This window comes from Streptomyces sp. SID5469 (genome assembly GCF_009862865.1).
In the GTDB taxonomy this organism is placed as follows: domain Bacteria; phylum Actinomycetota; class Actinomycetes; order Streptomycetales; family Streptomycetaceae; genus Streptomyces; species Streptomyces avermitilis.
In genome coordinates, this window is sequence record NZ_WWIN01000001.1 from 8,569,597 (window position 1) to 8,627,267 (window position 57,671).

General features: G+C 71.1%; 43 protein-coding genes, 1 tRNA gene, 3 pseudogenes and 2 riboswitches (1 of these 49 running past the window's edge). Of the genes and pseudogenes, 29 read left to right on the forward strand and 18 right to left on the reverse strand.

Going from position 1 to position 57,671, the window contains the following annotated elements:
• The first annotated feature begins 155 nt into the window (after positions 1–155).
• From GTY58_RS37330 to GTY58_RS37345, 4 genes are read left to right on the forward strand one after another with little or no spacing between them, the layout of a single operon-like run.
• A complete protein-coding gene (locus GTY58_RS37330; protein WP_010988589.1) occupies positions 156–821 on the forward strand; it encodes a HemK2/MTQ2 family protein methyltransferase in 666 nt (221 codons plus the stop codon).
• Positions 805–1,014: a CDGSH iron-sulfur domain-containing protein gene (locus tag GTY58_RS37335; RefSeq protein ID WP_010988590.1), complete on the forward strand. Its 210-nt coding sequence runs from the start codon at positions 805–807 to the stop codon at positions 1,012–1,014. Before GTY58_RS37330 ends, GTY58_RS37335 begins: the two co-directional genes overlap by 17 nt.
• Before the next feature lie 32 nt (positions 1,015–1,046).
• Complete coding sequence (locus GTY58_RS37340) at positions 1,047–2,033, forward strand: iron-containing redox enzyme family protein (RefSeq protein WP_237528943.1); 987 nt, start codon at positions 1,047–1,049, stop codon at positions 2,031–2,033.
• Positions 2,026–2,898, forward strand: coding sequence for an SDR family oxidoreductase (locus tag GTY58_RS37345; RefSeq protein WP_037647064.1), 873 nt, complete (start codon positions 2,026–2,028; stop codon positions 2,896–2,898). The genes GTY58_RS37340 and GTY58_RS37345 overlap by 8 nt, the downstream gene beginning before the upstream one ends.
• Before the next feature lie 42 nt (positions 2,899–2,940).
• On the opposite strand, the gene GTY58_RS37350 is transcribed toward GTY58_RS37345, so the two are convergent.
• Complete coding sequence (locus tag GTY58_RS37350; RefSeq protein ID WP_037647066.1) at positions 2,941–3,771, reverse strand: alpha/beta fold hydrolase; 831 nt, start codon at positions 3,769–3,771, stop codon at positions 2,941–2,943.
• 129 nt (positions 3,772–3,900) lie between these two features.
• On the opposite strand from GTY58_RS37350, the gene GTY58_RS37355 reads away from it, so the two are divergent.
• The 4 genes from GTY58_RS37355 to GTY58_RS37370 all read left to right on the forward strand — a co-directional run bounded on the left by GTY58_RS37355 (position 3,901) and on the right by GTY58_RS37370 (position 7,466).
• A complete protein-coding gene (locus tag GTY58_RS37355; protein WP_010988594.1) occupies positions 3,901–4,287 on the forward strand; it encodes a helix-turn-helix domain-containing protein in 387 nt (128 codons plus the stop codon).
• 432 nt (positions 4,288–4,719) lie between these two features.
• On the forward strand, positions 4,720–5,565 hold the full coding sequence (locus GTY58_RS37360) for an MIP/aquaporin family protein (protein WP_010988595.1): 846 nt from the start codon (positions 4,720–4,722) through the stop codon (positions 5,563–5,565).
• Positions 5,566–5,589: 24 nt separating this feature from the next.
• Complete coding sequence (glpK, locus tag GTY58_RS37365) at positions 5,590–7,107, forward strand: glycerol kinase GlpK (RefSeq protein WP_010988596.1); 1,518 nt, start codon at positions 5,590–5,592, stop codon at positions 7,105–7,107.
• A 285-nt stretch (positions 7,108–7,392) separates the two neighbouring features.
• Positions 7,393–7,466, forward strand: a tRNA-Pro gene (locus GTY58_RS37370).
• Between the two features lie 76 nt (positions 7,467–7,542).
• Here GTY58_RS37370 and GTY58_RS37375 read toward each other — a convergent pair.
• Complete coding sequence (locus GTY58_RS37375) at positions 7,543–8,079, reverse strand: NUDIX hydrolase family protein (protein WP_107083144.1); 537 nt, start codon at positions 8,077–8,079, stop codon at positions 7,543–7,545.
• Positions 8,080–8,501: 422 nt separating this feature from the next.
• On the opposite strand from GTY58_RS37375, the gene GTY58_RS37380 reads away from it, so the two are divergent.
• Positions 8,502–9,899, forward strand: coding sequence for an aminotransferase class V-fold PLP-dependent enzyme (locus tag GTY58_RS37380; RefSeq protein ID WP_169788641.1), 1,398 nt, complete (start codon positions 8,502–8,504; stop codon positions 9,897–9,899).
• Between the two features lie 118 nt (positions 9,900–10,017).
• Positions 10,018–11,505: an alginate lyase family protein gene (locus GTY58_RS37385; protein WP_107083143.1), complete on the forward strand. Its 1,488-nt coding sequence runs from the start codon at positions 10,018–10,020 to the stop codon at positions 11,503–11,505.
• Between the two features lie 119 nt (positions 11,506–11,624).
• Here GTY58_RS37385 and thiD read toward each other — a convergent pair whose 3' ends face one another.
• The 3 genes from thiD to GTY58_RS37400 form a co-directional block, all read right to left on the reverse strand.
• A complete protein-coding gene (thiD, locus tag GTY58_RS37390; protein WP_010988600.1) occupies positions 11,625–12,422 on the reverse strand; it encodes a bifunctional hydroxymethylpyrimidine kinase/phosphomethylpyrimidine kinase in 798 nt (265 codons plus the stop codon).
• Positions 12,419–13,834 carry a cytosine permease gene (locus GTY58_RS37395; RefSeq protein WP_010988601.1) on the reverse strand — a complete coding sequence of 472 codons (1,416 nt, stop codon included), beginning with the start codon at positions 13,832–13,834 and terminating at the stop codon, positions 12,419–12,421. The genes thiD and GTY58_RS37395 overlap by 4 nt, the downstream gene beginning before the upstream one ends.
• A riboswitch (TPP riboswitch) is annotated at positions 13,826–13,920 on the reverse strand. (Overlaps the previous gene by 9 nt.)
• Positions 13,921–14,013: 93 nt before the next feature.
• Positions 14,014–15,351, reverse strand: coding sequence for a jacalin-like lectin (locus GTY58_RS37400; protein WP_010988602.1), 1,338 nt, complete (start codon positions 15,349–15,351; stop codon positions 14,014–14,016).
• Between the two features lie 344 nt (positions 15,352–15,695).
• Positions 15,696–15,804: riboswitch (SAM riboswitch) on the forward strand.
• A gap of 331 nt (positions 15,805–16,135) precedes the next feature.
• Between GTY58_RS37400 and GTY58_RS37405 the strand changes: the two genes are divergently transcribed.
• From GTY58_RS37405 to GTY58_RS37435, 8 genes and pseudogenes are all read left to right on the forward strand, one after another.
• Entirely contained in the window at positions 16,136–17,116 is a 981-nt protein-coding gene (locus tag GTY58_RS37405) for an amino acid ABC transporter permease (protein WP_037647068.1), read from the forward strand.
• A complete protein-coding gene (locus GTY58_RS37410) occupies positions 17,113–17,898 on the forward strand; it encodes an amino acid ABC transporter ATP-binding protein (protein ID WP_010988604.1) in 786 nt (261 codons plus the stop codon). The genes GTY58_RS37405 and GTY58_RS37410 overlap by 4 nt, the downstream gene beginning before the upstream one ends.
• 72 nt (positions 17,899–17,970) lie before the next feature.
• On the forward strand, positions 17,971–18,996 hold the full coding sequence (locus GTY58_RS37415; protein WP_010988605.1) for an ABC transporter substrate-binding protein: 1,026 nt from the start codon (positions 17,971–17,973) through the stop codon (positions 18,994–18,996).
• A gap of 27 nt (positions 18,997–19,023) precedes the next feature.
• Positions 19,024–19,782: a GNAT family N-acetyltransferase gene (locus GTY58_RS37420; RefSeq protein WP_010988606.1), complete on the forward strand. Its 759-nt coding sequence runs from the start codon at positions 19,024–19,026 to the stop codon at positions 19,780–19,782.
• 25 nt (positions 19,783–19,807) lie between these two features.
• Positions 19,808–19,924, forward strand: coding sequence for a putative leader peptide (locus GTY58_RS41755; RefSeq protein ID WP_338059004.1), 117 nt, complete (start codon positions 19,808–19,810; stop codon positions 19,922–19,924).
• Between the two features lie 97 nt (positions 19,925–20,021).
• The gene (locus GTY58_RS37425; RefSeq protein WP_171033210.1) at positions 20,022–21,260 is read left to right on the forward strand and encodes an LLM class flavin-dependent oxidoreductase; all 1,239 of its coding nucleotides are present in this window, start codon (positions 20,022–20,024) and stop codon (positions 21,258–21,260) included.
• Positions 21,261–21,279: 19 nt separating this feature from the next.
• The gene (locus GTY58_RS37430; RefSeq protein WP_010988608.1) at positions 21,280–22,656 is read left to right on the forward strand and encodes an NtaA/DmoA family FMN-dependent monooxygenase; all 1,377 of its coding nucleotides are present in this window, start codon (positions 21,280–21,282) and stop codon (positions 22,654–22,656) included.
• Positions 22,653–22,793 (forward strand): annotated as a pseudogene (locus GTY58_RS37435) (LLM class flavin-dependent oxidoreductase); the annotation flags it as partial. The gene GTY58_RS37430 and the pseudogene GTY58_RS37435, both read left to right, overlap by 4 nt.
• A 99-nt stretch (positions 22,794–22,892) precedes the next feature.
• Here GTY58_RS37435 and GTY58_RS37440 read toward each other — a convergent pair.
• The 4 genes from GTY58_RS37440 to GTY58_RS37455 all read right to left on the reverse strand — a co-directional run bounded on the left by GTY58_RS37440 (position 22,893) and on the right by GTY58_RS37455 (position 29,021).
• A complete protein-coding gene (locus GTY58_RS37440) occupies positions 22,893–25,112 on the reverse strand; it encodes an NADP-dependent isocitrate dehydrogenase (protein WP_010988609.1) in 2,220 nt (739 codons plus the stop codon).
• Between the two features lie 581 nt (positions 25,113–25,693).
• Positions 25,694–26,803 (reverse strand): mechanosensitive ion channel family protein, encoded by a 1,110-nt coding sequence (locus GTY58_RS37445; protein ID WP_037647069.1) that lies wholly within the window; start codon positions 26,801–26,803, stop codon positions 25,694–25,696.
• A 391-nt stretch (positions 26,804–27,194) separates the two neighbouring features.
• Positions 27,195–27,962 (reverse strand): crotonase/enoyl-CoA hydratase family protein, encoded by a 768-nt coding sequence (locus tag GTY58_RS37450; protein ID WP_010988611.1) that lies wholly within the window; start codon positions 27,960–27,962, stop codon positions 27,195–27,197.
• Between the two features lie 96 nt (positions 27,963–28,058).
• Entirely contained in the window at positions 28,059–29,021 is a 963-nt protein-coding gene (locus tag GTY58_RS37455) for a lysylphosphatidylglycerol synthase transmembrane domain-containing protein (protein WP_037647070.1), read from the reverse strand.
• Positions 29,022–29,216: 195 nt separating this feature from the next.
• Between GTY58_RS37455 and GTY58_RS37460 the strand changes: the two genes are divergently transcribed.
• From GTY58_RS37460 to GTY58_RS37495, 8 genes are all read left to right on the forward strand, one after another.
• Positions 29,217–31,124, forward strand: a complete 1,908-nt coding sequence (locus GTY58_RS37460; protein WP_010988613.1) for an ABC transporter ATP-binding protein — start codon at positions 29,217–29,219, stop codon at positions 31,122–31,124.
• A 317-nt stretch (positions 31,125–31,441) separates the two neighbouring features.
• The gene (locus GTY58_RS37465; protein ID WP_010988614.1) at positions 31,442–33,667 is read left to right on the forward strand and encodes a transglycosylase domain-containing protein; all 2,226 of its coding nucleotides are present in this window, start codon (positions 31,442–31,444) and stop codon (positions 33,665–33,667) included.
• Between the two features lie 58 nt (positions 33,668–33,725).
• A complete protein-coding gene (locus GTY58_RS37470) occupies positions 33,726–35,042 on the forward strand; it encodes a lipoprotein (protein ID WP_037647071.1) in 1,317 nt (438 codons plus the stop codon).
• Between the two features lie 160 nt (positions 35,043–35,202).
• Positions 35,203–36,339: an amidase domain-containing protein gene (locus GTY58_RS37475; protein WP_242432225.1), complete on the forward strand. Its 1,137-nt coding sequence runs from the start codon at positions 35,203–35,205 to the stop codon at positions 36,337–36,339.
• 157 nt (positions 36,340–36,496) lie between these two features.
• The gene (locus GTY58_RS37480; protein WP_042494650.1) at positions 36,497–38,086 is read left to right on the forward strand and encodes a TIGR02677 family protein; all 1,590 of its coding nucleotides are present in this window, start codon (positions 36,497–36,499) and stop codon (positions 38,084–38,086) included.
• The gene (locus tag GTY58_RS37485; RefSeq protein ID WP_010988618.1) at positions 38,086–39,423 is read left to right on the forward strand and encodes a TIGR02678 family protein; all 1,338 of its coding nucleotides are present in this window, start codon (positions 38,086–38,088) and stop codon (positions 39,421–39,423) included. The genes GTY58_RS37480 and GTY58_RS37485 overlap by 1 nt, the downstream gene beginning before the upstream one ends.
• On the forward strand, positions 39,420–43,619 hold the full coding sequence (locus GTY58_RS37490; RefSeq protein ID WP_010988619.1) for a TIGR02680 family protein: 4,200 nt from the start codon (positions 39,420–39,422) through the stop codon (positions 43,617–43,619). Before GTY58_RS37485 ends, GTY58_RS37490 begins: the two co-directional genes overlap by 4 nt.
• On the forward strand, positions 43,616–44,953 hold the full coding sequence (locus GTY58_RS37495) for a TIGR02679 family protein (RefSeq protein ID WP_010988620.1): 1,338 nt from the start codon (positions 43,616–43,618) through the stop codon (positions 44,951–44,953). Before GTY58_RS37490 ends, GTY58_RS37495 begins: the two co-directional genes overlap by 4 nt.
• A gap of 67 nt (positions 44,954–45,020) precedes the next feature.
• Here GTY58_RS37495 and GTY58_RS37500 read toward each other — a convergent pair whose 3' ends face one another.
• Together GTY58_RS37500 and GTY58_RS37505 are read right to left on the reverse strand one after the other, a co-directional pair.
• Positions 45,021–45,731, reverse strand: a complete 711-nt coding sequence (locus GTY58_RS37500; protein WP_037647072.1) for an SDR family oxidoreductase — start codon at positions 45,729–45,731, stop codon at positions 45,021–45,023.
• 155 nt (positions 45,732–45,886) lie between these two features.
• Positions 45,887–46,322 (reverse strand): annotated as a pseudogene (locus GTY58_RS37505) (SDR family NAD(P)-dependent oxidoreductase); the annotation flags it as partial.
• A gap of 505 nt (positions 46,323–46,827) precedes the next feature.
• On the opposite strand from GTY58_RS37505, the gene GTY58_RS37510 reads away from it, so the two are divergent.
• Positions 46,828–47,355, forward strand: a complete 528-nt coding sequence (locus GTY58_RS37510; protein ID WP_197586392.1) for a phosphate-starvation-inducible PsiE family protein — start codon at positions 46,828–46,830, stop codon at positions 47,353–47,355.
• A gap of 4 nt (positions 47,356–47,359) precedes the next feature.
• On the opposite strand, the gene GTY58_RS37515 is transcribed toward GTY58_RS37510, so the two are convergent.
• The 3 genes from GTY58_RS37515 to GTY58_RS37525 all read right to left on the reverse strand — a co-directional run bounded on the left by GTY58_RS37515 (position 47,360) and on the right by GTY58_RS37525 (position 52,477).
• Positions 47,360–49,516: an FUSC family protein gene (locus GTY58_RS37515; RefSeq protein ID WP_107083140.1), complete on the reverse strand. Its 2,157-nt coding sequence runs from the start codon at positions 49,514–49,516 to the stop codon at positions 47,360–47,362.
• Positions 49,517–49,842: 326 nt separating this feature from the next.
• Complete coding sequence (locus GTY58_RS37520; protein WP_010988624.1) at positions 49,843–51,018, reverse strand: glutathione-independent formaldehyde dehydrogenase; 1,176 nt, start codon at positions 51,016–51,018, stop codon at positions 49,843–49,845.
• Positions 51,019–51,355: 337 nt separating this feature from the next.
• Entirely contained in the window at positions 51,356–52,477 is a 1,122-nt protein-coding gene (locus GTY58_RS37525; protein ID WP_171033148.1) for a hypothetical protein, read from the reverse strand.
• 305 nt (positions 52,478–52,782) lie between these two features.
• On the opposite strand from GTY58_RS37525, the pseudogene GTY58_RS41115 reads away from it, so the two are divergent.
• Positions 52,783–53,058, forward strand: a pseudogene (locus tag GTY58_RS41115) (ABC transporter); the annotation flags it as partial.
• 128 nt (positions 53,059–53,186) lie between these two features.
• Here the strand turns inward: GTY58_RS41115 and GTY58_RS37535 are convergent.
• From GTY58_RS37535 to GTY58_RS37550, 4 genes are all read right to left on the reverse strand, one after another.
• Positions 53,187–53,750, reverse strand: a complete 564-nt coding sequence (locus GTY58_RS37535) for a type 1 glutamine amidotransferase domain-containing protein (protein WP_037647075.1) — start codon at positions 53,748–53,750, stop codon at positions 53,187–53,189.
• A 467-nt stretch (positions 53,751–54,217) separates the two neighbouring features.
• The gene (locus GTY58_RS37540) at positions 54,218–54,667 is read right to left on the reverse strand and encodes a DUF1931 family protein (protein ID WP_037647076.1); all 450 of its coding nucleotides are present in this window, start codon (positions 54,665–54,667) and stop codon (positions 54,218–54,220) included.
• A gap of 439 nt (positions 54,668–55,106) precedes the next feature.
• Positions 55,107–55,952, reverse strand: a complete 846-nt coding sequence (locus GTY58_RS37545) for an aldo/keto reductase (RefSeq protein ID WP_010988628.1) — start codon at positions 55,950–55,952, stop codon at positions 55,107–55,109.
• A gap of 102 nt (positions 55,953–56,054) precedes the next feature.
• Positions 56,055–57,248, reverse strand: a complete 1,194-nt coding sequence (locus tag GTY58_RS37550; RefSeq protein ID WP_010988629.1) for an MFS transporter — start codon at positions 57,246–57,248, stop codon at positions 56,055–56,057.
• A gap of 260 nt (positions 57,249–57,508) precedes the next feature.
• Between GTY58_RS37550 and GTY58_RS37555 the strand changes: the two genes are divergently transcribed.
• On the forward strand, positions 57,509–57,671 hold the 5' portion of the coding sequence (locus GTY58_RS37555) for a LysR family transcriptional regulator (protein ID WP_010988630.1). The gene runs 728 nt beyond the window's last position; 163 of the gene's 891 nt are visible here — the first part of the coding sequence; its start codon is at positions 57,509–57,511; the stop codon falls past the right edge of the window.

Below are 57,671 nucleotides of genomic sequence, written 5' to 3' on the forward strand. Positions count from 1 at the left end.
ACCCCGACGAGGGCGGGGAACCCGGCCGCCGTGCACGAAGACCACTCCGGCACCACGCATCCCACGCGTGTGGAGTGCTGTCTTCTGGGCACTCAGGAACAAGTGGGCCAGACATTCAGCAAACATGAAAATACGCCACAGATCGGAGGTGTCCGATGGGAATGCCAGCCGGGCCCTACCTGCTGACACCGCCGGGCGTCTACGCACCGCAACACGACACCGACCTTTTGGCCCGCGCCTTGCGCCGGGAGGACATAGACACCTCGACGGAGGTACTCGACCTCGGTACCGGAAGCGGCGCGCTCGCCGTGCACGCCGCGCGCCTCGGCGCCCGGGTGACGGCCGTCGACATCTCCCGGCGCGCCGTGCTCACCGCTCGCCTGAACGCGCTGCTCGCCGGCCGGCGCGTCACCGTCCGCCGGGGTGACCTGACCGCGGCCGTGCCGGGACGCTCGTACGACCTCGTGGTGAGCAACCCGCCGTACGTGCCGTCACCTTCGGCCCGGCTGCCGAGCCGGGGAGCGGCCCGCGCCTGGGACGCCGGACACGACGGCCGGGCGTTCGTCGACCGTATCTGCGACACGGCGCCGGCCGCGCTGCGGGCCGGGGGAGCGCTGCTGATCGTGCACTCCGCGCTCTGCGGCACGCGGCCCACCCTGGACCGGCTGGCCGCCGCCGGGCTCGACGCCTCGGTCACCGACCGCGCCTTCGTCCCCTTCGGCCCTGTGCTGCGTGCCCGCCGGGCGTGGCTGCGCCGCCAGGGCCTGCTGACCGACGAGAACCTGGAAGAACTGGTGGTCATCCGTGCCGAACACTCCTGAGCGACCGCGCCGCGTCACCGTCGACCGGGACGGACCCCTGCTCGTCGAGGGCCCGGTCGAGGTGGTCTGCGAGGACGGCACGGTCGTCACCTCGCGACGGTTCAAGGTCGCGATCTGCACCTGCCGCCGCAGCCGTGCGTACCCCTGGTGCGACACCAGCCACCGCCGCCGGGTGAAGGGGGACACGCCGTGAGGAGTCCTGAACTCCCCACCCCACGAGGTGAGTTGTCCAAGTCCGTCTTCTCGACGCTGGCCTACAGCACTCCCCTCCCCACCTGGTCGCACGAGGTGCAGGAGGCCGACCCGTACGGGGACGATCTCCAACTCGCCCTCTACGTCCTGTACGAGCTCCACTACCGGGGCTTCGCCGAAGTGTCCGACGAACGGGAGTGGGACCCCGGGCTGCTCGGCCTGCGCCGCGCCATGGAGCTGCGCTTCACCGAGGCCCTGCGCTCCGACGTACCGCTCGAGCCCGACGTCGACGTCGAGAAGGTGCTGGCCGCGCTCCTGGTGGAACCCGTGGGACAGGACGACACCAGCGTCAGCCACCATCTCCAGCGCGACGGCGAACTGTGGCAGTTCAAGGAGTACGCCGCCCTGCGCTCCCTCTACCACCTCAAGGAGGCCGACCCGCACGCCTGGGTCATCCCGCGGCTGCACGGCCGGGCCAAGGCCGCCATGGTGGCGATCGAGTACGACGAGTTCGGCGCGGGCCGCGAGGACCAGATCCACGCCCGGCTCTTCGCCGACCTGATGGCGGACCTGGGCCTGCGGACGGACTACGGACACTACGTCGACGCGGCCCCCGCCGAGGTGCTCGCCACCGTCAACCTCATGTCCCTGTTCGGCCTGCACCGCGCCCTGCGCGGCGCACTGGTCGGCCACTTCGCCGCCGTCGAGGTGACCTCGTCACCCGGCTCCCGACGCCTGGCCACCGCCCTGCGCCGGGTGGGAGCGGGACCGGCCGCCCAGCGGTTCTACGACGAGCACGTCGAGGCGGACGCCGTCCACGAACAGGTCGTACGCCGTGACGTGATCGGCGGTCTGCTGGAGAGCGAGCCCGAACTCGAACCCGACGTCGCCTTCGGCATCCTGGCCACCGGTTTCCTCGAAGACCGGCTCGGCGCCCGCCTGCTGGACGCCTGGCGGAGTCGACGCAGTGCCCTGCGCGTGCCGTTGACCGGCGACGAGGAAGGTGCCCCCCATGCCTGACAACCCCACCGACCAGCATCCCCGCCCCGACTTCCCGCAGCAGGATCAGGAACACCCGGGCTGGACCGGCCCCATGGACCCGCCGCCCGACCACGGCGAGGACTCGTACGAGGGAAGCGGACTGCTCCAGGACCGTGCCACGCTCCTGACCGGCGGAGACTCGGGAATCGGCCGGGCGGTGGCGCTCGCCTTCGCGCGCGAGGGCGCCGACGTCATGTTCACCCACCTCCCGGAGGAGGAGAAGGAGGCCGCCGAGACCGTCCGCCTGGTCGAGGACGCGGGCCGCAAGGCCGTCGCCGTGGCCTGCGACATCCGTACGGAGGAGGCATGCCGCCGACTGGTGGAGCGCGCTGTCGCGGAGTTCGGGCGGATCGACGTCCTGGTCAACAACGCCGCGTACCAGATGTCCCAGCCGGACGGCATCGGCGCCATCTCCACCGAGCAGTTCGACCGGGTCGTACGCACCAACCTGTACGGCATGTTCTGGCTCTGCAAGCTGGCGCTCCCGCACATTCCGGCGGGCGGTTCCGTCATCAACACGACGTCCGTGCAGGCGTACAAGCCGAGTCCGCATCTGCTCGACTACGCCATGACCAAGGGCGCCATCGTGACCTTCACCCAGGGGCTCGCGCAGATGGTGGCCGGTGACGGCATCCGCGTCAACGCCGTGGCGCCCGGCCCCGTGTGGACTCCGCTGATCCCGGCGACGATGCCGGACACCACGGAGTTCGGCAAGCAGGCTCCGCTCGGCCGCCCCGCGCAGCCCGCCGAGATGGCCCCCGCGTATGTCTTCCTGGCCTCGCCGCGGGCGAGCTTCATCACCGCGGAGATCCTGAACGCCACCGGCGGCACACCGCTGCCCTGAGCCGGTCCCGAGCCGTGGCGAAAGGCGCGCCACCCGCGGGCGTCAGTCCTTCAGGAACGGGTGGAGCAGGGCGAGCAGGGCGTCCGGGCGGTGCAACGGGATGATGTGGCCGCAGTCCTCGACGAGATGGCCGGTGAGGTCGTCGGCGAACGGGCGCAACTGGCGCTCCAGCGCCGCGCCGACGGGATGCGAGCCGACGGCCATCGTGGGGACGGTCAGCCGCGCGGTGTCGAAGGCCCGCTCGATCTGCGTGGCGCTGACGGGCAGGGCGCGGTAGTACGAGAACGCGCAGCGCAGGGCCTCACGTCCGGTATAGGCGCGGACGAACGCGTCCCGTACGGCGGGCCGCACCCCGTCGCCGAGGGTGCCCGTGTCGAGGAACCAGTCGAGGTAGCGCGCCTCGTTGCCCTCGAGCACGGTCTCCGCGAGGCCGGGTACGGCATGGAAGCCGAACCACCAGGGGGCACCGCCCGCCAGAAAGGACTCGGCGCCGGGGAGTCGGCCCAGCAGGGACTCCATGACCACGAGCCGCCTCACGAGGCCGGGTCGGCGCAGCGCGAGCAGCAGGGCGGGCGGCGTGCCCGCGTCGATGCCCACCACGGCGGCCGGGCCCGCGCCCAGCGTCTCCAGCAGGGCCGCGGCGTCGTCGGCCAGCGAGCCGGCGTCGTAACCGGTCTTGGCCCGTGTGCTCGCGCCGAACCCGCGCAGATCCGGTGCGATCACTTGGTACCGCTCGGACAGCCCGGCCATGACGTCGGTCCACAGTTCCCAGGTGTGCGGGAAGCCGTGCAGAAGCAGGACGGCGGGGCCCTTTCCGGCCAGGGCCACATTGAGTTCGACGCCGTTGACGGACACGCGGCGCAGCACGGTCATGGAACGGTCCCTCCAGGTGGGGGATACGGGGGGGGATACGGGGGTGGTCACCAAAGGTGACAAGCACACGGTAGGTAACTAACCTGGTCCTTCCAAGAAGGCACTTTCGTCTCAGGTGGTGAGCTCCGGGTGACCAAGGCGAACCGCGGTGACCTCTTCGATCCGCAGTGTCCGACCCGTCGGCTGCTCGACCGTATCGGCACGAAGTGGACCTCGATGGCGGTCAAGGTGCTGGCCGAGGCGGCCCCGGACGAGGTGCGCTTCGCGGAACTGCGGCGCCGCATGCCGGGAATCTCCCAGAAGATGCTCTCGGTCACCCTCCAGAGTCTTGCCCGCGACGGTCTGGTGGCCCGCCGTGTCGAGCCGACGGTGCCGCCGCGCGTGCACTACCGGCTCACCGAGCTGGGCCTGTCGCTGGAGGGCCCCCTGGCCGCTCTGCGGCACTGGGCCGAGCGGCACATGTCGGAGATCGATCGCAACAACCGCCTCGAGGATGCCCGGAGTTCGGCCGGCTGATCAGGAGGGCGAGTCCCCGCCGCGGACATGTCCCTACTCGGCGGGGCCACCGCGCCCCTCGGCTTCCACGTGGGCACGGCCCCTGTGCACGGCCGCTTCGAGCCCTTGGCGGGCGGCATCCAGGTCACCCCGGACATGACCGGGTCCCGCGTGTCCCACGCTCGGCGTACCGGGGTGGCGGCAAGTGGATGGTGCGGGGCCGCGTTCGCCGACGATGCGCGGCGTGCGCCGTTCGGCCGCCCTGGACGCGACGCACCTGAGCACGGTGAACGGTGGCTCCGGGGAGGAGTTGCGCTGCGTGGCCCTGGCCAACATGGCCCCAAAAGGTGCAATATCGCGGCAAATGCGGTTATCTCTTGATCGTCCTATGCTGATATCCGGAGGACTCGGGCAGACGACGGCCGGTCCTGCGCCGGCGGGAAGCGGGCTTCCATGGCTGAACGACTTAAAAGGCTGGGGTTGATCGGCGAGCTGTCGGCTGAGTTCGCCGGCACCATGATTCTCATCCTCTTCGGCGCCGGCGTGGTGGCACAGGTGGTCGCCGGTGGAGCGCTCACGACCCCGCCGGGCGGCCTCGGAAACCACGACAGCATCGCGTGGGCCTGGGGCATCGGCGTCACCATGGGCGTGTATGTCGCGGCGCGGCTGAGCGGTGCGCATCTCAACCCCGCGGTGACGGTCACTCTCGCCGCGTTCAAGGGTTTCCCGTGGAGCAAGGTCGCGCCCTACGCGGTGGCCCAGACGCTCGGCGCCTTCGTGGCGGCCCTCCTCGTGCGCTGGAACTACACCGAGGCGCTGGCGAAGGCCGACCCCGGCCACACCCTCAAGACGCAGGGCGTGTTCTCCACGCTCCCCGCCAACGGCAACCCGAACCTGCCGGTCCACGAGTGGGGCGCGTTCCGCGACCAGGTCATCGGTACCGCGATCCTCCTGCTGCTGATCCTCGCCATCACGGACCTGCTCAACACGCCCCCCGGCGCCAACCTGGCCCCGTTCATCATCGGCCTGGTGGTCGTGGCGATCGGCATGGCCTGGGGCACCAACGCGGGCTACGCGATCAACCCGGCACGCGACTTCGGTCCCCGGCTGGCCAGCTTCATCACGGGCTACGGCAGCGCATGGCGAGATCAGTACGGGAACTTCTACTTCTGGGTGCCGATCATCGGTCCGCTGATCGGCGGTCTGCTCGGCGGGGTCGTGTACAAGTTCTTCGTGGGCCGGTTCCTGCCGACGGCGGAGCCGGAGCCCCCCGGACGCGTCCCGACCCCCGAGGCCTGACACCCACCAGAGAGGCGGCACGCCATGGCGGACTTCGTCGGCGCGGTGGACCAGGGGACCACCAGCACCCGATTCATGATCTTCGACCACGCCGGCAACGAGGTGGCGAAGCACCAGCTGGAGCACGCCCAGATCCTTCCGCGCTCCGGGTGGGTCGAGCACGACCCGGTGGAGATCTGGGAACGCACCAACTCGGTGATACAGAACGCCCTGCGGCACGGGAACCTGTCCCCGGACGACCTGGCGGCGATCGGCATCACCAACCAACGGGAGACCACCGTCGTCTGGGACCCGCGCAACGGCCGTCCCTACTACAACGCCATCGTCTGGCAGGACACCCGCACCGACTCCATCGCCGCGGCCCTGGAACGCTCGGGCCAGGGCGACGTCATCCGCCGCAAGGCGGGGCTGCCGCCGGCGACCTACTTCTCCGGCGGCAAGATCCAGTGGATCCTGGAGAACGTCGACGGCGTCCGCGAGGCAGCCGAGCAGGGGCACGCCGTCTTCGGCAACACGGACTGCTGGGTCCTGTGGAACCTGACCGGCGGCCCCGACGGCGGCATCCACGCCACCGACGTGACCAACGCCAGCCGCACCATGCTGATGGACCTGGAAACCCTCGACTGGGACGACGAACTGCTGGGACTCTTCGACATCCCGCGATCGATGCTGCCCACCATCAACCCGTCCTCCCACCCGGAGGCCTACGGCCAGACCCGTACCTCCCGGCCGCTGCGCGCCGCCATCCCCATCGCCGGGGTACTCGGCGACCAGCAGGCGGCCACCGTCGGACAGGTCTGCTACGCGCCCGGCGAAGCCAAGAACACCTACGGCACGGGCAACTTCCTGGTGCTGAACACCGGCACCGAACTGGTCCGCTCCCAGCACGGACTCCTCACCACCGTGGCCTACCAGTTCGGCGACAGCCCGGCCATCTACGCCCTGGAGGGCTCCATCGCCGTCACCGGGTCCGCGGTGCAATGGCTGCGCGACCAGATGAAGATCATCAAGTCCGCGGCCGAGAGCGAGACGCTGGCGCGTACCGTCGAGGACAACGGCGGCATCTACTTCGTCCCCGCGTTCTCGGGCCTGTTCGCCCCGTACTGGCGCTCCGACGCCCGCGGCGCGATCGTCGGCCTCGCCCGGTACCACGACAACGGTCACCTGGCCCGCGCGACGCTGGAAGCCATCTGCTATCAGAGCCGTGACGTCGTCGAGGCCATGGAGCAGGACTCCGGAGTCCACCTCGATGTGCTCAAGGTCGACGGCGGCGTGACCGCCAACGACCTGTGCATGCAGATCCAGGCCGACATCCTCGGCGTACCGGTCAGCCGCCCGGTCGTCGCCGAGACCACCGCGCTCGGCGCCGCCTACGCGGCGGGTCTGGCCACCGGCTTCTGGCAGGACACCGACGAACTGCGCACCCACTGGCAGGAGTCCAAGCGCTGGGAGCCCCAGTGGTCCGAGGACCGGCGGGCGGAGGGCTACGCGGGCTGGAAGAAGGCGGTGGAGCGCACGCTCGACTGGTCCAAGGTGGAATAGGCGCCGACGCCGCCGGCCGGCGTGCTCCGACGAGCGGCGACGGCCGGGCGGCGCGCCGACGCGACTCCGGGGGCCTCGGCCCGGGAGGGCTGCTCGTAGGGCCCCTCGGCCCGGGAGAGGCGGCTCCGGGGGCCCGGTCCGGGCCGTGCGCGCAGCCGGAAAGACCGGACGCCCGAGGAGGCGACCGGGCCCCGGGGAGGGGCGGCAGCGGCCTGTCCGCCGCCCTCGGCGCGTGCGGTAGGGTTTACCTGCGTGATCACGCGGGAAACCGCGGGAGCGACGCACCGGGACGTGGCGCAGCTTGGTAGCGCACTTGACTGGGGGTCAAGGGGTCGCAGGTTCAAATCCTGTCGTCCCGACGGTGCGAAGGGTCTTCGCAGACGAATGTCTGCGAGGGCCCTTTTCGCGTCCTGGGGGCGGGGCCTGGCGGCGGGCTCAGGACAGGCAGCCCACATGGGCGAGGGCCTGCTTGAGGAGGACTCCCTGGCCGCCCGGCATCTCGTTCTGGACCAGCTCCGACGACGCCTCCCGGGGACTGAACCAGACCAGGTCGAGGGCATCCTGCCGAGGGCGGCAGTCGCCGGCCACCGGGACGATGTAGGCGAGGGAGACCGCGTGCTGGCGGGGGTCGTGGAACGGCGTCACCCCCTGCGTCGGGAAGTACTCCGCGACCGTGAAGGGCTGCAGGGAAGCGGGGACCCGGGGCAGTGCCACCGGCCCGAGGTCCTTCTCCAGATGGCGCAGCAGGGCGTCCCGGACCCGCTCGTGATGCAGCACCCGGCCGGAGACGAGGGCGCGGCTGACCGTTCCTTCCGGTCCGATGCGCAGCAGCAGTCCGATGCTGGTCACTTCACCGCTGTCGTCTACGCGCACGGGCACGGCCTCGACGTAGAGGATCGGCATGCGTGCGCGGGCCATCTCAAGATCGTCGGAAGTCAGCCAGCCGGGCGTGGTTTCGGTCATGTCAGACATTGGTTGATCATACTTTCCCGGTCTCCCGACTCCCCTCTCCCGTCCCGCGCGTGCCGCTCCGGGCCGGTCGTACGGCATCGTGGCCGCACGCCGCACGCCGCACGCCGCACGCCGCACGCCGCACGCCGCACGCCGCACGCCGCACGCGGCGGGTAGTGGGCCGAGTCCTCCGCGCGGGGCACACCCTCGGACGTAGCGACACCCCCTGCCCGCCGAGGCACAGGCGGATGATGGGGGGAGACCGTGTCCGGTCCTGCGGAGGGGGAGTCGTGGAGAAGGCACAGGCCGGTGGCCGTATATCCGGCGCCGAGGGAGCCGGCGGCGAGAGCGGATCCGGGGGTGGCGGGGCCCTCGGCCATCGGGATGAGGCACCGGGTACGGGCGAAGCAGGCCCGGCCGAGGGTGCGTACGACTTCGCGGAGCTGCGCGCGCAGGAGTTCGGCTACCTCGATTCCGGTGGGCACACCTATCTCGACCACACCGGCGCCGGGCTCCCGCCACGCTCGCTCGTCACGGCGAGCGCGGAGCGGATCACGGGCGGCTGCTTCGGGAATCCGCACTCCGAGAGCCCGGCGTCCCGGGCCTCGGGGCTGCTGCTCGCCGAGGCACGCCGCGCGGTGCTCCGGCACTTCAACGCCGACCCGGCCGAGTACGCCGTGATCTTCACGCCCAACGCGACCGGCGCCCTGCGCCTGATCGGCGAGGCGTATCCGTTCGGGCGGCACAGCCGGCTGGTGATGTCGTTGGACAACCACAACTCGGTGAACGGGCTGCGGGAGTACGCGCGGGCAAAGGGAGCCTCGACGGCATACGTACCCGTGAGCGGGCCCGGCCTGCGCATCGACGAGGAGCGGCTGACCGCCGCGCTGACGGCACGCGGACGCGGGCTCGGCCTGTTCCGCTCGCGGGACGGCGGACGCTCCCGCGGGCTCCTGGCCTACCCGGCGCAGAGCAACTTCACAGGTGTCCAGCACCCGTTGGAGTGGATCACACGGGCCAAGGAGCACGGCTACGACGTACTGCTCGACGCCGCCGCCTTCGTCCCGGCCAACACCCTGGACCTGAGCCGCTTCCATCCGGACTTCACCGCCGTGAGCTGGTACAAGGTCTTCGGGCATCCCACCGGCGTCGGCAGCCTGATCGCCCGCCGGGAGGCGCTCGCCACACTGCGCCGCCCCTGGTTCTCGGGCGGCACGATCTACGCGGCCAGCGCCCAGGCGGGCTGGCACGTCCTCGCGGACGACGAGGCCGCCTTCGAGGACGGCACGGTCAACTTCCTCGCCCTGCCGGACGTGACGGCCGGACTGGAATGGCTCGACCGGATCGGCGTGCGCCGCGTGCACGACCATGTCAGCTCGCTGACGGATCAACTCTTACGCGGTCTCGGGGAGTTGAGTCACAGCAACGGTTCGCCGCTCGTCCGGGTGTACGGGCCCGGGGAGGGCGAGGCGGCGCGCGGCGGGACGGTCGCCCTGAACCTGCTGGCGGCCGACGGCGGGATCATCGACGAGCGCGTCGTCACCCGCGACAGCGCCCTGCGCGGAATCTCGCTGCGCACGGGCTGCTTCTGCAACCCCGGCGCCGGCGAGGCGGCGTTCGCCCTGTCGCCGCCTCGGCTGCGGTCCGCGACACGCAGGCAACTCAGCTCGATGGAGGACTACTTGGAGTTGCTGCGGCTGCCCTCGGCGGGTGCCGTCCGTATCTCTGTGGGGCTGTCTTCGCAGCCCAGGGACATCGAGACGGTCCTGCGGTTCGTGACGGAGACCTACCGGGACCAGGTGCCGGGGGTGGCGGGCCTGGCCGCGCGATCGGGCTGCTGAGACCGGCGCTCCGGGGCCCTCCACCGGCCGGCCGCGCAGGAGACCCCGTGATTTCTGTTATCCCGGGGTAGTCCGCCCGTCTCCTGTGCGTACGGATCGAACCCTCAGGAGTCAGCCAGTGAATCAGGACAGCAGTGGACGCTCGATCAGCCGGCGCGAAGCACTCCGTGGGGCGGGTGCCGTCGCGGTCGCAGGGGCCGGTGCCGCCGTGCTCGGCGGTGCCTCCACCGCGGTCGCCGCCGACGCGTTCGCACATCCGGGGTTGCTGCACACCCGGGCCGACCTGGACCGGATGGCGGCCAAGGTGAAGGCGGGCACCGGGCAGTGGAAGGCGGGCTTCGCCAAGCTGACGGCCAACTCCCACGCGCGGAGCGGCTGGCAGGCGAACCCGCAGCGGACGGTGTACCGCGGATCGGGCACCCCCGAGAACTACGGCACGCTCTACAACGACATCCACGCCGCCTACCAGAACGCCCTGCGCTGGCACATCACCGGCGAGACCGCGCACGCCGACACCGCGGTGGCGATCCTCAACGCCTGGTCGGGCAGGCTCACCGCACTCGACGGCAGCGCCGACCGGTTCCTCGCGGCCGGGCTGTACGGCTACCAGTTCGCCAACGCCGCCGAACTCGTCCGTGACCACGACGGCTTCGAACTGGCCCGCTTCCAGAAGATGATGCTGAATGTCTTCGCCCCGGTCAGCGAGGACTTCCTCACGAACCACAACGGCGCCTACCTCACCAACTATTGGGCCAACTGGGACCTGACCGCCCTCGCCTGCGTCCTGGCCGTGGGCATCCTGTGCGACGACCGCGCCAAGGTGCGGCGCGCCGTCACCTACTTCAAGTCGGGCCAGGGCATGGGCTCGGTCAGGAACGCCATCCCGGTCGTGCACGCCGACGGTCTCGCGGAGTGGGTCGAGGCCGGACGCGACCAGGGCCACGCCCTGCTCGGCGTCGGACTGATGGGCACCGTCTGCGAGATGGCCTGGAACCAGGGCATCGACCTGTACGGCCACGACGACAACCGGTTCCTCAAGGGCGCCCAGTACGTGGCCAAGTGGAGCATGGGCGGGGACGTGCCCTACACGGCCAACACCCGGAAGAAGGGCGCTCCGGGGGTCTGGTCGGGCACGGAGTCCGCCACCAGGGCGGCGGACGTCGATCCGACCATGACGCGGCCGATCTGGGCCATGATCTCCAACCACTACACCAAGCGCCGGGGCCTGTCCGCGCCGTACCTCACCCGGATCGCCGCCAAGGCCGCTCCCGAGGGCGGCGGCGGTGACTACGGTCCCAACAGCGGAGGATACGACCAGCTCGGCTTCGGCACGCTGGCCTTCACCCGGGAGGCGGGGGACACGGCTGAGTCCACCAAGGCCCCGACGCCCACGCGCACGGACGCCGCTCCGTCAGCCGCCTCGTCCGCCGGCCCGGCCACGTCCCCGTCCGCCTCGGCGTCCGAGGGCAGCCGGTCGCAGGGCGGCAGCGGCGACCTGGCCGTCACCGGCACCGGTGGCGTCGCCGCGGTCGCGGGCACCGGCGTCCTGGCCATCGCGGGCGGCCTGATCGCACTGCGTCGCCGGCAGGCGGGCACCCGGCCGTGACAGATGCGGTACGGCGGCGGTACGGCGACCGGCCGCTCGGCCACCGCCGTACCGCGACCGCGCATGTTCACGCGGCGCGGCAGGCGCACGGCGGTGAGGGTGGGCTCCACCCGCCCGCCTCACGCCTGGGAGCGCAGCCGCCACCCGTGATCCACCGGCCCGATGCCGGCCCCCAGTGCGAACCCCGCCGCGATCGCCGCCGTGACGTAGTCCTTGGCCTCCCGCACCGCGTCCGGAACCGGAAGGCCCCGCGCCAGCCCCACCGCCACCGCCGAGGCGAGGGTGCAGCCCGTGCCGTGGGTGTGACGGTTGTCGTGCCGGGGGGCGCGCAGCCAGTGCTCCGCGCTGCCGTCGGTCAGCAGGTCCACGGCCTCGCCGGGCAGATGGCCGCCCTTCACGAGCACCCAGCGCGGGCCGTACGCGAGCAGGTGTGCGGCGGCGCGGCGCATGCCGGACTCGTCGTTCACCGCGATGCCGGTGAGCTGCGCGACCTCGTCCAGATTCGGCGTGGCCACCGTCGCGAGCGGCAGCAGCCGGGTCCGTACGGCATCCAGCGCGTCGTCGGCCAGCAGCCGGTCGCCGTGCTTGGACACGCTCACCGGGTCCACGACGACCGGAGCCGCCACGTCCGACAGCAGCTCGGCAACGGCCGTGACCAGGGCGGACGAGCCGAGCATGCCGGTCTTGACCGCCTGCACGCCGATGTCGTCGACGACACTGCGGTACTGGGCGCGCACCGCCTCCACGGGCAGTTCCCAGGCGCCCTGCACCCCGACGGAGTTCTGCGCGGTGACCGCGGTCAGCACGCTCATGCCGTGGGCGCCGAGCGCCAGCATCGTCTTCAGGTCGGCCTGGATTCCGGCGCCTCCGCCGGAGTCGGAGCCGGCGATCGTCAGGACCCGGGGCAGGGCGGTCATACGAGGCTCTCCTCTCGGCGGTGGCGCAGCCGCACGGGGGCGTAGAGGGCCAGGGCCACGACGAACGCCACGTAGTACGACAGGTCGGCGCCGTGCAGCGCGTCCGCCACCGGGCCCACGTACAGGCTCGTGTCCATGAACGGCACGGCCGCGGCGAAGGCGGCCACGAACGCCACCAGCGGCGGCCACCACGGCTGCGGCCGGCCGGCCTCCGCGGCCAGGTCGATCTCGGCACCCTCGCGGGTGCGGGCCCGGGCGATCCAGTCGACGACGACGATCGCCACGAACCCGGGAATCCAGTAGCCGACGAACAGCAGCACGTTCTGGAAGCGCGCGGTGGTGTTTGCCGCGTGCATCCACAGCACCAGCGGGAAGCCGAGCGCGGCGGCCAGGGCGGCGGCCACCGGGCGCGGCACGCGCACGCCCGCGGTCTGCAGGGCCAGGGACCCGCTGTAGTCGTTCATCGCGTTGCTGCACAGCGCCGCCAGCGCCACGGCCAGCAGCCCGAACGCCCCGAGGGCCCCGCCGCCCAGCACCTGGTCCACGCCCGCGGCGGTCTGGTCGGTCAGCACGGACGCGCCCCACAGTCCGAGGGCCTGGACCGCCACGAAGGAGACCGCGAGACCCAGCAGGGTGCACCAGAACATCCGCGGGCGGGACGTGGAGCGCGGCAGATAGCGGCTGAAGTCGCTGGCGTACGGGGCCCAGGACAGGGCCAGACTCAGGGCGATGGTGCTGGTCAGCACGAACGCGCCGGCCCGGTCGGCGCCGTGCGCGCCGCCGGTCGACGCGGCGTGGACACCGTCGAGCATGCGCCAGGCGATCAGCGCGAACGCGGCGGCGAGCACGAACGTCATGACGATCTGGAGCCGGTGGATGGCCTCGTAGCCGAGGACGCCGAGCGCCCCCTGGCCGGCCATCATGACCAGGACGCCGAGCCAGAACGGCCAGCCGCACAGCTGTGCCAGCGCGTCCCCGCCGAACAGTCCGATCAGCGCGTCCCAGGCCACCGAGGACAGCCACTGGAGCATGCCGGGCACCGCCACCGCGCGGCCGAAGGCGAGCCGGGCCAGCGGCAGCTGTCCGGCGCCGGTCCGGCTGCCCCAGGTGCTCAGGTAGGCGGTGGGCACCGCGCCCACGACCGTACCCAGCACGACGGCGGCGAGCGCGGTCGCGAAGTCCAGGCCGAGCGCGATGCCGATGGTTCCGGTGAACACGCCCGTCATCGTCAGATTGGGGGCGAACCACACGGTGAACAGGCGTCCGGCTCCGCCGTAGCGATTGTTCTCGGGGACCGGTTCGATGCCGTGCCCCTCGACCCGGAGATCGCCGGGCGCCGCGGGCATCCGCCCGTCGAAGACGGTCCGCCGGCCGTCGGCGGGCAGCCCGCCGGGAACATGCGCCAAAGGCATGGAAGACATCCCTCCGCCAGTACGAACTGGTTCAGGTTCGACGGGTGTGATCTCAGCCCTCGGATGGGGCACCCCGTGTCCGGTACGACGAAAAGCCTAACCCGATCTCCGCCGACGCCCCTACGGAGGATGCGTGACGACGGTCCGGCGGCGGGCGCGGACGCCGCCGGACCTGGGGATCAGCGCTGGGTGTAGATGAAGCCGATCTTGTCGACCTCGTCGCCGGCGCGGCCGTGGAATCCGGCGATCTGCCGACCGGACGGAGCGGTGCGGGTCACGCAGTCGGACGTGGTGGTGCCGCCCGCCAGGCTGTTCCCGAGGTTGGTGGTGAACTTCGCGTAGAAGATCCGGGTGTGGCCGTCCTTCACGCCCTGGCACAGATGGGCGGAGGTGACGTACTCGCCGCTGCCGAGGGTCAGCGACGAGGCGGTGCCGCCGGTGCCGCCGTGGGCCAGCGTCGTGCCGTTGCCGAGCGTGAGACCCATCCGGTCCACGCGGGAGCCGCTGCGCAGCGAGACCGTCGTGGCGCGGGCGCCGGCCGGCACGCTGTCGATGTCGTTGAAGTAGTCGCCGTGCGGCCCGCCGAACTGGTCGCTCAGCTGGAACGCGGAGGCGCGCGACCAGGAGAACGCCGCGGTGATCGGGTCGTGGTCGGAGAGCATCAGGCCGTCGGAGTTGAGGAACGCGGCGTGCTCGTTGTCGTACGACGTGGCGTCGAGCGTGACGAGCTTGCTGCCGCGGTAAAGGATCTTGTCGACGACCTCGCAGGTGTTGGGCACGGTGGCCCCGGTCTGGTCGCAGACCAGCGCGTCGCTGCCCTTGGCGGGCGCCGCGCCGCCGCGTATCAGCTTCACCCAGGCGTCGGTCAGCCCGTTGGCGGCGGCGAACTCGGCGATGGTGTCGGCCGACCGGGTGTAGCGGGTGTTGGTGTCGCCCATCACCACGACGGCGTTGCCGTTGGAGTGCGTGCCGATGAAGGAGGTCAGCTGGTCGAGGTTGTCGGCGCGGGAGGCCTCGTCGCCGTCGTTGGTGCCGGCGTTGGTGTGCAGGTTGTAGAAGTCGACGTAGACGCCCTCGGCCAGGCGCTCGCGCATGAAGGTGAAGCCCTTGGGGGTGAGGCAGTCGCCCGAATCGATCTGGCAGGAGTTCCAGCCGGCGCGCTCGAAGTCGTCACCGTCCCAGGCATAGGTCGAGACGGTGTTGAGGCCGCTGCCGATGCCCGCGCCCCCGCTGGTCGCCGTGCGGTAGGGGTGGGTGTCCGTGGAGTACAGGTACGCGTGGTAGTTGAAGTCCTCCTGGACGTTGACGATGTCGTACGGCGCGATGCGCCGGCCGATCTCCGTGGTGCTCGTGTCGCGCGGCGTCGAGGCGCTGGAGAGGGACTCCGGCAGACCGGCGACGTTGTAGGTGAGCACGCTGAACGTGCCCGAGTCGGCCGCCGCGGCGGGGGAGGCGCTCACCGTGAGCCCGCCGACGGCCACGGCCGCGGTCGCCAGACAGGCGAGAAGTCTGCGCATGAGGGGGTCTCCTGGGGGTGAGGAAAGAGCGCGAGTGATGCGAGCATGTCAAAATGTAGCGACAAGCTCCGGGCGCACGGCGTCTTCGAAACTTTCGAAAACTTCAGCCGGTGAGCGCCGGGCCGATCACCGTGGTGACACGTGTACGACGGCCGACTCGCGGCCGTGCGGCCGCTGTCCGACGCGCGGATTCGTGTGCACGCGGAAACACGGCACCGGAACACGCCCTGGAGGTACGGCAGTTCACGCGCAAGGGCGCCAACACGGGCGCGGACGTGCACGTATCACCTGATGGACCAGCGTTGACATCGACTCCGGCGCCTGTCTTACTTACGCCCCAGAACGGTCAAGAGCGTCAGCGACAAGCCCTGGCTTGCTGACCGGCAACCCTCGCGACGCGGTGGGGTGCCCCAGGTGACGACCGGACCGGATGACCTTCGGTAAGCGCGAGGCCCCCCAAGGGCCGGAACAGTGACGGTGACGGCGATGGACGCAGCTACGAGGACGACCGCACAGCGGCGCCCCCGCCGCGTCCTGCTGTGCGCGAACCGCTGTGTCGATCTGCTCCGTGTCAGCAGCGCGCTGTGTACCGCCCCGGGCTCTGCCCGCCGTCGAGGCTGACGGCGTTCTGATTCTCTGACGCGCACCGCCGCCGCGGTGTGCTCTCCGCCCGCCCAGTCCCCGGTTCCGGCGCTCTCCCGTGCTTCGTCTCCCGCAGCGGCCTTGCGCCGCCGTGTGCCGTCGCGCTCGCCGCCCGGGGTGTCCGACTCCGCTGGAGCCTGCCATGAGTGAACTCCCTGGCGCCGCCGTGTCCCTTCTCTCCGCGCCACCCGACGGCACCGCCCCGCGGCCCCTGGCGGCCCAGCGTGTGCTGCCGCTGCGCCGGCCCGGCCGCTGGATCCTCACGGCGATCGTGCTCGTGCTGGTCGCCCAGATCGGCCACGGGCTGGTGACCAACCCCTTCTACCAGTGGGACCGCTTCGCCTACTGGTTCCTGCGCCCCACGATCCTCGACGGACTGCTCATCACTCTCGAAGTGGCGGCGTACAGCGCCGTGTTGGGGCTGCTCGGTGGCATCCTGCTGGCACTGGCCCGGCTCTCCCGCAGCCCCGTGCTGCGCGCGGTCAGCTGGGTCTACGTGTGGCTGCTGCGCTCGGTGCCGCTGATCGTGGTGCTGATCTTCCTCTACAACTTCAGCGCCCTCTACAAGACGCTCAGCCTCGGAGTGCCCTTCGGCCCGGCCTTCCTCACCTTCGACGAGTCCCGGCTCGCCACCGACATGGCCGTCGCGGTCGTCGGACTGAGCCTCAACGAGGCGGCCTACGCGGCCGAGGTCGTCCGCGGCGGCATTCTCTCCGTCGACCAGGGACAGCACGAGGCGGCCGCCGCGCTCGGCCTGCCGAAGAGCTACCAGTTCACGAAGATCGTCTTCCCGCAGGCCCTCAGGTCCATCACCCCGAACTACGTCAACCAGCTGATCGGCCTGATCAAGGGCACCTCACTGGTGTTCTACGTGTCGCTGCTCGACCTGTTCGGCTCCGCACAGACCATGGGCAGCACCTATCCCGGCGACATCGTGCCGCTGCTCCTGGTCGTCACCGTCTGGTACCTGATCCTCACGAGCATCGTGTCCGTCGTCCAGTTCTACGTCGAGCGGCACTACGCCCGGGGCGCCACGCGCTCCCTGCCGCCGACCCCGTTGCAGAAGCTGCGGACCGCGCTCGGTGACCTGCGGGCCCGCATACGCAGGGAGGCCGCCCTATGACCACCGAGACCCTCAAAGTCGACTCCGCCGCGGTCGAGGTCCACGACGTGCACAAGTGGTACGGCGCCCACCGGGTGCTGAACGGCGTGGAGCTGACCGTGCGACCGGGTGAGGTGACCGTGATCCTCGGCCCCTCCGGGTCCGGCAAGTCCACCCTGCTGCGGGTGATCAACCACCTGGAGAAGCCCGAGGTCGGCTACGTCAGCGTGAACGGCGAGCTGATCGGCGTCCGCCGGCACGGCGACAGGCTCAAGGAGCTGAGCGAGCGCGTCATCCTGGCCCAGCGCAGCCGTATCGGCTTCGTCTTCCAGAACTTCAACCTCTTCCCGCATCTGACCGTCCTCGACAACGTGGCCGCGGCCCCCGTCGCGACCGGCCGGCTGAAGAAGCCCGAGGCCCAGGAACTGGCGCGCGACCTGCTCGGCCGGGTGGGCCTCGCCGACCGGACCGGCGCCTACCCACGGCAGTTGTCCGGCGGCCAGCAGCAGCGCGTGGCCATCGCCCGCGCCCTCGCCCTGCGGCCCGGCGTCATCCTCTTCGACGAACCGACCTCCGCGCTCGACCCCGAACTCGTCGGCGAAGTACTCGCCGTCATCAAGGACCTCGCCACCAGCGGCACCACCCTCGTCGTCGTCACCCACGAGATCGGTTTCGCCCGCGAGGTCGCCGACCGGGTGGTCTTCATGGACGGCGGCCGGATCGTCGAACAGGGCCCGCCCGCCGAGGTTCTGGACCATCCGAAACACGAGCGGACCAGGGATTTCCTGAGCAAGGTGCTCTGAGCCCGCAGCCCGCCCCCGAAGCACACCTCCGTCACCGATCACCCTCACCGCACACCGGACAAGGACATACCCATGCGCACCCTCAGCCTCCGCAGCAGACTCCTCCGCGGCCTCACCGCGGGTACCGCCGTCGCCTCTCTCGCCGCCGGGCTCGCCGCATGCGGGGGCGACAGCGACGCGGCCACCACGACCGACAGCGCGGCGTCCGGGACCGTCACCGTGGGCCGACTCTCCAACGGCGCCGCCAAGGAGACCGAGCTCAAGGTGTCCGAGGTGAAGTCCATCAGCGCCGAGCTGCCCGAGTCCGTCGCCAAGAGCGGCAAGCTGGTCATCGGTGTGGGCGGGCTGCCCTCCGGCTCCGCGCCGCTGAACTACGTGGGCGAGGACCAGAAGACCCTCACCGGTGTCGAACCCGACCTGGGCCGGCTGGTGGCCGCCGTCCTCGGACTGAAGCCGGAGCTGAAGAACTCGACCTGGGAGAACCTGTTCGTCGGCATCGACAGCGGAAAGTCCGACGTGGGCTTCTCTAACATCACCGTCACCGAGGAGCGCAAGAAGAAGTACGAGTTCGCCTCCTACCGGCAGGACAACCTGGCGTTCGAGGCGGCCAAGAAGAACAACTGGAACTTCGACGGCGACTACAAGAACCTGGCCGGCCAGACCGTCGCCGTGGGCGCGGGCACCAACCAGGAGAGGATCCTTCTGGAGTGGAAGGCGAAGCTGGCGAAGGAGGGCAAGAAGCTCACCGTCAAGTACTTCCAGGACAACAACAGCACCTATCTGGCGCTGTCCAGCGGGAAGATCGACGCCTACTTCGGCCCCAGCCCCGCATTCGCCTACCACGTCACCCGGGTCGCGAAGACCCCCGCTCCGACGCGTATCGCGGGCAAGTACTCCGGAGCCGGCGCGACGCTCCAGGGCCTGATCGCGGCCACCGCGAAGAAGGACAGCGGACTGGCCAAGCCGGTCGCCGACGCGATCAACTACCTGATCAAGAACGGTCAGTACGCGAAGTGGCTGGCCGCCTGGAACCTCTCCAACGAAGCCGTCGCCAAGTCCGAGATCGACCCGGCGGGCCTGCCGCTCGACAACTCCTGACCTGTCACACGGAGATACCGGAACACCATGTCGACCAGTGTCCTTCCCGTCGCGTCGCGGAGCCCGGAGGCACCCCATGTGCTGGACAACGCCGCCTGGGCCGCGCTGACCGGGCCGCACGCCCGCTTCGCCGAACGCGTGGGCCGCGCCGCCCGCTATCCGCTGGACGTGTCCCCCTTCACCGCGCTCGCCGACCCGTCCGATCCACGCGCCTGGGACGACCTGGCCGCACTCGTCGGCCCCGGCACCGTCACCCCCGTCTCGGGGGCGACGGTGCCGCCCGCCGGCTGGGAGACCGTGCGCAGCGGCCACGGCGTCCAACTGGTCGCCACCGCCCTGCACTCGGAACCCGCCCCCGAAGCGGTACGGCTGGGGCCCGGCGACGTACCCGAGATCCTGGAGCTGGTCGCCGAGACCGAGCCGGGACCCTTCCTGCCGCGCACCGTCGAACTCGGCACCTACCTGGGCATCCGGCATCGCGGACGGCTCATCGCCATGGCCGGTGAACGGCTGCGCCCGCCCGGCTGGACGGAGATCAGCGCGGTCTGCACCCACCCGGACCACCGGGGCCGGGGTCTGGCCACCCGGCTGGTCCGCGCGGTCGCGGCGGGCATCAGGGAGCGCGGAGACACCCCCTTCCTGCACGCCGCCGCGAGCAACACCACCGCCATCCGGCTCTACGAGTCGATCGGCTTCACCCTGCGCCGCGCAACGGAGTCCGTACGGGTCCGCACTCCGGACCGGCGGCAGGAACAGACCGCGGGTCCGTGCCGTTGTGATGCATGAGCCGAGCCGGACGGAGGTGACGGGCATGCCGCCCAGGTCCCGCCTCCGTGTGCCGAAGCTCGCCCCGCGTCACCGCGTTCATCTCCACTCCCGGCCCCACATCGATCTGCAGCGCGTGGCCGGCGCGCTCTGTTGCTCCTGACCCGTTGCCCCGACGCCGCATGCTCCACGCGAGCCGGTGATCCCGTACGGCCCTCCAGGAAGGCACCACACTCGTGGCCTCGACACCCCCTTCTTCCCTGCCCTCTTCCTCCCCTTCTGCCTCCTCCACCCCTTCGTCGTCCGCGCTGCATCTCGCCGTCGCCCTCGACGGCGCGGGCTGGCACCCGGCCGCCTGGCGCGAGCCCGTGGCCCGGCCCCGCGAACTGCTCACCGCCGGATACTGGGCCGGCCTCGTCACCGAGGCCGAGCGCGGACTGCTCGACTTCGTGACCATCGAGGACGGGCTCGGGCTCCAGTCCTCACACTTCACCGAGCCCGACGGGCGTACGGACCAGGTGCGCGGACGGCTGGACGCCGTACTCATCGCCGCCCGGGTGGCCCCGCTCACCCGGCACATAGGTCTCGTGCCGACCGTGGTGGCGACCCACACAGAGCCGTTCCATATATCCAAGGCGATCGCCACCCTCGACTATGTGAGCACCGGCCGAGCCGGCCTGCGCGTCCAGGTGTCGGCACGGCAGAACGAGGCCGCGCACTTCGGCCGCCGTACGTTTCCGCGGTTCGACATCGAGGACCTGGACACCCCCGCCGTACGCGAGGTGACGACCGACCTCTTCGACGAGGCCGCCGACTACGTGGAGGCGGTGCGCCGGCTGTGGGACAGCTGGGAGGACGACGCGGAGATCCGGGACGTCGCCACCGGCCGCTTCATCGACCGCGACAAGCTCCACTACATCGACTTCGAGGGCCGGCACTTCAGCGTCAAGGGCCCCTCGATCACCCCCCGGCCGCCCCAGGGCCAGCCGGTCGTGAGCGCCCTGGCCCACCAGAGCACCCCGTTCCAGCTGGTGGGACGTTCCGCGGACATCGGATACGTCACCCCGCACGACCTCGACCAGGCGCGGGCCATAGTCGACGAGATCCGTGCCGCGCAGACCGCGGCGGGCCGCGCCGGAGACACCCTGCACATCTTCGCCGACCTGCTGGTGTTCCTCGACGACGACCCCGGCACGGCCGCGGCCCGCCGGGAGCGCCTCGACAGCCTCGCCGGACACCCGTACACCGGCGACGCCCGCGTCTTCACCGGCACCCCGGCCCAACTGGCCGACCTGCTCCTGGAGTTGCGGCAGGCCGGGCTGTCCGGCTTCCGGCTGCGCCCCGCCGTCGTGGGCCACGACCTCCCGCAGATCACTCGCGGTCTGGTCCCCGAACTCCAGCGCCGGGACGCCTTCCGGCGTGCGTACGAGGCCGACACCCTGCGCGGGCTGCTCGGGCTCACCCGCCCCGCCAACCGCTACGCCGCCGCCACCGTCTGAGCCGGAGGAACGTACGACCATGAGCAAGCCGCTGAAGCAGATCCATCTGGCCGCCCACTTCCCCGGCGTCAACAACACCACCGTGTGGAGCGATCCCGAGGCCGGCAGCCACATCGAGTTCAGCTCCTTCGCGCACTTCGCGCGGACCGCCGAACGCGCCAAGTTCGACTTCCTGTTCCTCGCCGAGGGACTCAGGCTGCGCGAACAGGGCGGAAAGATCTACGACTTGGACGTCGTCGGCCGGCCCGACACCTTCGCGATCCTTACCGCGCTGGCCGCCGTCACCGACCGGCTCGGTCTGACCGGCACCATCAACTCCACCTTCAACGAGCCCTACGAGGTGGCCCGCCAGTTCGCCAGCCTCGACCACCTCTCCGACGGACGCGCCGCCTGGAACGTCGTCACCTCCTGGGACGCCTTCACCGGCGAGAACTTCCGCCGCGGCGGCTTTCTCCCGCAGGGCGAGCGGTACTCCCGGGCCAAGGAGTTCCTCGCCACCGCGAACGAACTCTTCGACTCCTGGCGCGGCGACGAGATCGTCGCCGACCAGCAGGCCGGCACCTTCCTGCGGGACGCCCGGGCCGGTGCCTTCGTGCACAAGGGACAGCACTTCGAGATCGAGGGGCAGTTCAACGTCCCGCGCAGCCCGCAGGGCCGCCCGGTGATCTTCCAGGCGGGCGACTCCGACGACGGGCGCGAGTTCGCCGCCGCCGGCGCGGACGCCATCTTCAGCCGGTACAGCACCCTCAAGGAGGGCCAGGCGTTCTACACGGACGTCAAGGGCCGCCTGGCCCGGTACGGCCGTACCCACGACCAGTTGCTGATCCTGCCCGCCGCGACCTTCGTCCTCGGCGACACGGACGCCGAGGCCCGGGAGCTGGCCCGCGAGGTACGCCGCCAGCAGGTCAGCGGCGCCACCGCGATCAAGCACCTGGAGTTCGTCTGGAACCGCGACCTGTCCGCGTACGACCCGGACGGCCCGCTGCCCGACATCGACCCGGACCTCGGCGAACACACCATCGCCCGCGGCCGTGCCCAGGTCCGGATGTACCGCGACCCGCTGGCCACCGCCCGCGAATGGCGCGAGCGCGCCGCGGCCAACAACTGGTCGATCCGCGACCTGGTCATCGAGACCGGCAGCCGCCAGTCCTTCGTCGGCTCCCCGGCCACCGTCGCCGAGACCATCGACTCCTTCGTCCAGGCCGACGCCTCCGACGGCTTCATCCTGGTCCCGCACATCACCCCCGGCGGCCTCGACGCCTTCGCCGACACCGTGGTCCCGCTGCTCCAGGAGCGCGGGGTGTTCCGCACGGAGTACGAGGGCACCACCCTGCGCGACCACCTCGGCCTGGCCCACCCGGACGCCGATGCGCCGGGGGAGCGGGTGGCCTCGTGAAGTTCCTGGCCGTCACGCTGATCGTGCACGCGCCGGATCCGGTGACCGGGGTGCGGAAACCGACCAACGACCGCTTCCGGGAGGTCATCGACAACGCGCTGCTCGCCGAGGAGCTGGGGTTCGACGGCTTCGGCGTGAGCTGACCCAGACCGTGGCACCGACAACGCCCCGACGCACGAAGCCGCCCCCGGCCGGATCGGATCCGGCCGGGGGCGGCTTGGCGGTGCGGTCGGTGCTTACGCGAGCGACGCGATCGCCTCGTTGAACGTGGCCGACGGGCGCATGACCGCCGCCGCCTTCTCGGGGTCGGGCTGGTAGTAGCCGCCGATGTCGGCCGGCTTGCCCTGGGCGGAGATCAGCTCGTCGACGATCTTCTGCTCGTTCGTGCCGAGGGTCTCGGCGACCGGGCCGAAGGCCTTGGCGAGGTCCGCGTCGTCGGTCTGCCCGGCCAGCTCCTGGGCCCAGTACAGGGCGAGGAAGAAGTGGCTGCCGCGGTTGTCGATGCCGCCGACGCGACGGGTCGGCGACTTGTCCTCGTTGAGGAAGGTCGCCGTCGCACGGTCGAGGGTGTCGGCGAGGACCTGGGCGCGCGCGTTGCCCGTGGTCGTCGCGAGGTGCTCGAAGCTGGACGCCAGCGCGAGGAACTCGCCCAGGCTGTCCCAGCGCAGGTAGTTCTCCCTGACCAGCTGCTGGACGTGCTTCGGGGCGGAGCCGCCGGCGCCCGTCTCGAAGAGGCCGCCGCCCGCCATCAGCGGGACGATCGACAGCATCTTGGCGCTGGTGCCCAGCTCCAGGATCGGGAACAGGTCGGTCAGGTAGTCACGCAGCACGTTGCCCGTGACGGAGATCGTGTTCTCGCCGCGGCGGATGCGCTCCACGGAGAACTTGGTCGCCTCGACGGGGGACAGGACGCGGATGTCCAGGCCCTCGGTGTCGTGCTCCGGCAGGTACTGCTTGACCTTCTCGATCAGCACGGCGTCGTGGGCGCGGGTCTCGTCCAGCCAGAACACGGCCGGGTCGCCGGTCGCGCGGGCGCGGGTGACGGCCAGCTTGACCCAGTCCTTGATCGGGGCGTCCTTGGTCTGGCAGGCGCGGAAGATGTCGCCGGCGCCGACCGTCTGCTCCAGGACGACGTTGCCGGCCTGGTCGACGAGGCGGACCGTGCCCGTGGTGGGGATCTCGAAGGTCTTGTCGTGGCTGCCGTACTCCTCGGCCTTCTGCGCCATGAGGCCGACGTTCGGGACGGTGCCCATGGTCGACGGGTCGAAGGCGCCGTTGGCACGGCAGTCGTCGATGACGACCTGGTACACGCCGGAGTAGCTGCTGTCCGGGAGGACGGCGAGGGTGTCCTGCTCCTGGCCGTCCGGGCCCCACATGTGGCCGGAGGTGCGGATCATGGCCGGCATGGACGCGTCGACGATGACGTCGGACGGGACGTGCAGGTTCGTGATGCCCTTGTCGGAGTCGACCATCGCCAGCTCCGGGCCCTCGGCGAGCTCGGCGTCGAAGGAGGCCTTGATCGCGGCACCCTCGGGCAGGGACTCCAGGCCCTTGTAGATGCCGCCCAGACCGTCGTTCGGGGTCAGGCCGGCCGCGGCGAGCGTCTCGCCGTACTGCGCGAACGTCTTCGGGAAGAAGGCGCGCACCACGTGACCGAAGACGATCGGGTCCGAGACCTTCATCATCGTGGCCTTGAGGTGCACGGAGAACAGCACGTTCTCGGCCTTGGCGCGGGCGATCTGCGCGGTGAGGAACTCACGCAGCGCGGTGACGTGCATGACGGAGGCGTCCACGACCTCGCCCGGCAGCACGGGTACGGACTCGCGCAGGACGGTGGTGGAGCCGTCGTCGCCCTTCAGCTCGATACGGAGCGAGCCGGCCTCGGAGATCACCGCGGACTTCTCGGTGGAGCGGAAGTCGTCGACGCCCATGGTGGCGACGTTCGTCTTGGACTCGGAGGTCCAGGCGCCCATGCGGTGCGGGTGCGTCTTGGCGTAGTTCTTCACCGAGGCGGGGGCGCGGCGGTCGGAGTTGCCCTCGCGCAGCACCGGGTTCACGGCGCTGCCCTTGACCTTGTCGTAGCGGGCGCGGATGTCGCGCTCCTCGTCGGTCTTCGGGTCGTCCGGGTAGTCCGGCAGCGCGTAGCCCTGCTCCTGGAGCTCGGCGACCGCGGCCTTCAGCTGCGGAATCGACGCCGAGATGTTCGGCAGCTTGATGATGTTCGCCTCGGGCGTCTTGGCGAGCTCACCGAGCTCCGCGAGCGCGTCGGGGATGCGCCGGCCGTCCTCCAGGTACTCGGGGAAGAGGGCGATGATGCGCCCGGCCAGCGAGATGTCACGGGTCTCCACGGCGACACCCGCCTGCGACGCGTACGCCTGGACCACCGGCAAGAACGAATACGTCGCCAGGGCCGGGGCCTCGTCAGTGTGCGTGTAGATGATGGTCGAGTCAGTCACCGGGTGCTCCGCTCCACGTCTGCAACATTGCTCGACATCAAGATATCTCGTGATGGGGTCCCACTCGACAGGACCCTGCGTGCCCGGGCCCGCGGCCGCCCTGATCGGCTCGGCGGGGGCGTCGATCGGCTCGGGGGTGAGCTGCGCGTCGGTCCCGCGGCGTACGGCGGAGACGGGCGGCCTATGGCATGGGCACGCCCGGCGGGGGAGACCGTCGGCGCCCCGTCTTCCGTACCGCCGGCGGGCGGGGAGACCGTCGGCGCCCCCGCCTTCCGGACCCGCTCACGGCCGTTCTTCCGGACCCGCAGTACAGCGCGAGGACCAACGGCTGCCGACCTCGCCGGGCCGGCCGGTGTCCTCCGTCCGGTCTGTTCTTTGCGCCGCGCCGCGCCACGCAAACCGGCCGACCGGCGCCTCCGGCCGGTCCGTCTTTCGCGCCGCGCCGCCGGCCGGCGCACCCCCCGCCGATCCGTCCCTCGCGCCGCGCAGCCGGACGCGCGGGGGCCGCCCCGATGGGACCGCGCCCCGACGCGACCGCGCCCCGGGAGCCCGTCAGCGGGCTCTCGCGGTCGCCTCGCGGGTCACTGGTCGAGCAGGGCGGACGCCGGGCCGCCCTGCCCGGCCGGCAGGTCGTCGCCGGTGCGCTGATGCGGGATCGACACGGACCCCTGCTGCAACGCGACCGTCCGGGCCGGGGCCGGAATGCGGATGCCTTCCTCGCGGTAGCGCTTGTGGAGGCGCTTGATGAACTCGTGCTTGATGCGGTACTGGTCGCTGAACTCGCCGACGCCCAGGATGACCGTGAGACCGATGCGCGAGTCGCCGAACGTGTGGAAGCGGACGGCCGGTTCGTGGTCGGGCACCGCGCCGGTGATCTCCGTCATCACCTCGGCGACGACTTCGGTGGTGACCGTTTCGACGTGCTCGAGGTCGCTGTCGTAGCCGACACCCACCTGCACCAGCAGGGTCATCTGCTGTTCCGGCCGGGTGAAGTTGGTCATGTTCGTCCCCGCCAGCTGGCCGTTGGGGATGATGACCAGGTTGTTGGAGAGCTGGCGGACGGTCGTCTGACGCCAGTTGATGTCGACGACATAGCCCTCCTCGCCGCTGGTCAGCCGGATGTAGTCGCCCGGCTGGACCGTTTTGGAGGCGAGGATGTGGATGCCCGCGAAGAGGTTGGCGAGGGTGTCCTGAAGGGCGAGCGCGACGGCCAGACCGCCCACGCCCAGGGCGGTGAGCAGGGGCGCTATGGAGATGCCCAGGGTCTGGAGCATCACCAGGAAGCCCATGGCCAGCACCACGACCCGGGTGATGTTGACGAAGATCGTGGCCGATCCCGCGACTCCGGACCGGGACTGCGTGACCGCCCGCACCAGGCCGCTGATCACCCGGGCCGCCGTCAGCGTCACGACGGCGATGAGCAGCACGGTCAGCGTCTGGCTGACGTGGTGTCCGACCGACTTGGTGAGCGGCAGCGCCGTGGCCGCGGCAGCCGCGCCACCGGTGATCGCCGCCCATGGCACGACCGTGCGCAGTGCGTCCACGATGACGTCGTCCCCGCTCCAGCGGGTGCGCAGCGCGTGCTTGCCCAGCCAGCGCATCAGCATGCGCAGCAGGAAGGCCGCCACCAGGCCCGCGGCCAGGGCGATGCCGGCGACCATCAGGTCGTCCAGGGTGAGGGCGCGGTTCATCGGTCGCCTCCCGCGGGAGAGGCGGAACGGTCGCCCGGCCGGATGTGAAGTCTCGTCACTTGCCACCTGCTTGGAATCCGAGATGCACGATGACGTCCGGACGGGTGTTCGCCCGTCCGGCGCGAACGCTCATCCTGCCGCATGTTCCCGCACGTCCGTCACCACGTCGGCGCGGAGCGGCCATTGACGCCCGGCCGCGCTCCGGGGGAGACCGGCCGGCACGCGGTGAGCACCGGCGACGGGCGGCGCTGGGCCTCGATGCCGGGCCGGCAGGAGTGAGAGCGCGTGCGTCGAACCGGCCCGTCCGCAGGTCAGTTGGGACACCTGGGACCGGAGCGCCCCTCGATCCGGCCGTCGCCGTACCCGGAATTGGCCTGGATACGCCGTCGGCTCACCCCTGCTCGCCGAACGACCCGTGGCGTCCGGCGCCCGCCGCGAAGCGGGCCGCGCCCTCCACGCCCTGGGCCAGTACCCGCATGCCGTGACGGAGTTCACCGCGCATCGCCGTCGTCTCGTCCAGGCCCTCCTGGTCGAGGACGGAGGCCCGGTCGCCGCGCAGGCAGTCCTGGGGGAAGCGGCCGATGGCGGCGGCCAGCTCCTCGGCCTCCGCGCGGGCGCGGCCCGGCGGGACCAGGCGGTTGGCGAGCCCCATCTCGTACGCCTCCCGGGCCGGCACCGGGCGGCCGGTGAGGATCATGTCCATGGCCCGGCTGGTGCCGATCAGCCGGGGGAGCCGCACGGTGCCGCCGTCGATGAGCGGTACGCCCCAGCGACGGCAGAAGACCCCGAAGACGGCGTCCTCCTCGGCGACCCGCAGATCGCACCAGAGCGCCAGCTCCAGACCGCCGGCCACGGCATGCCCCGCGACCGCCGCGATCACCGGCTTCGACAGCGTCATCCGGGTCGGTCCCATCGGCCCGTCGCCGTCCTGAGCGACCCGGTTGCCGCGCTCGCCCCCGACCGCCTTGAGATCGGCGCCCGCGCAGAAGGTGCCGCCCTCGCCCCACAGCACCGCCACCCGCGCCGTCTCGTCGGCCTCGAACTCCCGGAAGGCGGCGGCGAGCTCGGCGGCGGTCGGCCCGTCCACGGCGTTCCGGGCGGCCGGGCGGGAGAGGACGACCGTGCTGACGTATCCCTGGCGTTCGATCCGGACCGACATCGGGCTGACCCCTTCGCGCGACGGGAGCGGGCTGGCCCGGCCGAGGCTACTCCCGGGTATCCGCTGTCGGTGGTCGCGGCGAGGCAAAGGCCGCTCTCAGATCACCTTCAGCCGCACCAGCGCACCCAGCGTCAGCGCCCCGGGCAGCAGAGGCAGCCAGACCGTGATGATCCGGTACGCCAGGACCACGGCCGTCGCCACGGCCGCCGGACCACCCGCCGCGACCAGGGCGACAACGAGTGCCGCCTCCACCGAGCCGATTCCGCCGGGCGTGGGCACCAGAGCGACCGCGGCCGTCGCCGCCAGATACGCGACCGCCATGTGCAGGGGCGGGACCGGCAGGCCCAACGCCTGCCCCACGGCGGCAAGGCCGGCCGCCTGGAGCGCGGGGAACGCGAGCGCGCCGCCCCACAGGGCGAGCGCGCGGGCCGGGCGGGCGTGCACCGAGCGGGCCTCGCCGAGCGCCGTCCGCAGGAAGGAGAGCACGGCCGTGCGCAGCCGTCGTACGAGCAGCAGCACCGTCACGGCGAGACCCAGCGCTCCGGCCACCGCGAGCAGAAGGGGGCCGAGCGCTCCGTCGGGCACGAGGGAGCCGAGGTGGAGGGCGTCCGGGAAGGCGATCAGCAGGACCAGCAGCAGGGCCAGGCGGGTGATCGCCTCCGCGAGCATGTACAGCGCGAGCGCGGCCGAGGAGCGTGCGAGCGGCACGCCGCACACCGTCATGAAACGGAGGTTGACGGCGCTCGCGCCCAGCCCGGTGGGCAGCAGATGGTTGGCCGCGCCCGCCGCGAACTGCGTGGCGAGCAGCCGCCGCGCGGGCAGCCGCTCGACGACCGCGCCCTGCCGGGTGACGGCGGCCGCGACCCAGGTGAGACAGGTCGCGGCGACCGCGACCGCCAGCCATGGCCACCGGGCCGTCGCCAGCTGGCCGAAGCCCTCGGTGAGCACGGACCGCTGGCGCACCGCGACCACCAGCACGAGCAGGAGCGGGACCAGGCACAGGACCTGGCGGACCGGGACGCGCCGGGGGAGCTGCTGGGGAAGTCGAACCGCTGTCACATCGGGAGAGGGTTTCCACACCGCACCAACGTGGGGTTGCGGGCACGGGGCCGGCGGCTGACACGCCGGGCACGTCATCGGGTTGCTCGTGGGGTCCTCCTCGGGTGCGCACCTCACCGGACGGACGTTCTTGTGTGGGTACCTCACCGGTCGGACGTTGACCTCAAGATTGCTTGAGGTTCTAACGTTCCTCCCATGAGTATGGAGACCACCGCCTGGACCCAGTTGCACAGCGTCATGAACGCGCAGCGGGAGACCCGCCCCTTCGCCCGTGCGACGCTGCGCCGCATCGCCGCGTTCGCCCGCCCGCACCGCCGCCGTATCGCGCAGTTCGTCGTGCTCAGCGTGGTGACCGCGCTGCTCGCCGTCGCGACACCGGTGCTCGCCGGACGCGTCGTCGACGCGATCGTGTCGGGTGGCGACGAGAGCACGGTCGTACGCCTGGCCGTCCTCATCGCGGTCATCGCGCTCGCCGAGGCCGGACTCGGACTCGTCAGCCGCCTGCTGTCGGCGACCCTCGGAGAAGGGCTCATCCTCGATCTGCGCACGGCTGTGTTCGATCATGTGCAGCGCATGCCGGTCGCGTTCTTCACACGTACTCGTACGGGCGCGCTGGTCAGTCGTCTCAACAACGACGTGATCGGCGCCCAGCGCGCGTTCAGCAACACCCTGTCCGGAGTCGTCGGCAATGTGGTGACCCTGCTGCTCACCCTCGCCGTGATGCTCACCCTGTCCTGGCCGATCACCCTGCTCGCGCTGGCGCTGCTGCCGGTCTTCGTGCTGCCCGCCCGGCGGATGGGCAGCCGGATGGCGAAGCTCCAGCGGGAGGCCGCGGACCTGAACGCGGCCATGGGGACCCGGATGACGGAGCGGTTCTCGGCGCCGGGTGCCACGCTGGTGAAGCTCTTCGGCCGGCCCGACGAGGAGTCCGCCGAGTTCGCGGCGCGGGCCCGGCGGGTGCGGGACATCGGGGTGCGTACGGCGATGGCGCAGTGGGCGTTCATCACGGCGCTGACGCTCGTTTCCGCCCTGGCCCTCGCCCTTGTCTACGGCCTCGGTGGCTGGTTCGCCCTGCGCGGCCGCCTCGAGCCGGGCGCCGTCGTCTCGCTCGCCCTCCTGCTGACCCGCCTCTACGCGCCGCTGACCTCCCTCGCGGGGGCGCGCGTCGAGGTCATGAGCGCCCTGGTGAGCTTCGAGCGCGTCTTCGAAGTGCTGGATCTGAAGCCGCTCATCGAGGAGAAGGCGGACGCGCGCGCGGTGCCGGACGGCCCGGCGTCGGTGGAGTTCGACAACGTCCGCTTCGGCTACCCGGCGGCGGACAAGGTGTCCCTCGCCTCGCTGGAGGAAGTGGCCGCCCTGGACACCCGCGGCGGCGCGGAGGTCCTGCACGGCGTCTCCTTCCGTGCCGAACCCGGGCAGACGGTGGCGCTGGTCGGCTCGTCCGGCGCCGGCAAGTCGACCATCGCCCAGCTGCTGCCGCGGCTGTACGACGCCGACGAGGGCACCGTACGCATCGGGGGCGTCGACGTACGCGACCTGAGCGCGCCGTCGCTGCGGGCCACGCTCGGGATGGTCACCCAGGACGGGCACCTGTTCCACGACTCGGTACGGGCGAACCTGCTGCTGGCGCGCCCCTCGGCCGCCGAGGACGAACTGTGGGACGTCCTGCGCCGGGCCCGCCTCGACGAGCTCGTACGCTCCCTGCCCGACGGCCTCGACACCGTGGTCGGCGAGCGCGGCTACCGGCTCTCCGGCGGCGAGCGCCAGCGCATGACCATCGCCCGTCTGCTGCTCGCCCGCCAGCGCGTGGTGATCCTCGACGAGGCGACCGCCCATCTCGACAACACCTCCGAGGCGGCCGTCCAGGAGGCGCTCGCCGAGGCGCTCGCGGGGCGCACGGCCGTGGTCATCGCGCACCGACTGTCCACGGTGCGGGCCGCGGACGTGATCCTGGTCGTCGAGGCCGGCCGGATCGTGGAGCGGGGCACGCACGAGCAACTGCTCGCGGCGGACGGGCGGTACGCGGAACTGCACCGCACACAGTTCGGGAAGCCCGTGCCGGGGGCGGCGGAGGTCGCCGAGGCGGGGGAGGCGGTGGCCTAGCAGGGAACCGCACCGTGTTCGCGGTGGCGTCACCCGGTGGCGACGCCGCGAGCAGGGTCAGGCAAACTGCTGTACGAGCCGGGAAGTTTGCCGCGGATGAGGAGAGGCCGTCCTGGCCGATTCTGTCCGATAGGTGGCCGAATCGGTCTCATGAGGCGCTGATACTTTACGAGTACCTCACAATAATCACTGATAATTTACGTGGGGCGCGAAGTACCGACTAGATCGGGCAGGGGGGCTCGCGGTCGCATCTGCGGCAGCTGCATCTATCCGCGCGCAAGTGCGAGTGCGGAGGGAGATGCAGTCATGACCAGTGCATGTCATCGCAGACTGGTGCGTTCCGGGGACGGCGCAAGCCCGGGGAGTGCGGCGTGACCGAGCCGGAGGCCGGAGCCGGTCCGCGCCGCCGTCGCGCTGCCCCGAAGCAGCCCTGGCACCGCCGTGTCCTCAGCTCCTTCACGACCTCGGCGGACGCGGAGGCGGGGGCCGCGGAGCGCCCCTCGGCCCGGCCGGCCGACGGGGCGGCCAGTGCGCACCGCCGCGGCGCCCGCCGCAAGGCGGCGGAGCCCACGGCGATCGCGCGTGTCACCGTCCGTCTCACGCCCTACGCCCGACGGCTCAAGCCGGAGTACCCGCGGCCGGGCCTCGACGGCTGGCGGCGCTGGATGCCCTCCGTGCGCCAGTGGCTGGGGATCTGCCTCGTCTCCCTGGGCCTGAGCGGCACGTTCCTGGCCGTCGCCTACGCGGCGACCGACATACCGGACAACCTGAACACGTACGCCACCCAGCAGGACAACGTCTACTTCTGGGCCGACGGGACACCCATGGCCCGCACCGGCTGGGTGCGTCGGCAGGCGATGCCGCTGAAGGACATACCCGAGGATGTGCGCTGGGCGGTCCTGGCGGCGGAGAACGCGAGCTTCTACTCCGACCCCGGCATCTCCGTCAGCGGCATCGGCCGCGCGCTGTGGCGCACCGTGGGCGAGGGGGACACGCAGGGCGGGTCCACCATCACCCAGCAGTACGTGAAGAACGTCTATCTGACCCAGAACCGCTCCGTGACCCGCAAGTTCACCGAGGCGATGATCGCCGTCAAGCTGGACCAGCGGATGAGCAAGGACCAGATTCTGGAGGGCTACCTCAACACCAGCTGGTTCGGCCGCGGCACCTACGGCATCCAGCGCGCCTCGCAGGCCTACTACGGCAAGGACGTCGGGGAACTCAACGCCAGCGAGGCCGCCCTCCTCGCCTCCCTGCTCAAGGGAGCCGGCCTCTACGACCCCACCCTGAGCCAGGCCAACCACCAGCGGGCCGTGGAGCGGTGGAAGTGGATCCTCGACCGCATGGTGGAGCTCGGCAAGCTGTCGCCCACCGAGCGGGCCAAGTACACGCACTTCCCCGAGCCGACCAAGCAGGCGCAGACGTACGACACCGGCAACCAGAGCGACTACCTGGTGGAGCTGGCGGCCCAGTACGCCAAGAAGGCCGGACACATCTCGGACAAGCAGTTCGACCTCGGTGGCTACCAGATCTACACCACCTTCGACAAGAAGCGGGAGGAGGCGCTCACCGCCGCCGTGAAGAAGGCCCGCAAGAAGGCGCAGAAGGACGACAAGGGCAAGGCCGAAACCGCCCACTACGGGGGCTCTTCGGTGGCTGCCGACGGCCGGATCCTCGCCGTCTACGGCGGACCCGATCACCGCAAACAGGGCTTCAACGAGTCCAACGCCTCCACCGTCCCGGCCGGTTCGGCGTTCCTGCCGTTCGTCTACGCCGCCGCGCTGGAGCACGGCGTGCACAAGGACCGCGGATCCACGACGACTCCCGTCACCCCGGATTCCGTATACAACGGTGACGACGGCGTCCCCGTCACCACGCCCGAGGGTCCCTACTGGGACCGCAGCGGCAAGAAGGTCGCCGCCCACAACGACGGCGGCACGTCCTGGGGGCAGATCACGCTGCGCAAGGCGCTCGCCGAGTCCGTGAACACCCCCTTCATGCAACTGGGCATGGACGCCGGCCTGGCCACGGTCCGCGAGACCGCCGAGGCGACGGGCATGCTGTCGTCCAGCATGGGGCCGCAGGTGCCCACCCTGTCCCTGGGCACCTCGACGCCCAGCGCGATCCGGATGGCCAGTTCCTACGCCACCTTCGCGGCCGGCGGCACCCACACCGCGCCCTACTCGGTGCGCCGCGTCACCCGCAACGGCTCCAAGGTCGACCTCGACACCCCGCGCCCCCGTCGCGCGGTCGGCGCCGATGTCGCCCGTCAGGTCACCGACGCGCTCACGGACTCCTTCCGCACCCAACACCCCACCGCGGCACCCGCGTCGGCGCAGGTCGCCGGGAAGGCCGGCACGACGGACAAGGACACCGCCGCCTGGTACGTCGGCACGAACCGCTCGGTCTCCACCGCGGTGGTCGTCTACCGGATGGACCTGACCAAGAGCCTCGAACCCCTGCCACTGAAGGGGATCGCCGGTACTCCCGCAACCGGCGTCCCCTACGACATCTGGTCGAGTGCCATGAGTCCCCTCGGCTGACGCCGGGGGCCGGGCACAGCGCTCCGTTCTCCCTCCCTCCTCGAAGAATGCGCCTTCCATGACATCGAATGCCGGACGTCGACGCCGCCGCCGTGCCCCTCTGGCCGACCGTCGAGCGGCGCTGACCAGCCGTACCGGGATCGTCACCATGGCGGTCCTGCTCGTCGTCGCCTGCATCGCCGCGACCTTCCTGGCGTTGAACGGCACGGACGACACGAAGCCGACCGCGTCGTCCACCGACGGCGGACGCTCCGGCGACGACACCGACAAGTCGACGAGCGAGCCCAAGTGGGACGGCAAGACGAAGGTGCTCGGCGACGGTTCCACGTCGTACACCGGGCCGCAGAAGGGACAGCTCAAGCCGGAGCGGCTCAAGCCCGGTGAGAAGCCGCCCCAGTTCGTGGTCTTCTCCTGGGACGGCGCTCTGCAGGGCGACGACCAGCTCTTCTCGCACTACCGGGAGTTGGCCAAGGAGTACAACGCCCATATGACGTTCTTCCTGACGGGCATCTATGTGCTGCCCAAGGCCAAGAAGACGCTCTACGAACCGCCGATGCACTCGCCGGGCTCCTCCGCGATCAGCTACCCCACCGACGAGCACATCCGCACCACGCTGACGGAGCTCGGCAAGGCGTGGAAGGACGGCAACGAGATCGGAACCCACTTCAACGGCCACTTCTGCGACGCCAAGGGCGGCAAGGACTGGAGCGTGGCGGACTGGGAGAGCGAGATCAAGCAGTTCTTCTCGTTCGTCGAGAAGTGGAAGACCAACACCGGCTACACCGATCTGCCGGCCCTCCCGTTCGATGCCAAGCGCGAGATCAGCGGGGGGCGCGCACCCTGCCTGGAGGGCCAGAAGAACCTGCTCAAGGCCATGCGGGCGACGGCCAAGGACTACAACTGGCGCTACGACGCCAGCTCCGCGGGCGACTTCCAGATATGGCCCGCCAAGAAGAACGGCATCTGGGACTTCCCGCTGCAGATGCTCCCCTACGAGGGCGGCAAGTACCAGGGACTGTCCATGGACTTCAACTTCCTCTACAACCAGTCCGACGGCGAGACTGAGGGCGATCCGGTCCAGTACCCGCAGTGGCAGGCGGAGACCGTGCAGTCCTACATGGCCGGCTTCAACCGCGTGTACTACGGCAGCCGCGCACCCCTGTTCATCGGCAACCACTTCGAGAACTGGAACGGCGGCATCTACATGGAGGCCGTCGACCAGGTCATCAAGAACGTGTGCACCAAGAAGGGCGTCCGCTGCGTGTCCTTCCGTGAGCTGGCCGACTGGATGGACGCGCAGACCCCCGAGGTGCGGGCACAGCTGCGCACCCTGGACCCGGCCCAGTCGCCCGACTGGTCGGAGGTCGTCAAGTAGCAACCGGCCTGCCCGGCAGGCGAGTTCCCGCTGCCGGACGATGCGGCGGATCAACCGGAATCAACCTCTCCACGCGGTCTCCATCATTGCGGAGATCGTGCGAAGATTCCGTCCCCGGCATCGAAGCCGGGGTAGAGGGGAAAACTCAGTGAGATCAAGGATATTGAGCCGCAGACGCGCCACCGTCCTCGCGGTCGCCGTCTCGGCGGCGCTGCTGCCCGTCTCGGCCGCCGGTGCGGCCACCGGCTCGGCAGCCACTTCCGGCACGGCCGACCGGGCGACGACCGACGCCTTCGGCCGCATCGCCGACGCGGTGCTCACCGACCGCACCGCGGCGCTGCTCGACCGGCAGCAGCTGAAGTCCACGGCCGCGAAGATCAAAGGCGGTGTGCGACTGTCCTCGGCGCTGACGAAGACCGAGGGGACGGCACTGTCCGCGCTGCGCGGCCGGCAGTCCCGGCTCGCGGCCCTGGGGGAGGCGTACACCGCCGCCGACACCCGGGTCGGCGTCGACAAGACCCGCATCAAGGGCTCACGCGCCACGGTCGAGGTCACCGAGACCACGGTCCTGACCTACAAGAAGATCCGTGGCGACGAGCCGCGCACGACCGGCTTCAAGGCCCACCACGAACTGACCTTCGTCGCGCAGGCGGACGGCACGTGGAAGCTGTCGGGCCTGCGCTCCACGGACAAGGGCCCGCGCGCCGTCAACGAGCCCGTCACGACGGCGCCGGCGAAGGTGCGCCCGTCGGCCGTCATCGACGCCCCGCGGGCGGCCACCACCTACCCGGCGCCGGCCAACCCGAAGCAGACCACCGGTACCGGCTACGACTACACGGCGATGGCCGCCTACGCCGAGAAGTACTGGAAGAACTACAACACGGCCTACCGGAAGTTCAACGGGGTCGGCGGTGACTGCACCAACTTCGTGAGCCAGAGCCTGCTGGCGGGCAAGTGGCAGCCGATCAGCACCGTGACCCCGGAGGAGTACGACACCTGGTACTACGTCGCCAACGGCCAGTCCGACTCCTGGGCGGGCGTGAACGAGTGGTCCTGGTTCACCCAGACCGCCAAGCGCACCACACCGCTGGCGAACGTCTACCAGCTGGACGTCGGTGACGTCCTGCAGATGGACTTCGACAAGGACGGGTCCAAGGACCACACCATGATCACGTCCTACCGCGGCTCCAACGGCGTCCCGTACCTGACGTACCACGACGCCGACACCTACCGCCGGTCGCTGTCGAGCCTCATCGCGTCCTACCCGACCGCGGCGTTCTACGGGTACCGCACCTGAGCACAGGAGCCTCGCCGCACCATGGGCCGCCGTGGTGCGGCGAGGCTCTCGGTGCGCTGGCCGGCCCTGCCTGCGCGCCATGGGCTCCAGCCGCCTGAGCGGCTGGTTTTGCTCGACTTCCTCCTGAGTGTCAGCGGTGGTCCGTACGCTCGGTGGCATGGAGGGGAACGAAGGGAAGCCGGTACGCGGTGCGGAAGCCGATGCCGAGGCCTGGCAGCGGCTGAGTGCGTACTCCTACCTCAGCGCGCCCGAGCGCCTGGAGTACGTCGCGGTGATGCGGGTGTTCTGCGGCACGCTGCTCGCGGACCTGTCCGTACCCGACCTCCTCGCGAAGCTGGCCGAGAAGGGCGGGCCGGGAGCAGCGCTGGACGCGGAGACGCTCACCCGCAGGCTCGAAGAGCTCGTGCGCTGGGGCAATCTGCTGCGTAGCACGCACACGGTCAGGGCGACGAGCATCGCCGAATATCAGCGCTCGCGGTCCCGCTACCAGCTGTCGAAGCTGGGGGAGCGCGTACAGCGCGACGCGGACGAGGTACTGGCCGGGGCCGACGCGGCACGCGAGGTGAGCAGCGAGCTGCTGGCCCTCGTCGACCGCGGCCTGCGGGAGATCGCCGCCATGGCCGCGGCACCGGGCGGTGCCGATCCGCAGCAGGCCCTGGAGCGGATCAGCACGCTCTTCGTGCAGTTCGCCGAATTCGCCGAGTCCGTCCGGGACTTCTACGCCTACCTGGGCCAGGTGCTGGCGCGCTACGACCTCGACTCGGCCGAGTACCAGGGGTTCAAGGAACTGCTGCTCGACTACGTGGAGGCCATCACCGAGGACGTCTCCTTCCGGGCCCCGCGCATCGCGGCCCACCTGGACGCCGTCCGGCCGCACCTGCCCGCGCTGCTCGACCGTGTCGACGCACATGCGGCGGGCATCGGAGCGCTCGCCCACGGGCTGACCGAGACGCGGGTGCAGCGCAGCCGCGGGCGGGACCTCGCGGACTGGGAGGGTCTGCGCGACTGGTTCACCGACACCGGAGGGCACGGAAGCCAGGTCGACCAGCTCAGGGACGCCACCCTCCGCGCACTGGAGTCGCTGCTCGCCAACGCCAAGCGGATGCTGCGTTCGGCCTCCGGTGAGATGTCCCGCCGCAAGGACCTGCTGCGGCTCGCGGCCTGGTTCGACGCCGCGGAGCCGGAAGAGGCCCACGACCTGGCGGTCGCCGCCTTCGGGCTGTACGGCGCGCGTCATCTCGGTGTGGCGCCGGACCCCGACCGGTCCGTGCCGGCGTACGTGAGTTGGTGGACCGGACCCGTGGTGGACGTGCCGGTGGCGCTGCGCGAGCGCGGCAGCAGGGCTCCGCGCGGGCGTGCCGCGGCGGCCGAGGACCATTCCGAGCAGAAACGCCGCCTCATGGAGCGGGCGCGGCAGCAGGCCGAGGCCCGACAGGCCGCGGCCGACGAACTGCGCAGCGCCTCGGGCAGGTTCGAGCAGGTGCGCCTCAGCGCCCCGGCCATGCGACTGCTGCTGGAGCTCCTCACGACCGCACTCGGCAACGCCCAGCTGCACAAGGACGCCCACGACTTCCTGCTCGACGGCGCGCAGGCGCACGACGCGGACCTCGACATCCGGCTGACCGCCTGGCGCACGCCCGGCAGGTCCACGGTCCTGCGGTCCGTGGACGGCGACCTGACGGCGGACGATCTCACCGTGGCCGTCGAGAGCGCGTCCGCGCCCGCGGTGGGGGAGGCGAGCGCCTGATGCCCCTGCCCTCCGCGCACGACGTCGCACTCGCGGCCGAACGCCACACCGCCGCCCGGCTCCTGCTGGCCCAACCCCTGGTCACCGGCGCCGGACCGCACAGCGACGCCTTCCCGCTGATCCGACGGCACGCGGACTGGCTGGCCCAGCGCTTCCAACAGGTGTTCGGATACCGCCTGCTGGTGGAGGCCTCGTACGCCCGTCTCTTCAAGGCGGGCCTCGGCCCCGGCTCGGGCCACCGCCTGGAACGACCGTCGACCGGAACGCCGTTCAGCCCGCGGACGTACGCGTACCTGTCCCTCGCGCTGGCGGTCCTCGTCACCGCCCCGGAGCAGCTCCTGCTCTCCCGGCTGGTCGCCGACCTGCGGGCCGCGGCCGTCGACGCCGGCATCGAGATCGCCGACACCGGGCGGCAGGGCGAGCGACGGACCCTCGCGGCCGCGCTGCGGCAACTCGTCGACTGGGGGGTCCTGGTGGAGACCGAGGGACATGTCGCGGCCGTCGCGGAGGAACGGGCCGGGGAGGCTCTGCTGACCGTGGACCGCGAGATCGCGCGAGCCGTCGTCGCCGGCCCGCTCGCCCAGAGCCGCGACGGCGCGGACCTCGTACGCCGGGCCGCCGACCCAGGCTTCGGCGGGCCCCGTACGTACGTCCGCTGGCGTCTCGTCGAAACCCCCGTCGTCCACCTCGACGACCTCACGGACGCGGAGCGAGAATGGCTGCGTACCCGGCAGCGGCGCGAGGCGCAGGCATTCTCCGAACTGCTCGGTCTGGAAGCCGAGATCCGCGCTGAGGGCATCGCCCTGGTCGACACCGAGGACGAACTCACCGACCTGCACCTGCCAGGAACCGGGACGGTGGCTCAAGCCGCGCTGCTCCTTGTGGAGCGGCTGGTCGACCGGCTGCGTCCCGAAGACCCGGGCCATCCGGCAGTCGGCGGACGGCTGGTCATCGGCGTACCCGTCCCGGACGGGCTGCTGCCCGCCCTGCTCGACGAACTGATCGAGGAGTACGGCAGGCGCAGCAACTGGCAGCGCGGTCACCTGGAGGACCGGGACGGATTCCTCGCGGCCGTACTCGACCTCCTCGTCCGGATGCGTCTGATGGCTCCCGCCGGGCCCGTACGCGCGGAAGGTCACGGCCTGCCCGAGGGGTACGGGGAGACGGTGGCCGACGACCGCTCCGTCACCGATGTCTCTCAGGCGCGCGGCCAGGGCCGTACGGACGGGGTCTGGATCCTGCTCGCCGCAGCCGCCCGGTACGCCACCACCGTGGCGGTCAAACCCCGCACCGACCAGCCCCCAGCGGACGACGTCTCCAAGGAGTCGCCCCGATGAACCGCCCGCCGAACCCGCACCGCTACCGACTGCACCGCGCGGGCATCCGGAACGTCTGGCAGTACGACGAGCAGGAGTTCGCCTTCGGTGAGGGGCGCCTGCTGCTTCGCGGCAAGAACGGCGCCGGCAAGTCCAAGGCCCTGGAGATGCTGCTGCCCTACCTCCTCGACGGTGACGCCCGTGCGTTGGACGCCACGGGAACGGGGCGCACCACCCTGGCCTGGCTGATGCTCGACGGCTTCGAGCAGACCAACCGACTGGGCTATCTGTGGCTGGAGTTCGTACGGACGGACGACGAGGAGAACGACCACCATCTGACCATCGGCGCGGCCGTCCGCGCGTCCCGGTCGACCAAGACGGCGAAGCCGATCTTCTTCACCACGCGGCTGCGGGTCGGTAAGGACGTAGACCTCGCCCCCGCCGGTCGGCCACTTCCCGTCGACCAGCTCAAGTCGCTCGTCGGCCCGGAGAACGTCACCGACCGTGCCGTCGAGCACCGGGCCAGGGTTGCCCGTGAACTGTTCGGCCTCACCGACTCGGCGCGCTACCGCAACCTGCTCCATCTGCTGCACCGGCTGCGCCGTCCCACCATCGGTGACCGCATTGACTCCGGCGGGCTGGTCTCGGTCCTCGCCGAGACCCTGCCCGCCCTCGACGACGAGGTCGTGGAGCAGGTGGCCCGCAGCCTGGACGACCTCGACTCCGTCAGGGCCTACCTCGGACGCCTCGAACGCACCGACCGAGCTCTGCGGACCTTCCTCGCCGACTACCGCGGCTATCTGCACGGGACGCTGCGCCGCCGCACGGGCCGGGCGAACGGAGCGCTGGAGCAGCTGATGGAGTACCGCACGTTCGCGGGTGACGCGACGCGCAACGCGGAAGGGCTCCGCGAGCGCGAGCGGGAACTCGATGCCCGCACCGAGGCGCTCGAAGGTGAGGCGAGTGCAGCCGAGACGGACCTGGCCGCGCTGCACGCCGGCGCCGGGTACCGCGGTGTGAAGGAACTGGCGGAGAAGCGCGCCACCGTCACCGCCCTGCACAGCGCCGCTGCCGCCGCCTTCAAGGCCGTCCGCCAGGCGCACAGCAATCAGGAGGAGGCCGGGCGGCGGCTCACCGACGAGTCGGGGCGGTTCGGTGAAGAGCTGGTCGAACTGAGCACGCTACAGGGCGAGTTGGTGCGGGAGGCCGAACGGTCCGGGGTCGACCCCGTGCACCTGGGGGAGCCCGTGGGGACCCCCGCCGCGCCGGTCGCGCCGGCCAGGACGGCCGAACTGACCGCGCCGGAAGGTGACTTCCACCTGGTACGGCACAGCGAGGTGCTGGCGGTCGACATCGAGACCTGTGCGACCGCGCTGTATGCCTGGGACGCCCGGCTCGACGCCGCACAGCCGGTGATCAGGAACCGCTCCCGGTTCGTCACCGAACTGCGCGCCCTCATGGGGCGGTCGGACGAGGCCCAGCGGGAGGCGCAGGCGGCCGACGCCGCCCGGGAGCGTCTGGAGGAACAGGCCGACCACGCGCGCTCCGGCGCCGAGCAGCGTCGGCAGGAAACCGTGCACGAGGGAGAGGCGTACGCGGCGGCGGCCCGAGCGTGGACCGAGCAGCTGCGGAGCCTCACCGGGGTGCCTGTGGACACCGCCGTGTCCGCTCTGGCCGGGCATGATCCGGCCGACGGTCCGCTGTCCGCTCATGCCCCCGACGAGGTGGCCGACGCGGCCCGGTCGGCCGTCGACCCGTGGCTGGCGGAACTGGGCGAGGAACGCGACACCCTCACCCTGGCCGCCCGTGAACTGCAGACCGAACGGGACCGTCTGCGGCACCGGCGCGAGGAATGGGAACGCCGCACCGACCCCGAGCCCCCGCCCCCGTCCCACCGCGCGGCTCCTCGCGCACCCGGCACGGGAGCGCCCCTGTACCGGCTGGTGGATTTCGCCCATGACCTGGAGCCGGACGCGCGGGCAGGGCTGGAAGCGGCACTGGAGGCGAGCGGCCTGCTCGACGCCTGGGTGCGCGCCGACGGCACGGTCCTGGACCCGGCCACGCGGGACACCCTCCTGGTCCCGGCAGCACCCGTGCCGGGGGAGACGCTCGCCCGGGTCCTGCGGCCGGTCGACGCGCCGGACAGCGGAGTGACGGCGGAGCAGGTCGAGCGCGTGTTGCGGGCGGTGGCCCTGGCCAGGGGCGGGATCGGCGCCGGCGAGGCCGACACGGCGGGCGCGGCGCACACCGCGATCGGCGTCGACGGCTCCTGGCGGCTCGGCGTGGCCCGCGGCCGCCACGCCAAGCAGGTCGCCGAGTACGTGGGCGCGGAGGTGCGGGCGGAGACCCGCCGCCGGGCGCTGGCGGAACTCGACCTCCGGCTGACCCGTGTACAGGATGAGCTGGCGGAACGTCAGCGTAGTCTGCGCATGCTCACCCAGCACCGCGACCAGGTCGGGGACCTCCTGCGCCGACCGCCCTCAGCGCGTGGGCTGACGGACGCGTGGGCCCGTACCGCCGAGGCCGAGCGGACCGCCGAATCTTTCGCCGGGCAGGCGGCCACGGCAGCCCGCGAGGCGGAGCAGGCACGGGCCGGCGCGGTCGTCGCCCGGCGTGAGGCCGAGGCGACGGCGAGCGCCCAGGACCTCCCGGCGGACCCGGCCGCACTCGAAACGGTCCGCCTGGCCCTGGACCGCCTCGGGCAGGGGGCGCAGCGACTGCGGCGCCGGGTGCGCGCGGTCCTGTCCGCGGCCGACGGCCATCGCGGCAGCCGGACGGACTACGGGCGTGCCGAGTCGGCCCGCCGGGAGGCCGAGTCGGACTACGCCGAGCCGCTCGGCCGCCTGGAGGCCGCCCGCCGTACCGTCCGTGCTCTGGAAGAGGCCATCGGCGCCACGGAACAGGAGATCCTCGACCGCGAGGCGGAGACGATGCGCCGCCTGGACGCCGTGGGACGCCAACTCCCGCGCATCCGAAGGGACCTGGCCGACGTGCATGACCTGCGCGTTCGGGCGGAAGAGGAGGAGAGGGCACGGCGCGAGGCACTCGCCGACCAGGAGGCCGAGGCGTTGGCCTGCGGCAGGGGACTGCGTAAGGCCCTTGCGCTGCCGGGTGTGCTGAGAGGAGCGGGTCTCGACACCGACGGGGACGAGGTCGCGCTGAAGTCCCCGGACCCCCTGCATCTCGACGTGCGGGAGCGTATCGCGGCGCTGCGTCTGCTGGTCGACGCCGTGCGCCGCGGCCTGGACGCCGAACGCCACGACATCTCGGACACCACCCTCCTCAACCGCCACACCGACCTGCGCGACCAGCTCTCCGGAGGCTACGACGCGACGATCGAGGAACATGACGGCATCAAGCTGTGCCGGCTCGTCGACGACCACGGCCTCCACGACATCGCCGTGGTCGGCGAGCGCATCGCGGCCGAGGCCGCCGAGGCACGTGACCGTCTGACAGAGCGCGAACGCGAGGTCTTTCAGCGTTTCCTGGCGGGCGAGTTGGGCGACCACCTGTCCTCGCAGGTACTGGCCGCGGGCGCCCTGGTCGCCGCCCTCAACACCACCCTCGCCACGGTCCGTACCTCACACGGTCTGGGCGTCGCCCTCGACTGGAAGCTGGCCGACGGTGTGGAGGCGGACGTCAAGGCGGCCGTCGACCTCCTGCGCAGCCCCTCCGGGCTGCGCACCCGCGAACAGTCCGAGCAACTCCGCGACGTCCTCCAGCGCCGCATCGAGGACGCCCGCCGCGCCGACCCGGCCGCCGGATACGCGGCTCACCTGCGTACCGCCCTGGACTACCGTGACTGGTTCGCCTTCACCCCCTGGGTGGTGAACGACGCGGCACCGGGCAGCCGCCGTAGACTCTCCGGCCGCACGGGCCTGAGCCAGGGCGAACAGCGTGTCCTCTCCTACCTGGTCCTCTTCGCCGCGGCGGCGGCGCACTTCACCAGCCTCGCCGACGCCGCCCCGCACGCGCCCCGCCTCATCCTCCTCGACGACGCCTTCGCCAAGGTCGACGAGCCCACGCATGCCCGCCTCGGCCGCATCCTGGTCGACCTGGACCTCGACTTCGTCCTCACCAGCGAACGACTGATCGGCAACTGGCCCGACGTACCGTCCCTCCACATCTACGAGTGCCTGCGCGACCCGCATGTGCGGGGCGTGGCCACACTCCATTACACGTGGAACGGGCGGCAGCGGAGGCTGATGTCGGTATGACAGGACCCGAGCGAGCCGACGTACGTCCCCCGGACGCCGACGCCCTCGCGTTTCTCACCCGGCCGGGCCTCGCCCGCCTCTGGACGGCCGTACGCACCCGGCTCGAACGCAACGGCCTTCGGCCGGCCGGAGCCATCAGACTGGACCAGCTGGACGCACGGGAACGTGAGGCCCTGTCCCTCCTGCTGGCCAGACCCGTCACCGGCCTCACCGTCACGATGCGCCTGACGGACCTGGACACCCGCTTGCGCGCCAGCGCGGTCGGACGGGGCCTGGTGGCCATGCTGGAAGAACTGGGACCACCCCTGACGGACCGTCGGGCGGTCCGCGACGCGGCGGCGGCCGAACGCGCACATGTGTGGTCGACGGCTCGGTCCGAGCTGGAAGCCACGTTGCTGTCCGCCCAGCCCTGGGCGGCACAGTGGTTGGAGGAGATCCGACGCGGCGGCACACTCGCCCGCCAGGACTCGCACACCGCGATCACGGTCATCACCCAGGCGATCCAGACCCTGGGGGCGCTCTTCCCCGGCACGAACCAACCCCCCACCCCCGCCACCTGGGGCCGCGGCGAACTGGCCACCCGCACCACCGGTTCGGCCCACGGCCTGGACGACGGCACACTGCTGTCCCGGCTGGTCCTCCGCGGCATCGCGCTGGCACGCGGCGTCGAGTCCCCCGCCGACGCGCCGGCCCGCCGGGCCCTGTGGCGCATGGCCTCGGTCACCCCCGACGAGGTCTCCAGCACGGTGCTCACCTACGGCCTGCGCCCCACCGGCGGCACCTGGCGCGAGCGGGCCCTGCGCGAGCGCGCCGACCACCACATGGAAACCCACCTGACCCTGCGCGAACTCCGCGCTCTGCGCCTGGAGGTGCCACCGCGCACCCGCGTCCACGTCTGCGAGAACCCCCGCGTGGTCGAGGCCGCGGCCGACACCGGCGGCGGTACGGAGCCCCTGATCTGCACCTCGGGGAGCGCGACGACCGTCGTCCTCACCCTCCTGGACGCGCTGGCGGCGGCCGGCTGCACGTTCGCCTACCACGGCGACTTCGACTGGCCCGGCATCGCGCTGGCCAACCGGATCAGGCACCGGTACGCAGCCGAGCCCTGGCGTATGCGGGCGGCCGACTACGAGTACCTCGCCACACGAGCTCAGTTGCACGGCACTCCGCAGATCCCCCTCACCGGCACACCGACGGACGCCGAGTGGGACCCGGAACTGACCCCGACCATGGCCGCCCTGGGCATCGCCTTGCACGAGGAGGCGGCGCTCGATCTGCTTCTGGAGGACCTCGGTACCTCCGTCGGAACCCACCCGTCCGGCGATTCCCCATGATGACGTCGTTCGGCCCACCTGCCGCGAGCGGCACGCGCCGAGGAACTGCCGGACGGCGAAGTTCAGATCAGTGCCGGCCGGCCAGTTGCGGATACAGCGCCTCCGGGCCGACGGCCAGGGCTGCCTGTACTTGCCTGCTGAAGTCGTCGGCGAGGACCTCGTGCAGTCCGGCCTCGACACCGTCGAGGGTCGCGCGGGCCACCGCGGCGGGATCGGACTTCGGCGCGGTCACCTTCGCGGCCAGCTCCGTCGCGAGGTAACTGACGTGCAGGGCTGTGACTTGCGTGCCCTGTTCCGCGAGGGCCACTCTCAAAGCGTTGGTCATGGACCATTCAGCAGCTTTGGCCGCGGCATATCCGGCGCTGGCGGTGATCGATATCCAGGACAGCACGGACAGGACATTGACTACTGCGCCGCCGCCGTTGCGCCCCAGAACGGGGGCGAAGGCCCTGCTCATGGCGAGGGTGCCGAGAACGTGCGTCTCGAACTCCAACCTGAATGAATCCAGGTCCGCGGTGAGCACGTCGGCCCGGGTCGACAAACCGGCGTTGTTGATGAGGAGTGTCACGTCCTGGGCCTGGTCGGCCGCCGCGTGCACGGATTCGAGGTCGGTGATGTCGACCGCGACGGGGACCGCCCCGGGCACGGTGACCCTGGTGGGGTCGCGGGATCCCGCGTAGACCTTGGCTGCTCCAGCGTCGAAGAGCGCCCGTACGAATTGCTCACCGAGCCCGCGGTTCGCTCCGGTGACAAAGGCGACAGACCCCTGGACCTTCATGGGAGCACCTTCCCTGCGATGGGTTGCAGGGGCGTGGACCGGCGGACGTGACAGCGCGCACCCCGCGGCCCCGCCCGCTTCCGATTCGAACGTATATGACCACCGGGCCGGGCGCAGTCCGGGTGGTGACGGGCGGAAGTCGAACGGCTGGGGGGATCCCGGGTCGACTGCAGATCGTCCAGGTCCAGTCGCTCCGACCGCGCCGCGAAGCTTCCCACCGTCACGCTGCGGCCCGCCGACGCCGCGGACAGCAGGGGGGACCAGCCACTGGGTGAGCGCGAAGTGGCCAAGGTGGTTGGTGCCGAACATCAGCTCGTGGCCGTCCTCGGTCTCTCGACGCGGCGGCTCGTCGAGCGCGACACCTGCGTTGTGGACCACCACGTCGAGATGATCGAGGCCCAGCCTGTCCACGGCGGTCTTCAGGGACGACAGGTCGGCGAGGTCCAGTTGAAGGGGCCGCACATGCGCGCCGAAGACGCGCGAGCGGATCGAGGCCATGGCGGCGTCGGTCTTCGCGGCGTCCCTGCTGCCGAGTACGACGACGGCGCCGGTGGCGGCGAGCAGCTCTGCGGCGAAGTAGCCGACCCCGGCTCTGAGGCAGCGTGCTCATGGGGAGCACCATCCCGCCCGAGGTCGCAACCTCCACCGACCTACCGCCGACAGATCACGGAGACCGACGACAGACTTCCGACACCTCGGAGAGCTTCGGAGAGCTATCGAGAGCAGAAGGCCCCTACAACGCGACTGGCGCGGAATTGAGAGCGAGCGCGGCAAGGTGACGCACTCACTGGTCGACTCGGGTACTCAGTCACACTGCTTGATCACAACCACATACAGACCCTTGAGGCGCCGATGCCACGCTCCACGGAGCCGTCCGGGCGGGCCGGGACTGGATCCTCGACGACCCAAGCACCGTGCCGACGGGCGGCGGTACCGCGCCGACCATGACGTGCCCTGCCTGTGAATACCGACCGTCGGCCGTCGTGCCAAAGCACGGTCGCAGAATGGTTGAAGGATTTCCGGAGAGGGGCCCGCTGGTCCACCCGTTCGGCAGCACGACGCGCCTGCGGGCCGGGGCACCCCTAGCATGCTGACTGTGCGACCCATTCTCCCGAAGATCGAGGGCGGCCGGGTACAGGGCCTCCTGCAGCTCATCGAGGACGGCATCCACCTCGTCGTCGCGGCACTCCTCGTACTGCTCGCGGGGCTCCTGACCGTCGGGGTCGTCCACGACGTCATCAGGTCGGTGCAGGGTCCGTACCGCGAGGAGACGGTCGTTCTCTCCGCTCTGGACAACGGCCTTGTGCTGTTCATCGTGGCCGAGCTGCTCCACACCGTCCGCCTGACCATCAGGAACCAGACCCTCGACGCGGAGCCGTTCCTCGTCGTCGGCCTGATCGCCGGCATCCGCAAGGTGCTCATCGTGACGGCCGAGGCGGAGGCTTCCTTCCGGTGGAACGTCGAGGGGATCGAACTCCTGATCCTGGCGGGGCTGATCCTCGTGATGGCGACAGCGGCGTACGTGTGGCGGCGCTCGACGCGGCCGGGAGACTATTTCCCGCTCCAGGAGGCGCGGCGCTCTTCGTCGCCGGCGCCGTCACCCGCCCCTGGGCGCGGGCCCTGATCCGTCACCTTCCGTCACCTTCCGCCGCCAGGGTCGCCCGCACCCGCTGCTCCTCGCGAGCGGAGCCGACGTCCCGTTCCAGGGGTGTGCGGCTCACGGCCGTCGCGAGGTCCTCCAGGGCTTGCTTCTGCAGTTCCGCCCCGCGCCGCATCACCGGGCTCCGGTCCCCGGCGGCGGAGCCCTCCCACGCGTGGAGTGCCTCCTCCACGCGCCCCCAGTCCGGATTCCTGTGCTCGCGCACGTCGACCGCCGCCTGCGCGGTGTCCGCCTCGAGGGCCTCGGCGAACCGCTCCGCCTCGGGGACGAAACGGCTGTCGGCCCGCGGGACGTGGCTCTCCATGAGCATCGCCGCCCGGCCGAACCCCTTGAGCGCCTCCTGCGCGTCCTGCGCCTCGCGCGACGTCAGACCCCTGGGGCCGACCGGTTCCTGCCTTGCCCGGTCGTAGGTCTCCTGCCAGGCGGCGCGTGCCTTCCTGCTCGCCAGCAGGGCCCTGCGCATGTCGGCGCGATGCTCCCGGGTCGGTTCGGCGTAGCTGCGGAGCACCGCGGCCGCGTAGCGGCCGTTGGCGGCGAGCCAGTCCGCGAGCCGGCCCGCCAGCATGGGCGTCTCCCATGCGGGGAACACCACGTACGCCACCATTGCCAGGGCCCCGCCGAGCAGGGTGAGCACCACCCGCTCCGGTACCGTCTGCTCCCACGCCTGGCCGCCCATGCCGAGCAGGAAGACGACGTATGCGGCAGTGAAGCACTGGGAGTAGGCGTAGCCGGTACGGATCAGCGTGTACGACAGGCCCGCCGAGACCACCGCCAGCGCGCCGAACACATGGGCGTCCGGGCCCAGGGCCCGCACCATCCCGGTGGCGAGCGCGACCCCCGCCAGGGTCCCGGCGAGACGGGCCACCGCACGCGCGTACGTCCGGTGGAAGTCCGGCCGCATCACCATCACCGAGGCGATGGGCGCCCAGTAGCCGTGGCCCAGGGGGAGCCGGGCGGCGATCAGATAGCCGAGCGTGGCCACCGCCGCCAAGCGGACGGCGTGCCGGAACACGGGCGAGTCCCGGCGGAGCTCACGGCGGACCGCCCGGACGACGACCGGGACCAGCCGGAACATAGTCGGGCGCACCAGGAACTGGGCGTCCGCGGGGCCGGGCGGCGTGGGCGTCCTCCCGCTCGTGCCGCCGCTCCCGGCGATCTCCAACACCTCGCCGAGCAGTTCCACGAGCCGCTCGGCGGCCTGCCTCGCGGGGCCCTCCAGGACCTCGTGGTCCTCGTCGACGCGCAGGACGTCCGTGCTCCTGGGCGGCACCTCGGCGGGAGTGCCGCGGCGGATCGAACGGGCGGCCGCGTCCAGGACGTCGGCGGCCGCGTCGAGCAACTCCCGCGCGCGGTCCCGCCCGGGTCCCTCCGCCGGGGCGCCGACGTCCGGGTCGGCGAGCGCGGCGACGACCGGCCGAATGCGCTCGGCCAGGCCCCGGGGGCCGTGCAGGACGGGGGGACGGGTGCGGGCCTGTGATGGCGTCACGGCGGCCGCGTCCCGGGCCGTCATCAACGGCTCCGGGTCGAACGGGGCGGTCGGGTCGTGCCGCAGCCGGCGGGCGTAGTCCGCCACGGCGGCCAGGGCGTCGGCGAGCGCGTCACGATGCGCCCCCCAACGGCGGATCGGGAACAGCAAGATCAGCACGGCCTGCACCACGCCTCCGAGCGCGATGACCCCGGCGTGCTCCAGGGCTCGCCCGACGCTCGTGGGCAGGGTGATGGTCACCAGCATGCTGCCGACGGTCGTCGCTGCGACGATCCCCGCGGTCGATCCGACGGCCCACGCCATCCCCGCGACAAAGGCCCATACGGCCAACAGTGGGAGGAACGTCACGAGTCGCCCCGCCGCCAGGTAGCCCACGAAGGTGCTGAGCGCCAGACCCGCGCCCGCGCCGAGCGCGATCACCTTGCGCGGACGCCAGGTGCGCTGGAAGGTGGCCCCACCCGCGGAGTAGGCGCCGAGGGCGGCAGACGCGGCATACGCGGGGGAGGCCAGCCACAGCGCCGGCCCGACGACGATCGCCACCCCAGCGGCCGTGCGCAGCGCGAGCAGGGGCTCCAGCCGCGTCTCCTCGATCGTGAGCCCGGATCGCACGACCTCCCCGAAGGCCCGCAGCCACGTCACGGGTGTGAGCCTAGCCGGAACACCCTGCCGGGTCGCGTCGGCCTGGTCGAGGTGCGGCAGCCGTCGGGCAAGGAAGCCTCCCACACGCCCCGCGAACAGGCTGGCGGCCGCAGCCGCTGGACCGGGTGCAGCCACTGCGGACACTGCGGACACTGCTGAGCGTCCGCCGTCCGTCCTACCGGGCCGGAGCGCGGGCAATCGCCGTTGGTTCAGGTCCGACCGGAGCGCGGGCGATTGCCCCCGGCCCCGGCCGGAGGACGGGCAGGTCGCCGCCCGTCCCCCGGACCGGTTCCGGGGAAACTGGCGGGACGGCGGCCCCGGGTCACTTACCGCTTGTGGCCGTTCCCGTGTCCGTTCGGATGCAGGACCACCTTGGTCCAGCCCTCGTCACGGGCGTCGAAGTGCTCGTAGGCGGTAGGGGCCTCATCCAGGCTGAGTTCGTGGGAGACGACGAAGCTCGGCTTTGCCTTCCCGCCGGCGATCAGATCCCGCAGCGCCCGGTTGTACCTCTTCACCGGCGCCTGCCCGGTGCCCATGTGCTGGCCCTTGAACCACATCAAGCCGAAGTCGAGCGGGACCTTGCCCTGTGCCTCCAGTTCCCCCTGGGCCTCCGCGCCGCCGGGGTCCTGGGGCAGGAACACGCCCACCACACCGATGTCGCCCGTGAACCTGACCGAGTCGATCAGTCCGTTGAGCGTGAGGCTGGCGTCCTCATGTCCCTCGGGATCGTGTGCCTGGTAGCCGACGCACTCACAGCCGTTGTCGGCGCCCAGACCGAGGGTGGCCTCCTTGACGACCTCCCCCGGCTTCTGCTCGGCGGTGTTGATCGGGATGGCCCCGATCTCCTCCGCCTTGCGCAGCCGGTCGGGCTGGTGGTCGGCCACCCAGACGCGCCCGGCGCCCTTGAGGAGGGCGGAGTAGGCCGCCATCAGCCCGACGGGGCCGGCCCCGAAGACGATCGTCTGGTCACCCGGTTTGACGTGGGCCATCTCGGTGGCGTGATAGCCGGTGGGGAAGATGTCGGCGAGCATCACGTAGTCGGTCTGCCACTCGGCGGCGTCCTCACCCAGACGCAGCGCGTTGAAGTCGCCGTAGGGCACGCGCAGCAGTTCCGCCTGGCCGCCCTGGTAGGGGCCCATGTCGGCGAATCCGTAGGCGGCTCCGGCGAGAGCCGGTTCCGGCTGCATGGTCAGGCAGTAGTTGGTCAGACCCCGCTCGCACTGCTTGCAGAAGCCGCAGGCGATGTTGAAGGGCAGGACCACATACTCGCCGACCTGGACCTTGCGGACGGCCGAGCCGACCTCCACGACCTGGCCCATGTTCTCGTGTCCCAGGGTGCGGCCGGACTCGAACGAGGTGCGGCCCTCGTACATGTGCAGGTCCGAACCACAGATATTGGTAGTGGTGATCTTGACGATGATGTCGCAGGGGTGTTCGATCTTCGCGTCCGGTACGTCCTTCACTGCGACCGTTCGCGGGCCTTCATATACCGCTGCTTTCATGATCGCTTCCTTCGGTGCCGCGGCATGACCGCAGCACGGGTGCGATGGAGGAGGCATACAGAGCCTGACTCCCGGGAGTTGGTGCGACGGGGTCCATCGCTCCGGCATGCCTCTGGGGGCCGTTCACCCGGTTCAGGTGGAACGGTGGTGCCGCCGTGGGCCTGCCCGGGCGGAGCCTCGGCGCTCCGGCGGCGTGCCGTCCGAGTCCCCGTCGGCCCTTGACGCGAAACAGCACGCACCGATCGATCAGCGGAATCTTCGTACGCGGACGACCACCAACCACCAACCACCAACACCAACCACCAACCACCAACGAATCTCCGGCTCAGGTCACCAGCTAGTCGCCGTCGTCGTCTTGGAGCATGTGGCGGCGTTCCTGTTCGCGCTTGGAGTAGGCGGCTGCCCGGATCGCCTCGTCGCTCTCCAAGCCTGATCCCAGCGCCCCGCCCACGGTGGCGACCGAAGCGACGAACCAGGACAAGGTCCAGTATTCCGCGGCGTTGAGCGGGGTTCGTGTCGTGGAGGCGAACACTTGGTCGTTGAGGATGAACAGGGCCCACACCAAGTTGATGACGATCAAACCCACGTAGCAGACGAGCACCCCGATACCCACGGTCATGACCGTCGAGGCGTTGTAGAGCCTCGCCCTCTGCCTCGCCTCCCGCGAGACCTCTGCTGATCGATGCCACAGCTGCGCGTCCACGATCAGCCAGCCGATCATGAGCGCGACGGACCCGACCGTGGCGATCACGAGGCGGGGCGTGCTCAGGGACTCGGCCAGGTTCCAGATGGTGGAGTTCACGGTGGCGACCGCTCCCGTGGCGAGTGCGGCCGCCAGGGCTTTCGACAAGCCCGGCACCAAGCGCCACGGCCGGTTGGCGCGGACCATACCGACGAGCACCCTCAGGTAACCGCGCGGTCCGCTGACGACGTACCGAAGATCAACGGTCTCCTCCTCACCGACCTGGCCCGGGTGAATAGGCGCGAGGCGACTGACGAAGGGCCCCAGAAGCGGCTGACTCCGCGGAGGTCCCTCAGCCCCGGTGGCCCGCGGGCCCGCCAAGCTGAGCACGGCTTCTTCCACGGCCCGCCGGGCTCTCGTCTGCAGACGCAAGCCCCCCAGCGGAGGAAGAGACAGCAGGGCCAAGCCGTGTTCGTGACTCAGATCCACCACGAGCCTGCGCCCGTGTGAGTGCAGCGGAAGGTCGGTGAGGGCCACGACGATGTCCCAACTCTCCGCTCTTCCGCGGTCCATGATCCGGCGCATCAAGGTGGGCGGGTCCTCGGTCCTTGCGGTGAAGGGCTCACTGACCACCTCGACGTCGAACCGTCGTCCCTGGCCTGACTTGTCGGCGAGCCGAGCAGGAAGTATCCGGGCCATGCGCTGCGCGATCTCCGTGGGCGCGTCCGGATCCGCCAGGAGAGCCACGACCGTAACGCCCTGAGACGACACCCGCATGACTCCTTCTCGTCGGCTGCCCCAGCGATCGCCCGTGCCCACAGGATGCCCCCGAGGTATCGCCGACGCCGCGTGACACGCTGGCCCCTGCCAGCAGGTGCAGGCGGTACGGTTCTGGGCAGTGTCGTGAGCGGCCTGGGGATCGACATCGACCGACCGGGGCGCAGGCTCAGGAAGAAGGACCGGGACTGGCTGCTGTACACGGACGAGCAGCCCTCCGTGTACATCGAGCCGGAGGAGGACCGCGTCGACTACGGCTACCAGGGCAAGTTCTGGAGCGCCCACAAGCACGTCACGCACGTCCGCTCTACCTGCTCGACGAGCCGACGGCGGGGCTGCACCCCTCGGACATCGCGCTGCTGCTGCGCCAGCTGCACCTGGTCGTCGACGCCGGCAACACGGTCGTCCTCGTCGAGCACGACCTGGACACGATCGCCACCGCCGGCTGGGGCATCGCCCTCGGGCCGGGCGGCGGCGACGCGGGCGGGCGGCTGGTCGCGGCGGGCCCGCCGGCCAAGGCGGCGAGGGCCTGCCGCAGCGCCACCGCGCCCTGTCTCGCGGCCCGGCTCGCGCGCTCCTGACGACGGCGCGAGGGGCTGAGTACCGGTCAGCCGGGTTCGGGGCGCAGGGTCGTGCGCGTCGTCATGCTGCGTTCCAGCTTGTGCGGGTATCGCTCGCGAGGTGCCCCGTCTGGGCCCATTCCGCCGGGTCAGCCGGGCATGGGGTGGTGCGCCCGGGCGAACTGTTCCACGACAGCGGCGCAGAAGGCGGGCAGGTCGGCCGGGCTGCGGCTGGTGACCAGCTGCCCGTCGACGACCACCTCCTGGTCGACGACCTCCGCGCCGGCGTTGCGCAGGTCGGTGCGGATGCTGGGCCAGGACGTCAGGCGACGGCCGCGCACGGCGTCGGCTTCCACCAGGGTCCACGGGCCGTGGCAGATCGATGCGACCGGTTTCCCGCTGGCCATGAAGTCCTTGACGAACTGCACCGCGTCGCGGTCCATTCGCAGCTGGTCGGGGTTCATGGTGCCGCCGGGCAGGAGCAGGGCGTGGTAGTCGTCGACGGAGGCGTCGGCGACCAGGCGGTCCACGGGGAAGGTTCCGGCCGCGTTGAGGTCGAACTGGCGGGCCTGGATCTCGCCGGGGTGGAGCGAGACGATCTCGGTCTTCGCCCCTGCGCCCTGCAACGCACCGCGCGGCTGGTCGAGTTCCACGCGCTCGACGCCGTCGGTGGCCAGAATCCCCACCCGCATCCCCCGGAGTTCCTGTGTCATGGTACGGCTCCCTTCACGAGTCGCTGGTTGTACGACGCGAGCGGTAGGGACACCCGGCAGGGCCTGTCCGCATCCCTTTTCCGTGGACTGCAAGGCCCGGCCGAAGGTGCCCCGAGCACTGTCTGCGCGCGGTCAGTGAAAGCTGCCGTCCGAGTGGGGACGACCTTCGTCCAGCGTCGTCGCGGGCGTCGAAGTGCTGGCAGCTTTCATGAGTCTTCCCTCGGCGTGCCGGAGCATCGCGGGACGCGACGGACCCTCGAAGCGACCTTCCGAGTCAGACGCCGTCACGTGAAGGCGAGGGGGTGTGATTTTCCTGGCCAGGCGACCGGCCGCGCTGAAACCGCGATCACGAATCCCCGAGCGCCTGCGGGGCGACCCGGGCCTCGGTGAAGGTTCCCAGGCTCCACCTTCCGCTCCCCGTCCGGCATCTCAGTTTGAGTCCGGCGACATGCACCGGGGCGCGACTGCTACAGCAGCCGGTCGAACACCGCGGTCACGCCCTCCCAGTGACTGGTCTGCGGGTTCTTCACATCCGGATACAAGATTTTGAACGTCTCGGCGAGGGCGACGCTGAGACCGCCGATGATCTCGGGGTAGCGCTCTTCGGTCTCCTGGGTGGGTGTCCTGTCGAGGGGAGGATGCGCGGCGAGCTGTTCCAGGATCGGCTTCAGCTCGACCTCCTCGTCGAGCTGCCGGAACCTGTGGATGCTCTCCTGGAGGCCCTTGGTGATCGGTAGATCCCACGGTTCGACGGTATCCCTGCCGTTGGCCTTGGCCGACGCCTGGCCGACGACCAGGAGGTCGTAGAGCTTGGCGTCGACGAAGTCGCCGTACCGCTTCAGGTCGTTCTTGTCCACGTCAAGGCTTGCGGCGGCGCGGAAGAACCTCTCGAACTTCGACACACCCATCACGGTCATGCCTCTCGCCTCCTCACCGGGAACGGACGACGTCGTTCGCTCCCGCCCACGCCGCCATCGGCTGTTACCCGGTCGAGATTCGCACAGCCCCCTGCTGAGCGCCTCCGCACCCCAGGCCGAAAAAGGGCACCCCCTCTTCCCCTGGCAGAGCAGCATGAAATGCGCAGGCATCCCTCGGCCAGCCGTCCGGCCGTCCGTCCGCAGGAGGCTGCACGGCGTTGCAACGCCTCGAACGAGAATTGCTGACCGGACGACACGACCAGCTCGGGGGAGCGGGACTGCATCAGGGCACCCAGCCGAGACTGGAACAAGACCGGGCTCGGGTGAACGACCCCATGCATGAGCAGGCAAGGCCGGTCAGAAGAGGCGGCCGAACCGGCAGGGCCCTGCGGACGTGAGCCGGCGTGAGCGTGCGGGGCGCGCCATCCTGTCGACTTCTTCAGAGCACCTCCAGGGGCGTGGGCCCGCTGGGTGGCGGGAACGCCTCGTCGAGGGCGTCGAGCGCCTCGGTGGGAAGGTTGAGGTCCACCGCGCCGCGGTTCTCCCGAACGTGGTCGGGTGATCCGGAACGCGGGATCGCGGCCACCCCCTGTTCCAGCATCCAGGCGAGCGCCACCTGGGTCGGCGTGGCTCCGAGGGCCCGGGCCACGGCACCCAAGGCCTCGACCTTCAGGAGTCGCCCCTGCTCGATCGGGGAGTAGGCCATGACCGTCACCCCGGCCTCGCGGCACCAGGGGAGCAGATCCCACTCGATGCCGCGCCGGGAGAGGTTGTACAGCACCTGGTCGACGGTCACGGCGTCGCCGCCGGGGAGGGTGGTCAGCTCGGCCATGTCGGCGACGTCCAGATTGCTCACGCCCCAGTAACGGATCTTCTCCGCCTCCATCAGGTCGGTGAATCCCGCAAGGGTCTCCTCGAGTGGCCACCGTCCCTTCCAGTGCAGCAGGTAGAGGTCCAGCCGTTCCGTACGGAGCCGCCGCAGGCTGCCCTCGCAGGCGGCGACGGTGCCCTTCCGGTCGGCGTGGCCGGGCAGCACCTTGCTGACGAGGAAGACCTCCTCCCGGCGTCCCCAAAGGGCCTCCCCGACGAGCTCCTCGGCCGCGCCGTCGCCGTACATCTCCGCCGTGTCGACGACGGTCATGCCCAGGTCCACGCCCAGCCGCAGCGCGGCGATCTCCTGTTCACGCCGGGCCGGGTCCTCGCCCAGGTACCAGGTGCCCTGCCCGAGCGCCGCGACCTCCTCACCGGAGGGGAGTGCGACCGTTCTGGCCGATTCCGCAGACATCTCGTGCCTCCCGTCTGCCGCGGATCCGTGTCACGCGCACCCGCACCGAGTGCCCAGGTCCGCGCCTCCCAGACAACCGGGGCCGCATGCGCCGCAGGGAGGTCAGGAGGGGCGAGCGGACTGCGCCGAGAGCGTGCCGGGACCGGGTGCGCGGTCGCGCAACGCGACGGCGACCGACACAACGGCGCCACAGGAGAGGACCGCCGCGAAGCCGATCATCGCGGTCTGTACGGCGAAATGCCGCAGGGCGATGCTGAACAGGACGGAGGGTAGGCCCATTCCGAGGTACGCGACGACGAAGAACACGGCGAGGACCCCGGCGCGTGAGGCGGGCTCGGCCACTGAAACGGCACGTTCGAGGCCTCCCTTGAACAGCAGCCCGGAGCCGGCTCCCGACAGGGACACGGCGACCAGGTAGAGCCAGAGCGCCGGGTGGTAGAGGGCGACGGCGCACAGGACCAGGCCGACCGGGAAGACCACCGCCCCCACGGTCAGGACCCGGGGCAGTGGGAGGCGGCCCAGCACCAGCTGGGCGGCCGCCGCGGAACCGAACATGAGGAAGGCCGCCAGGCCGACCACGAGGTGCGAGTCGGTGTGCAGGGTGCCGTGAAGCACGCTCGCCCCGAGGGAGGAGATCAGGCCGAGGATCGCGAAGGCGAAGGCGCCCAGCGCGCCGGCCGCGCCGAACGCCCGCCAGCCGCCGGGGCGCAGGACGAACCTGCTGGGCGGTTCGGCCGCGGGCAGCTCCAGGTCCACGGTCTCCGGGGTGGACAGCACCAGCGCCAGGCACACCGCCATGGCGAGCGTGAAGATCGCCTGGGTGGTGATCAGGGGCGTGGGAAGCCACTCGGCGGCGGCTCCGGCGACCAGGGGCCCTGAGGCCAGACCGCCGAGGTTGGCGGCGGTGGCCACGATGCCGGGCAGCACCGAACCCGTCCGTTCCGGACGGGCCTCGTGGTGGAGGTCGTGCAGGTACGTCGTCGCGGTCGAGGCCATCAGCCCCAGTCCGACACCGTTCAGGATCCTGCCCGCGATCAGCCCCGGCAGGTCTCGCCACACGATCAGTACGACCGACGCGACGATGCCGACCAGCAGCGCCGGGACGATGATGCGCCGCCGGCCGAGCCGGTCCGACAGGTGTCCCAGTCCGAGGAAGGCGGCCGCCGCACCCACGACCATCGAGGCGTACGCCACCGTGACCGTGGTCGCGCCGAAGTGGTCCCGGGCCTCGTACAGCGGCCACAGCGGGGTCGGCGCGGTGCCGAAGGCCATCAGCACGGTGAAGGCCACCGCCACGAACCAGAAGCCGGTCGTGTGCGAGGCACGGCGCCGGGCGGGGGCGCGGGGCGGCAGGCCGGCGGGAGCGGGTGCTGGGATCCGGTGGGTCGGGTCGTCGGGAGCGTCGGCGGTGGGACGGCTCAGCGGCGTCGGAACGGCAGGCAGGGGTACCCCTCCTCGGGCGGAAGTGGATGACGCTTTCCATCCTCCTCACCAGGCTGGATCAGTGCCAACGAATGTTTTTGCTGGGCTCGAGCAATGCGAGTGATACTTCTCGTGTGGAGCTACGTCAGCTGGAGCACTTCATCGCGGTCGCCGAGGAGCTGAGTTTCACGCGTGCCGCCCGTCGGCTGCACGTGGTGCAGTCCGGGGTGTCCGCCGCGATCCGCTCCCTGGAGCGCGAGCTCGGTTGCGCGCTGTTCGAGCGCACGTCGCAGCAGG

What these genes read in the sequence shown, in the direction of transcription:
- GTY58_RS37415 (WP_010988605.1), top strand. Translation starts at nt 17,971, where the DNA reads ATGCGCACCCTCAGCCTCCGCAGCAGACTCCTCCGCGGCCTCACCGCG.
- GTY58_RS37495 (WP_010988620.1), top strand. Translation starts at nt 43,616, where the DNA reads ATGACAGGACCCGAGCGAGCCGACGTACGTCCCCCGGACGCCGACGCC.
- GTY58_RS37525 (WP_171033148.1), bottom strand. Translation starts at nt 52,477, where the DNA reads ATGCGGGTGTCGTCTCAGGGCGTTACGGTCGTGGCTCTCCTGGCGGAT.
- GTY58_RS37350 (WP_037647066.1), bottom strand. Translation starts at nt 3,771, where the DNA reads ATGACCGTGCTGCGCCGCGTGTCCGTCAACGGCGTCGAACTCAATGTG.
- GTY58_RS37445 (WP_037647069.1), bottom strand. Translation starts at nt 26,803, where the DNA reads ATGAACCGCGCCCTCACCCTGGACGACCTGATGGTCGCCGGCATCGCC.
- GTY58_RS37420 (WP_010988606.1), top strand. Translation starts at nt 19,024, where the DNA reads ATGTCGACCAGTGTCCTTCCCGTCGCGTCGCGGAGCCCGGAGGCACCC.
- GTY58_RS37395 (WP_010988601.1), bottom strand. Translation starts at nt 13,834, where the DNA reads ATGCCTTTGGCGCATGTTCCCGGCGGGCTGCCCGCCGACGGCCGGCGG.
- GTY58_RS37460 (WP_010988613.1), top strand. Translation starts at nt 29,217, where the DNA reads ATGAGTATGGAGACCACCGCCTGGACCCAGTTGCACAGCGTCATGAAC.
- GTY58_RS37465 (WP_010988614.1), top strand. Translation starts at nt 31,442, where the DNA reads ATGTCATCGCAGACTGGTGCGTTCCGGGGACGGCGCAAGCCCGGGGAG.
- GTY58_RS37485 (WP_010988618.1), top strand. Translation starts at nt 38,086, where the DNA reads ATGCCCCTGCCCTCCGCGCACGACGTCGCACTCGCGGCCGAACGCCAC.
- GTY58_RS37430 (WP_010988608.1), top strand. Translation starts at nt 21,280, where the DNA reads ATGAGCAAGCCGCTGAAGCAGATCCATCTGGCCGCCCACTTCCCCGGC.
- GTY58_RS37470 (WP_037647071.1), top strand. Translation starts at nt 33,726, where the DNA reads ATGACATCGAATGCCGGACGTCGACGCCGCCGCCGTGCCCCTCTGGCC.
- GTY58_RS37375 (WP_107083144.1), bottom strand. Translation starts at nt 8,079, where the DNA reads ATGTCTGACATGACCGAAACCACGCCCGGCTGGCTGACTTCCGACGAT.
- GTY58_RS37535 (WP_037647075.1), bottom strand. Translation starts at nt 53,750, where the DNA reads ATGACACAGGAACTCCGGGGGATGCGGGTGGGGATTCTGGCCACCGAC.
- GTY58_RS37490 (WP_010988619.1), top strand. Translation starts at nt 39,420, where the DNA reads ATGAACCGCCCGCCGAACCCGCACCGCTACCGACTGCACCGCGCGGGC.
- GTY58_RS37450 (WP_010988611.1), bottom strand. Translation starts at nt 27,962, where the DNA reads ATGTCGGTCCGGATCGAACGCCAGGGATACGTCAGCACGGTCGTCCTC.
- GTY58_RS37330 (WP_010988589.1), top strand. Translation starts at nt 156, where the DNA reads ATGGGAATGCCAGCCGGGCCCTACCTGCTGACACCGCCGGGCGTCTAC.
- GTY58_RS37400 (WP_010988602.1), bottom strand. Translation starts at nt 15,351, where the DNA reads ATGCGCAGACTTCTCGCCTGTCTGGCGACCGCGGCCGTGGCCGTCGGC.
- GTY58_RS37345 (WP_037647064.1), top strand. Translation starts at nt 2,026, where the DNA reads ATGCCTGACAACCCCACCGACCAGCATCCCCGCCCCGACTTCCCGCAG.
- GTY58_RS37360 (WP_010988595.1), top strand. Translation starts at nt 4,720, where the DNA reads ATGGCTGAACGACTTAAAAGGCTGGGGTTGATCGGCGAGCTGTCGGCT.
- GTY58_RS37540 (WP_037647076.1), bottom strand. Translation starts at nt 54,667, where the DNA reads ATGACCGTGATGGGTGTGTCGAAGTTCGAGAGGTTCTTCCGCGCCGCC.
- GTY58_RS37545 (WP_010988628.1), bottom strand. Translation starts at nt 55,952, where the DNA reads ATGTCTGCGGAATCGGCCAGAACGGTCGCACTCCCCTCCGGTGAGGAG.
- GTY58_RS37480 (WP_042494650.1), top strand. Translation starts at nt 36,497, where the DNA reads ATGGAGGGGAACGAAGGGAAGCCGGTACGCGGTGCGGAAGCCGATGCC.
- GTY58_RS37520 (WP_010988624.1), bottom strand. Translation starts at nt 51,018, where the DNA reads ATGAAAGCAGCGGTATATGAAGGCCCGCGAACGGTCGCAGTGAAGGAC.
- glpK (WP_010988596.1), top strand. Translation starts at nt 5,590, where the DNA reads ATGGCGGACTTCGTCGGCGCGGTGGACCAGGGGACCACCAGCACCCGA.
- GTY58_RS37405 (WP_037647068.1), top strand. Translation starts at nt 16,136, where the DNA reads ATGAGTGAACTCCCTGGCGCCGCCGTGTCCCTTCTCTCCGCGCCACCC.
- thiD (WP_010988600.1), bottom strand. Translation starts at nt 12,422, where the DNA reads ATGACCGCCCTGCCCCGGGTCCTGACGATCGCCGGCTCCGACTCCGGC.
- GTY58_RS41755 (WP_338059004.1), top strand. Translation starts at nt 19,808, where the DNA reads ATGCCGCCCAGGTCCCGCCTCCGTGTGCCGAAGCTCGCCCCGCGTCAC.
- GTY58_RS37500 (WP_037647072.1), bottom strand. Translation starts at nt 45,731, where the DNA reads ATGAAGGTCCAGGGGTCTGTCGCCTTTGTCACCGGAGCGAACCGCGGG.
- GTY58_RS37410 (WP_010988604.1), top strand. Translation starts at nt 17,113, where the DNA reads ATGACCACCGAGACCCTCAAAGTCGACTCCGCCGCGGTCGAGGTCCAC.